This window comes from Bifidobacterium sp. SO4 (genome assembly GCF_018555355.1).
In the GTDB taxonomy this organism is placed as follows: Bacteria; Actinomycetota; Actinomycetes; order Actinomycetales; family Bifidobacteriaceae; genus Bifidobacterium; species Bifidobacterium miconisargentati.
In genome coordinates, this window is the sequence record NZ_JAFEJP010000007.1 from 1 (window position 1) to 57671 (window position 57671).

36 protein-coding genes, 2 tRNA genes and 1 pseudogene (1 of these 39 running past the window's edge) are annotated in these 57671 nt (G+C 62.6%); 20 read left to right on the forward strand and 19 right to left on the reverse strand.

The window, feature by feature from the left end; genetic code table 11:
- Positions 1 to 575: pseudogene (locus JS536_RS06050) on the forward strand (transposase); the annotation flags it as partial.
- 10 nt (positions 576 to 585) lie between these two features.
- Here JS536_RS06050 and JS536_RS06055 read toward each other — a convergent pair.
- Positions 586 to 1689: a bile acid:sodium symporter family protein gene (locus JS536_RS06055; protein ID WP_214356218.1), complete on the reverse strand. Its 1104-nt coding sequence runs from the start codon at positions 1687 to 1689 to the stop codon at positions 586 to 588.
- Between the two features lie 378 nt (positions 1690 to 2067).
- Between JS536_RS06055 and JS536_RS06060 the strand changes: the two genes are divergently transcribed.
- Positions 2068 to 2140 (forward strand) — tRNA-His (locus JS536_RS06060).
- Between the two features lie 300 nt (positions 2141 to 2440).
- Positions 2441 to 3466 carry an aminotransferase class I/II-fold pyridoxal phosphate-dependent enzyme gene (locus JS536_RS06065; protein WP_214356219.1) on the forward strand — a complete coding sequence of 342 codons (1026 nt, stop codon included), beginning with the start codon at positions 2441 to 2443 and terminating at the stop codon, positions 3464 to 3466.
- A gap of 201 nt (positions 3467 to 3667) precedes the next feature.
- On the opposite strand, the gene JS536_RS06070 is transcribed toward JS536_RS06065, so the two are convergent.
- A complete protein-coding gene (locus tag JS536_RS06070; protein WP_214356220.1) occupies positions 3668 to 4828 on the reverse strand; it encodes a glycosyltransferase in 1161 nt (386 codons plus the stop codon).
- Positions 4829 to 4964: 136 nt separating this feature from the next.
- A complete protein-coding gene (locus tag JS536_RS06075; protein ID WP_214356221.1) occupies positions 4965 to 6158 on the reverse strand; it encodes an aminotransferase class I/II-fold pyridoxal phosphate-dependent enzyme in 1194 nt (397 codons plus the stop codon).
- 185 nt (positions 6159 to 6343) lie between these two features.
- Here JS536_RS06075 and purT point away from each other — a divergent pair, with 185 nt between their 5' ends.
- From purT to JS536_RS06100, 5 genes are all read left to right on the forward strand, one after another.
- Positions 6344 to 7651, forward strand: coding sequence for a formate-dependent phosphoribosylglycinamide formyltransferase (gene purT / locus JS536_RS06080; protein ID WP_214356222.1), 1308 nt, complete (start codon positions 6344 to 6346; stop codon positions 7649 to 7651).
- A gap of 79 nt (positions 7652 to 7730) precedes the next feature.
- Positions 7731 to 8480: a phosphoribosylaminoimidazolesuccinocarboxamide synthase gene (purC, locus tag JS536_RS06085; protein WP_214356223.1), complete on the forward strand. Its 750-nt coding sequence runs from the start codon at positions 7731 to 7733 to the stop codon at positions 8478 to 8480.
- Positions 8481 to 8695: 215 nt separating this feature from the next.
- Complete coding sequence (locus JS536_RS06090) at positions 8696 to 12448, forward strand: phosphoribosylformylglycinamidine synthase (protein ID WP_214356224.1); 3753 nt, start codon at positions 8696 to 8698, stop codon at positions 12446 to 12448.
- A gap of 336 nt (positions 12449 to 12784) precedes the next feature.
- Positions 12785 to 14191, forward strand: coding sequence for a beta-propeller fold lactonase family protein (locus JS536_RS06095; RefSeq protein WP_240544284.1), 1407 nt, complete (start codon positions 12785 to 12787; stop codon positions 14189 to 14191).
- Between the two features lie 91 nt (positions 14192 to 14282).
- On the forward strand, positions 14283 to 14870 hold the full coding sequence (locus JS536_RS06100) for a uracil-DNA glycosylase family protein (protein ID WP_214356225.1): 588 nt from the start codon (positions 14283 to 14285) through the stop codon (positions 14868 to 14870).
- Here the strand turns inward: JS536_RS06100 and JS536_RS06110 are convergent.
- Positions 14856 to 16409 (reverse strand): Na+/H+ antiporter NhaC family protein, encoded by a 1554-nt coding sequence (locus JS536_RS06110; RefSeq protein WP_240544285.1) that lies wholly within the window; start codon positions 16407 to 16409, stop codon positions 14856 to 14858. The two genes, JS536_RS06100 and JS536_RS06110, sit on opposite strands and share 15 nt — an antisense overlap.
- 446 nt (positions 16410 to 16855) lie before the next feature.
- Here JS536_RS06110 and JS536_RS06115 point away from each other — a divergent pair, with 446 nt between their 5' ends.
- On the forward strand, positions 16856 to 17833 hold the full coding sequence (locus JS536_RS06115) for an aldo/keto reductase family protein (protein WP_214356226.1): 978 nt from the start codon (positions 16856 to 16858) through the stop codon (positions 17831 to 17833).
- A 117-nt stretch (positions 17834 to 17950) separates the two neighbouring features.
- Here the strand turns inward: JS536_RS06115 and JS536_RS06120 are convergent, their stop codons facing one another.
- Both JS536_RS06120 and JS536_RS06125 read right to left on the reverse strand, forming a co-directional pair.
- Positions 17951 to 18169, reverse strand: a complete 219-nt coding sequence (locus tag JS536_RS06120) for a hypothetical protein (RefSeq protein WP_214305430.1) — start codon at positions 18167 to 18169, stop codon at positions 17951 to 17953.
- Positions 18170 to 18424: 255 nt separating this feature from the next.
- Positions 18425 to 20074 (reverse strand): type VI secretion protein ImpB, encoded by a 1650-nt coding sequence (locus tag JS536_RS06125; protein WP_214356227.1) that lies wholly within the window; start codon positions 20072 to 20074, stop codon positions 18425 to 18427.
- Positions 20075 to 20243: 169 nt separating this feature from the next.
- Between JS536_RS06125 and purF the strand changes: the two genes are divergently transcribed.
- From purF to purD, 3 genes are all read left to right on the forward strand, one after another.
- Entirely contained in the window at positions 20244 to 21758 is a 1515-nt protein-coding gene (purF, locus tag JS536_RS06130; protein WP_214305428.1) for an amidophosphoribosyltransferase, read from the forward strand.
- Positions 21759 to 21877: 119 nt separating this feature from the next.
- A complete protein-coding gene (gene purM, locus JS536_RS06135; RefSeq protein WP_214356228.1) occupies positions 21878 to 22915 on the forward strand; it encodes a phosphoribosylformylglycinamidine cyclo-ligase in 1038 nt (345 codons plus the stop codon).
- 146 nt (positions 22916 to 23061) lie between these two features.
- Positions 23062 to 24333, forward strand: a complete 1272-nt coding sequence (gene purD / locus JS536_RS06140; RefSeq protein WP_214305426.1) for a phosphoribosylamine--glycine ligase — start codon at positions 23062 to 23064, stop codon at positions 24331 to 24333.
- A 298-nt stretch (positions 24334 to 24631) separates the two neighbouring features.
- On the opposite strand, the gene JS536_RS06145 is transcribed toward purD, so the two are convergent.
- The 6 genes from JS536_RS06145 to JS536_RS06170 form a co-directional block, all read right to left on the reverse strand.
- Positions 24632 to 26332: an aldehyde dehydrogenase family protein gene (locus JS536_RS06145; RefSeq protein ID WP_214356229.1), complete on the reverse strand. Its 1701-nt coding sequence runs from the start codon at positions 26330 to 26332 to the stop codon at positions 24632 to 24634.
- A gap of 190 nt (positions 26333 to 26522) precedes the next feature.
- Positions 26523 to 29138: a glycoside hydrolase family 2 TIM barrel-domain containing protein gene (locus JS536_RS06150; protein ID WP_214356230.1), complete on the reverse strand. Its 2616-nt coding sequence runs from the start codon at positions 29136 to 29138 to the stop codon at positions 26523 to 26525.
- Positions 29139 to 29487: 349 nt separating this feature from the next.
- On the reverse strand, positions 29488 to 31572 hold the full coding sequence (locus JS536_RS06155; RefSeq protein ID WP_214356231.1) for an LTA synthase family protein: 2085 nt from the start codon (positions 31570 to 31572) through the stop codon (positions 29488 to 29490).
- A gap of 236 nt (positions 31573 to 31808) precedes the next feature.
- Complete coding sequence (locus JS536_RS06160) at positions 31809 to 32756, reverse strand: zinc ABC transporter substrate-binding protein (protein WP_214356232.1); 948 nt, start codon at positions 32754 to 32756, stop codon at positions 31809 to 31811.
- Between the two features lie 993 nt (positions 32757 to 33749).
- Complete coding sequence (locus tag JS536_RS06165) at positions 33750 to 34709, reverse strand: CTP synthase (protein ID WP_214356233.1); 960 nt, start codon at positions 34707 to 34709, stop codon at positions 33750 to 33752.
- A 598-nt stretch (positions 34710 to 35307) separates the two neighbouring features.
- Positions 35308 to 36141 (reverse strand): hypothetical protein, encoded by an 834-nt coding sequence (locus JS536_RS06170; RefSeq protein WP_214356234.1) that lies wholly within the window; start codon positions 36139 to 36141, stop codon positions 35308 to 35310.
- 231 nt (positions 36142 to 36372) lie between these two features.
- Between JS536_RS06170 and JS536_RS06175 the strand changes: the two genes are divergently transcribed.
- On the forward strand, positions 36373 to 37482 hold the full coding sequence (locus JS536_RS06175) for an ATP-binding protein (protein ID WP_214356235.1): 1110 nt from the start codon (positions 36373 to 36375) through the stop codon (positions 37480 to 37482).
- A gap of 118 nt (positions 37483 to 37600) precedes the next feature.
- Here JS536_RS06175 and JS536_RS06180 read toward each other — a convergent pair whose 3' ends face one another.
- Positions 37601 to 38869: a SpaA isopeptide-forming pilin-related protein gene (locus JS536_RS06180; RefSeq protein ID WP_240544286.1), complete on the reverse strand. Its 1269-nt coding sequence runs from the start codon at positions 38867 to 38869 to the stop codon at positions 37601 to 37603.
- A gap of 196 nt (positions 38870 to 39065) precedes the next feature.
- On the reverse strand, positions 39066 to 42974 hold the full coding sequence (locus tag JS536_RS06185; RefSeq protein WP_214356237.1) for a prealbumin-like fold domain-containing protein: 3909 nt from the start codon (positions 42972 to 42974) through the stop codon (positions 39066 to 39068).
- Between the two features lie 27 nt (positions 42975 to 43001).
- On the opposite strand from JS536_RS06185, the gene JS536_RS06190 reads away from it, so the two are divergent.
- Entirely contained in the window at positions 43002 to 43232 is a 231-nt protein-coding gene (locus tag JS536_RS06190) for a hypothetical protein (protein WP_214356238.1), read from the forward strand.
- 699 nt (positions 43233 to 43931) lie between these two features.
- Here JS536_RS06190 and ileS read toward each other — a convergent pair.
- Positions 43932 to 47246, reverse strand: a complete 3315-nt coding sequence (gene ileS / locus JS536_RS06195) for a mupirocin-resistant isoleucine--tRNA ligase (RefSeq protein ID WP_346427464.1) — start codon at positions 47244 to 47246, stop codon at positions 43932 to 43934.
- A gap of 795 nt (positions 47247 to 48041) precedes the next feature.
- On the opposite strand from ileS, the gene JS536_RS06200 reads away from it, so the two are divergent.
- The 4 genes from JS536_RS06200 (at position 48042) to JS536_RS06215 (ending at position 50145) form a co-directional block, all read left to right on the forward strand.
- Positions 48042 to 48740, forward strand: a complete 699-nt coding sequence (locus JS536_RS06200) for a hypothetical protein (RefSeq protein ID WP_214356239.1) — start codon at positions 48042 to 48044, stop codon at positions 48738 to 48740.
- Positions 48741 to 48839: 99 nt separating this feature from the next.
- Positions 48840 to 49175, forward strand: coding sequence for a helix-turn-helix domain-containing protein (locus tag JS536_RS06205; protein ID WP_214356240.1), 336 nt, complete (start codon positions 48840 to 48842; stop codon positions 49173 to 49175).
- A complete protein-coding gene (locus tag JS536_RS06210; protein WP_214356241.1) occupies positions 49172 to 49624 on the forward strand; it encodes a hypothetical protein in 453 nt (150 codons plus the stop codon). Before JS536_RS06205 ends, JS536_RS06210 begins: the two co-directional genes overlap by 4 nt.
- A gap of 17 nt (positions 49625 to 49641) precedes the next feature.
- A complete protein-coding gene (locus JS536_RS06215; protein WP_214305269.1) occupies positions 49642 to 50145 on the forward strand; it encodes a hypothetical protein in 504 nt (167 codons plus the stop codon).
- Between the two features lie 484 nt (positions 50146 to 50629).
- On the opposite strand, the gene JS536_RS06220 is transcribed toward JS536_RS06215, so the two are convergent.
- The 3 genes from JS536_RS06220 to JS536_RS06230 all read right to left on the reverse strand — a co-directional run bounded on the left by JS536_RS06220 (position 50630) and on the right by JS536_RS06230 (position 53331).
- A complete protein-coding gene (locus tag JS536_RS06220; protein WP_217625117.1) occupies positions 50630 to 51874 on the reverse strand; it encodes a tyrosine-type recombinase/integrase in 1245 nt (414 codons plus the stop codon).
- 2 nt (positions 51875 to 51876) lie between these two features.
- A complete protein-coding gene (locus tag JS536_RS06225; protein ID WP_214356243.1) occupies positions 51877 to 53094 on the reverse strand; it encodes a site-specific integrase in 1218 nt (405 codons plus the stop codon).
- A gap of 163 nt (positions 53095 to 53257) precedes the next feature.
- Positions 53258 to 53331 (reverse strand) — tRNA-Arg (locus tag JS536_RS06230).
- A gap of 111 nt (positions 53332 to 53442) precedes the next feature.
- Here JS536_RS06230 and JS536_RS06235 point away from each other — a divergent pair.
- On the forward strand, positions 53443 to 54534 hold the full coding sequence (locus tag JS536_RS06235; RefSeq protein WP_214356244.1) for an ATP-binding protein: 1092 nt from the start codon (positions 53443 to 53445) through the stop codon (positions 54532 to 54534).
- A gap of 52 nt (positions 54535 to 54586) precedes the next feature.
- Here JS536_RS06235 and JS536_RS06240 read toward each other — a convergent pair whose 3' ends face one another.
- The gene (locus tag JS536_RS06240; RefSeq protein WP_214356245.1) at positions 54587 to 55456 is read right to left on the reverse strand and encodes an SIS domain-containing protein; all 870 of its coding nucleotides are present in this window, start codon (positions 55454 to 55456) and stop codon (positions 54587 to 54589) included.
- Between the two features lie 165 nt (positions 55457 to 55621).
- On the opposite strand from JS536_RS06240, the gene JS536_RS06245 reads away from it, so the two are divergent.
- A protein-coding gene (locus tag JS536_RS06245; protein ID WP_217625116.1) for an alpha-L-arabinofuranosidase C-terminal domain-containing protein crosses the window boundary here: on the forward strand, positions 55622 to 57671 show its 5' portion. The gene runs 359 nt beyond the window's last position; only the first 2050 of its 2409 coding nucleotides appear in the window; its start codon is at positions 55622 to 55624; its stop codon lies off the right edge, out of view.

Here is a 57671-nt window from a genome sequence, read left to right on the forward strand (position 1 = left end):
ACACGGACTTCATCACCCACCTCCAACAGCTCGACATCCAGCAGACCAGAAGCCGCCCCTACAGGAAGAACGACCAGGCCACCGTCGAATCCCGCAACAACCACGTCGTACGCAAACACGCGTTCTACTACCGGTACGAACTCGCCGAACTCGACCTGTTGAACGAGCTGTGGCAGCTCGTGAGCGTCAAGGTCAACCTGTTCACCCCGTCCAAGAAACCCGTGGGACGCTCCAGCACCCGCGACGGACGACCCCGGCGCGTCTACGACCAGCCCACGACCCCATGGGAGAGACTCAAACGATTCGACGAGCAGGACCGGGCCGACGGCGGCACCGGGTTCATCCTGCCCGAGCGACGCGACCAGATCGAACGTCTGATCGCCGAGACAAACCCGGCCGAGCTCGTCCGCCGCATCCACGCCATCCAGGACCAGCTCGAGGACATGGCCGCTCCACGAACCCGACGCCTCGAGAAACGCGTCGGCCCCGACATGGCATACTTGGACAGGACACTCGCCAAGATCGCGGGCGTCCGACCGGAAGACCACAACGAAACACCAGCCGACACCGACTAGGATTTCGCGCTCACTTCCAGTGAGGCACCACTCCCGGTTTCGCGCTCACTTTCAAATGAGGCACCTCGGCAGTGGCCTTGTCCGCGTCGAAGGCGTGCACGGAATCGGCACCCTTGGCGGAACCCTTCTCGCCGTTGTCGGAATCCCAGTGGATCTCGTGGCGGTCATCGTGGTTGCGCCACCAGCTGGACAGGATGGAGCCGGAGATGTTGTGCCACACGGAGAAGAAGGTGGACGGCACGGCGGCGATCGGGTTGGAGGCGAAGGAGGTCAGCGCCAGGGTGGCGCCCAGGGCGGAGTCCTGCATGCCGACCTCGAAGGTGATGGCCTTCTGCTGCGCGTAGCGGAAGCCCTTCGGGTAGATCTTGTACATCAGCTTGGAGAAGCCGAAGCCCAGCGCGTAACCGGAGAGGTTGTGCAGGATGACGACCGGGATGGCCATGAGCGAGGAGGCGACGAACAGCTTCGGACCGTTGGCCGCGACCACCACGCCGATGATCAGAAGAATGGCGACCTGAGAGACGATCGGCAGGGCGACGGTGATCGTCTCTATCTTCTTGCCGAAGATCATATGGCAGATCACACCGAGTGCGATCGGGAAGAGCACGACCTTGACGGCGTTGAGGAACAGGGACTCGACCGGCACCTGCACGTACTGGGAGGCCAGCCACTGCATCAGCAGCGGGATCATGAACGGGGCGCACAGGGTGGAGAGGATGCCGATGGACACGTCGAGTGCCACGTCACCGCGGGACAGATAGCTCATCACGTTGGAGGAGGTGCCGGACGGGCAGCAGCCCACGAGGATCACACCCACGGCCAGCGGGCCGTCGAGGCGGAAGATCCAGCAGAGCAGCACGGCGATGAGCGGCATGATCACGAAGTGCGCGATGGTGCCGACGATGACCATGAGCGGCTGGGTGAGGATGCGCTTGAAGTCGTCAAGCGTCAGCGTCAGGCCCATGCCGAAGAGCACGATGCCCAGCATGTAGCCGGTGTACGCCTTGCCCCACAGGCTGGCCTGCGGCACGAAGTAGTTGAAGACGGCCCAGACGATGACGATGACCGTGAACCATTTGGTCAGCCAGTCTGCAAAAGCCTTAACCTTTTCCATGTGTTTCTCTCTCTGTTACGTAATTTCAGCGAAGTAACATCGCATGAAATTAAGCGTGTGAAGCTTGACACGAAACATATTGCTCACATTGTGGGCACGCGGCCGTCCATTCGATTCATTTTTGGGGCTTCCGCCAAACACGACGCCCCGAAGTTGTCGGCTTCGTCAAATCATCGGGAAATCCTTGGTGATCGAAGCCAGGTACGACGCATGAGACCCGACCTCCCCGGACCAGAACGGCGAAAGGCCCGGAAATCGGCGGTTTTCCGCGCTGCTGCACCTTCGCACCACCGACGCGACACGCCGATGTGCACGCTACCGAAAAAGTGTGTATAGTATCCATCTGTTGTCTTCCAGTCCTGCTGGGAAACAAACATGGTGGCCATAGCTCAGTTGGTAGAGCATCTGATTGTGGTTCAGAAGGTCGCGCGTTCGAGCCGCGTTGGCCACCCCGCTAAGACCCTTCCGTTTTCGGAAGGGTCTTTTGTTTTTCCGAGCTGCTATCCGCTCGATTCCTCACGCGGATCACCTATAGCCTCACTATGTACGCGGACGAACGAGGGTGCCGCGTACATAGTGAGGATTCATATGGCCAAACCCTCACTATGTATGCGGCCTCATGGTTACGCCGCGTACATAGTGAGGGTTTGAACCGGCTCAATATGCCATATCAGCTCTGTACCAAATCAAACGAGTCAGCGTTGTAGACTCGGGGCTATTGCCTCACGAGGCCCAAAAAGAAGGATTCGCAATGCTGTCTTTTGAAAACGACTATTCCCGCGCCGCCCATCCCGCGGTCATCGACGCCGTGGCCAAGGCCAACGAGCACCTGTATTCCGGCTATGGCTCCGACGAGCTCACCGAGCAGGCCAAAGCCAAGATCCGCGAGGCCTGCGGCGTGCCGGATGCGGACGTATGGTTCCTGGTGGGCGGCACTCAGGCGAACCAGGTGGTCATCGACACCATCGCCCCGGCGTACGCGGGCGTGGTGGCGGTCGCGTCCGGCCATCCGAACGTGCATGAGGCCGGCGCCATCGAGTACGCGGGGCACAAGGTGCTCACGCTCCCCCATCACAACGGCAAGATGGACGCGAGCGAACTGGACGAATACTGCCAGACCTTCTACGCGGATGCCAACCATGAGCACATGGTCTTCCCCGGTTCCGTGTACGTCTCGCAGAGCACCGAATACGGCACCATCTATTCCAAGGCCGAGCTCGAGGCGATCGCCGAGGTGGCGCATCGTTACGACATGCCGCTGTTCGTGGACGGCGCACGCCTGGGATATGCGCTGACCGCCACCGGTGGCGACATGACGCTGGAGGACGTGGCGCGCATCGCGGACGTGTTCTACATCGGCGGCACCAAGGTGGGCGCCCTGTTCGGCGAGGCCGTGGTGTTCACCAAGCACAACACGCCGAAGCATTTCCTGACGCGCATCAAACAGCACGGCGCGTTGCTGGCCAAGGGCTTCGTGCTGGGCGCGCAGTTCGACGCCCTGTTCACGGACGGCCTGTACTTCAGGATCGCCCGCAACGCCAACGAGGCGGCCGACCGCATCCGCGAGGCATTGCGGGCCAAGGGCTACCAGCTCACGTTCGACGCGCCCACGAACCAGATCTTCGTAACGCTCGACCAGCCCACCATCGAGCGTCTGGGGCGGGACATCAAGCTCGGCTTCATGGAGAAGGCCGACGACACGCATACCGTGATGCGCATCTGCACGAGCTGGTCCACCACGCCGGAGGAGGTCGAGCAGCTCATCGCGCTGCTGTAAGGGCATGAGGCCCGTCGCATGGCGCACCCTGCGATGAGCTCCTTTAGGGAGCTGTCGCTGACGGCTCCCCTCAGTCGCTTTCAGCGACAGCTCCCCTCAGAGAGGGGAGCCAGTTTAGGTGGATTTTGCGGCTCCCGGCTCCCTTCTTTGAGAGGAGCTGTCAGCGCAGCTGACTGAGGGGCTTTTCCTGCCCCGCGGCCGTCACTCCGCTATCGCCTCGCGTTCCATGTCCACGAACTTGTGCACGGACGCTTCCACGGAGTAGTGCTCCTTGGTGTGTTCGGCGTACTTGGCGCCCCATTCGGCGCGCTCGGTCTGGTGCGCAATCCACCAGTCGATGCGGCGGGCCAGCAGCGCGGCGTCCCGCACGGGGAACAGCGATTCGTCCAGCAGGGCGAACTGGCTGGCCGCGGACAGTTCGGACGCGGCGATGATCGGCACCAGACCGCAGGCCATCGCCTCGATGACGCTCACGGATTCGATGTCCGCGATGGAGCAGTGGACGAACAGATCGCCCGAACGCAGCAGTTCGGGCATCTCGGAGTGCTTGTGGAACCCGATCTCCGCCTTGCGGGCCAGGAGTCTGCCGGCTCGGAAGGTCAGGTAGCGCCGCAGCGGTCCGGTGCCGGCGATCACCAGCTGGATGTCCCCGGCATGGCGGGACATGGAAATCGCCTTGATGAGCGTGATCTGGTCCTTCTCATGGGCGAGGCGCCCCGAGGCGATGATGCGGAACGGCACCGGCGTGGGCGCCTGCGGGTCGACCGGCTCCTTGGGCGAGTAGGCGGGTGAATAGCCGTTGGAGATGACGTGCAGCCGGGCCTTGTACCCGTGCGAGCGCAGCAGGCTCGCGGTCATTTCGGTGGGCACGTGGATGTGGTCGACGCGCTTGTACAGCCAGTGCTTGAACAGCCAGTACAGGAATCCGGACACGCCGGGGATGTGGCGCAGCGGCCCCGCGGAATACAGCACGTTCTCCGGCTGCAGATGGAAGCCGGCGGTGACGGGGATGCCCATCTGACGCGCCACCTTGGCGGCATGGCGGCCGAATTTGAACGGCATGTAGATATGCACCACGTCCACGCCCTGGAAGGCGGTGCGGAACAGCGTGTCGCTCGGTTCGGCGAACTGCATGAGCTGTTTGGATGCCACCCAGGAGACCAGCGGCACCTTGTTCACACGGGCCGGGTATTCGGGGGCGCCGATGCCCACGAGCCTCACACGATGACCCTGCCGTTCGAGTTCGGCGGCCCATTGCAGCGCCGAATTGGAGGTGCCGTTGCCCTGGTTGCCCACCGTGTCCACCACGAGGGCGATGGTCAGCGGCCGGTCGATGCTCTCTTCGTTCCCTTTTTCGCGCATTGCCTCATCTTAGGTCACGCCCGTACGCGATCGGGGGATGGGAAAGCTTGCGAACCGCCGGCTTCGGCAGGAATCGTGTGGCGAAGCGCGGATTGCCTAATTTATGGTATGTACGACGCATGCATCCACACGTACGCTACTGCGCGTCCAGCGCACGTCGGATGCGGGCCACGGCCTGATACAGGTCCGCGGTGTGCTTGAGCAGACTGATGCGTACCCACCCCTCGCCTGCCTCGCCGAAGCAGGAACCGGGCATGAGCGCCACGCCGGCCGTGTTGAGCAGCCAGTCGGTGAACGCGGCCGAACCGTCCCGCGCGAAGGATTCCGGCACGCGGGCCCAGGCGAACAGTCCGCCCTGAGCCTCGGCGACCTCCAGTCCGCTGCCGGCCAGACCGTCGCGCACCACCTCGAAGCGATGCTGGTATTGAACGGCCAGCTCCGCCACCGTGGACTGGTCGGAGGCGAGCGCCACCGCACCCGCCTGCTGGATCACGCTGGACGCCAGCACGGCGGTCTGCCGGTGCACGGCCTTGACCGCCGCAAGCACCTCGGCGTTGCCGGCCACGAATCCGCCGCGCCAGCCGGCCACCATATACATCTTCGAAAGCGACCCCAGCTCCAGCGCGACATCCAATGCGCCGGGCGTCTCCAAGAGGCTCAGCGAGCGCGCCCCGACGAACTCGAGTCCCGCGTAGGCGAAATCGTTGAGCACGACGAATCCATACTGCCTGGCGAGCCGCACGGCGGTTCCATACAGTTCGGGCGTGGCGGCGGCACCGGTGGGGTTGTTCGGGTAGTTGAGGATGAGCAGTTTGGCGCGCGTCCAGAGCTCCGGATCCACGGCATCCAGATCGGGAAGGAACCCGCGGTCCGCTTCGGCGGGAATCGTCTCGAACCGTCCGCCGGCCACCGCGGTGGATCCTTCGTACTGCGGATAATAAGGATCCACGGCCACCACGGTGTCGCCGGGGTCGATGAGGGCCTGAATCACCGTGGCGATGCCCACCGATGAGCCGGATGTGGCGAGCAGTTGTGTGGCGGAATCCACGGTCACGCCGTGCTGACGGCCGTACCATCCGGCGATCGATTCGAGAAACGCCGGCACGCCGTCGAACGGCGGGTATCGGAAGAACGAGGGATCGTGCGCGGCGTGGGCGAGCGCGTCCTGGACGAATGCCGGCGGCTGCCCGTCGGGATTGCCTTTGCTCAGGTCGATGACGTCCTTGCCGGCGGCGACGGCGGCCGCGGCGCGTGCGTCCGCCTCGGCGAAGGGGTTGCCGGGCAGTCCTGCCGCCCGCTTGGAAATCAGTGCCGCGTTCCGCGCTGGCATGCCGCATCCCCCTCGCCGTGTTCCGTATGAAGCCCCTTGAAACGTTGGCCCGACCGCGATGAACATATCGGCCGGTGATTCATAAGGTACGACAGGCCGGGCATGCCTGCAACGGCGTGTCTATACGCATGGTTTATGACGGGTTACAGACGTCAAAATTCGTGCGGCATGGCAGAATGTGGGATATGACTGAGCATGCTGTGAACACTTCCGCGGCCTCCGCCGCAGATTCCATCTCCTCCCCCGCCGCCGCCCGCCCGCTGGGCACGCCGTTGGGCAAGCGCCCCACCCGTGTGCTGTTCCTGGGCTCCGGCGAGCTGGGCAAGGAAGTCACCATCGAGCTGATGCGCCTCGGCGCGTGGGTGTGCGCCGCCGATTCGTACGCGGGCGCGCCGGCCCAGCAGGTGGCCCACGAGTACCGCGTGCTGGACATGGCGAACGCCGCGGAGCTCAAGGCCCTGTTCGACGAGGTCAGGCCGGACATCATCGTGCCCGAGGTGGAGGCCATCGCCACGGACGTGTTGGCCGGGGCCGCCGCTGCCGGCGCCCAGGTGGTGCCGAGCGCCGAGATCGCGGCCATCTGCATGGACCGCGAACGCCTGCGCGTGCTGGCCCATGAGGAACTGGGCCTGCCGACCACGCCGTACCGTTTCGCTGGATCGCTGGAGGAGCTGCGTGCGGGCGCCGAGGAGGTCGGCTATCCGTGCGTGGTCAAGCCGGTGATGAGCTCGTCCGGCCACGGCCAGTCCGTGGTGCGTGCCGCCGACGCGATCGACGCCGCGTGGACGGAGGCGCAGGAGGGACGCCGCGCGTCCGGCGAGGGCGATGTGTCCCGCGTGATCGTGGAGGCGCTGGCTCCCCTGGAGCGCGAGTTGACCGTGCTGACGGTCTCGTCGTCGGCCGGCATCGTGACGTGCGCCCCGATCGGCCAGCGTCAGGAATCCGGCGACTACCGTGAGTCGTGGCAGCCGGCAGCCGAACCCGACGGCGAGGCCGAACGGGCGCAGGATATCGCCCGCACCGCCGTCGAGGGGCTGGTGGCCAAGGCCAAGGCGGCCGGCGAAACCGGCTGGGGCGTGTTCGGCGTGGAGCTGTTCGTGCTGACCGACGGTTCGATCCTGTTCAACGAGGTCTCCCCCCGCCCGCACGACACGGGCATGGTGACGATGGCCTCGCAGCGGCTGAGCGAGTTCGCCCTGCACGCCCGCGCGATCCTGGGTCTGCCGGTCACCGCCGGGCATGTGGCGTTCGCCCTGCCGGCCGGAGAGGTGGCCGCGAGCCATGCGATCGTAGTCGCCGGCGACGGCGAGGCCGAGTTCACGAACGTGGCCGAGGCGCTGGCCGAGCCCGGCACCGACCTGCGTATCTTCGCCAAGCCGGAGGTCCATGGCCACCGTCGCATGGCCGTGGCGCTCGCCGTCGGACAGGGCGAGGCCGACGCCCGCGTCAAGGCCGCCCGCGTGGCCGAGACGCTCGACATCGACGTGCGCTGAGCCACGTCGTTATCCCCGGCGATTGGTACCCTTTTTACCGTTAGTTCACCCAGAAATTCCGCTGATTTGAAAGGCGATCATGGAGAAACTGGAAAAGCTCTACGAGGGCAAGGCCAAGCAGCTGTACGCAACCGACGACCCGGAGATCCTGTGGGTCGAATACAAGAACACCGCTACGGCCGGCGATGGCGAGAAGAAAGAGGACTTCACCGGCAAGGGCCGCCTGAACAACCTCATCACCACCATCATCTTCGACCTGCTCAAGGCCCGCGGCATCGACAGCCACCTCGTCAAGCGCGTGAACGACACCGCCCAGCTGGTGCGCAAGATCGACATGTTCCCGCTGGAGATCGTGCTGCGCAACACCGCCGCCGGCCACTTCTGCTCCCGTCTGGGCGTTGAGGAAGGCCTGCCGCTCAAGGAGCCGGTGCTCGAGTACTTCCTCAAGAACGACGACCTGCATGACCCGTTCGTGAACGACGACGATCTGGTGGCCCTCGGCGTGTGCACCCGCGAGGACCTGGCCGAGATCGCCCCGCTGGCCCGCAAGATCAACGAGGCCCTCATCGACATCTTCGCCAAGATCGACGTCAAGCTCGTGGACTTCAAGATCGAGATGGGCCGCGCCTCCGACGGCACGCTGCTGCTGGCCGACGAGATCACCCCGGATTCCTGCCGTCTGTGGGATCAGCGCGACCACTCCGGCAAGGTGGAGCACCTGGACAAGGACCTGTTCCGCCGCGGTCTGGGCTCCATCATCCCGGCCTACGAGGAGATCGAGTCCCGTCTGGCCGAGCTGGCCAAGTCCGAGGGCATCGAAGTCGCCTGAGCGATTCGCCGGGGCGGCATTACAGACATAATCACTGGCTCCCCTCGCTGAGGGGAGCTGTCGAACGTAGTGAGACTGAGGGGAGCAGTGGGATGACCGTTCATCTGCCGTCTGCTCCCCTCAGTCAGCTTCGCTGACAGCTCCCCTCGGCGAGGGGAGCCGATTCTTTTTCCCCAGACTTTTTCATCGTTCATCCCCATCAAGAAAGGATTCCCATGGTTTTCCGCGTATACGTGGAGAAGAAGCCCGGCTTTGACGTCGAGGCCCAGCAGCTCGCCGGCGAGCTGAAGACCATCCTCGGCATCTCCGGCCTCAAGGCCGTGCGCATCGTGAACCGTTACGACGTGGAGGGCATCAGCGAGGAGCTGTTCGCCCAGGCCACCCCCACCGTCTTCAGCGAGCCGCAGGTGGACGACGTCTCCGCCGACCTGCCCGACTTCGGTTCGGCCAAGGTGTTCGCCACCGAGTTCCTGCCCGGCCAGTTCGACCAGCGCGCCGATTCGGCCAGCGAATGCATCCAGCTCATCTCCCAGGGTGAGCGCCCCACCGTGCGTTCCGCCAAGGTGTACGCCCTCGAAGGCGAGCTCACGGACGCGGACGTCGAGGCCATCAAGCATTACGTGATCAACCCGGTGGAGGCCCGCGAGGCCAGCCTGGCCACCAAGGACACGCTGAAGACCCAGGTGCCCACGCCCGGCAAGGTCGAGGTCATCGCCGGCTTCAACGAGATGGACGCGGCCGCCGGCCAGAAGTTCATCGACGAGCGTGGCCTGGCCATGGACCTCGCCGATCTGGAGTTCTGCCAGAAGTACTTCGCCGAGGAGGGCCGCGAGCCCACCATCACCGAGATCAAGGTGATCGACACCTACTGGTCCGACCATTGCCGCCACACCACGTTCGGCACCGAGCTGGACGAGGTGAACATCGACGACGCCGTGGTCAAGGCCGCCTTCGAGCGCTACCTCGAGATGCGCCACGAGCTGGGTCGCGACACCAAGCCGGTGTGCCTCATGGACATGGGCACCATCGGCGCCAAGTGGCTCAAGAAGAACGGCATCCTCACCGGCCTGGACGAGTCCGAGGAGATCAACGCCTGCACCGTCAAGGTCAAGGTTGACGTGAACGGCCATGACGAGGACTGGCTGTTCCTGTTCAAGAACGAGACCCACAACCACCCCACCGAGATCGAGCCGTTCGGTGGCGCGGCCACCTGCATCGGCGGCTGCATCCGCGACCCCCTGTCCGGCCGCTCCTACGTGTATCAGGCCATGCGCGTCACCGGTGCCGCCGATCCGACCGTGCCGGTCTCCCAGACGCTCGAGGGCAAGCTGCCGCAGCGCAAGCTGGTAACCACCGCGGCCGCCGGCTACAGCTCCTACGGCAACCAGATCGGCCTCGCCACCGGCCAGGTGGACGAGATCTACCACCCGGGCTACGTGGCCAAGCGCATGGAGGTGGGCGCGGTCGTGGCCGCCACCCCGGCCGATCACGTGCGCCGCGAGACCCCGGCCCCCGGCGACAAGATCATCCTGCTGGGCGGCCGCACCGGCCGTGACGGCATCGGCGGCGCCACCGGCGCGTCCAAGGCGCACAACGTAGAATCGCTGGAACTGGACGGCGCCGAGGTACAGAAGGGCAACGCCCCGGTCGAGCGCAAGCTGCAGCGCCTGTTCCGCCGCGGCGACGCCTGCCGACTGATCAAGCGCTGCAACGACTTCGGCGCGGGCGGCGTGTCCGTGGCGGTCGGCGAGCTGGCCGACGGCCTGTACGTGGACCTCAACACCGTGCCCAAGAAGTACGAGGGCCTGGACGGCACCGAGCTGGCCATCTCCGAATCGCAGGAGCGCATGGCCGTGGACGTGGCCGCTTCCGATGTCGATGAATTCCTCGGCTACGCCCGCGAGGAGAACCTCGAAGCCACGGTGATCGCCACCGTGACCGAGGACCCGCGCATGGTGATGACCTGGAACGGCGACGAGATCGTGAACCTCTCCCGCGAGTTCCTGGCCTCCAATGGCGCCTCCAAGCACCAGATCGTGCACGTCGAGGCCCAGCAGGCGTACGAGGTGCCGGCCGCATGGCGTTCCGGCTCCCTGGCGGAGCGCATGCACGCGCTGGTGACCGACCTCAACGTGGCCTCCAACAAGGGTCTGTCCGAGCGCTTCGACTCCACCATCGGCGCGGGCACCGTGCTCATGCCGTTCGGCGGCGTCAAGCAGCTCACCCCGAACGAGGCCATGGTGGCCAAGTTCCCGGTGTTCGGCGAGACCACCACCGCCTCCGCAATGGCTTGGGGCTTCAACCCGTACATCATGGAGAAGAACCAGTTCACGGGCGCGTACCTGTCCGTGGTCGAGTCGCTGGCCAAGCTCGTGGCCGCCGGCTTCGAGCATGAGAAGGCGTACCTGAGCTTCCAGGAGTACTTCGAGAAGCTGCGCGACGAGCCGGAACGCTGGGGCAAGCCCACGGCCGCCGTGCTCGGCGCGCTGATGGCCCAGGTGGATCTGGGCGCCGGCGCCATCGGCGGCAAGGACTCCATGTCCGGCTCCTTCGAGGATCTGGACGTGCCGCCCACGCTGATCTCCTTCGCCGTGGCGGTGGGCAACATGAAGCGCGCCACCTCCCCCGAGTTCAAGGGTGCCGGCCACCGCATCGTGCGCATCGCGCCGCGTTACCTGGCCGACGGCATCACGCCGGACAAGGACGCGCTGCTCGAGGCGTTCTCGCTGGTCGAGGAGCTCACCGACTTCCACACCGCGCTGGCCGTGTCCACGCCGAGCTACGGCGGCACCGCCGAGGCCCTGTTCAAGATGACCGTGGGCAACGGCATCGGCGTGGATCTGAACGACGGCATCGCCCTGGACGACCTGTTCGCCCCGGCGTACGGTTCGTTCATCGTGGAGCTCAAGGACAACGAGAAGATCCCGGCCGTCTCCAACCTGGTCGAGGTGGGCGAGATCGGCGTGACCACGGAGGCGTACGGCTTCCGCGCCGCTGGCGAGACCATCGACCTGGCCGAGCTGCAGAACGCCTGGGAGGGCGGCATCGAGTCCGTGTTCCCGTACCGTTCCAAGGGCGACGAACAGGGCAAGACCGTGGAGACCATCGACTTCCACACCGAGGCCGCGGGCGTCAAGAAGACCGTGTACGTGGGTGCTCCGGTGGCCAAGCCGCGCGTGATCATCCCTGTGTTCCCGGGCAACAACTGCGAGTACGACTCCGCCGCCGCGTTCGAGCGCGCGGGCGCCGAGGTGTCCACGCTCATCGTGAACAACCTCACGCCGGCCGCCGTGGCCGAGTCCACGCAGCAGCTGGTCGAGGAGATCGCCAAGAGCCAGATCGTGATGATTCCGGGCGGCTTCTCCGGCGGCGACGAGCCGGACGGCTCCGCCAAGTTCATCACCGCGTTCTTCCGCGCCCCGGCCGTCACCGAGGCCGTGCGCGATCTGCTGAAGAACCGCGACGGCCTGATGCTCGGCATCTGCAACGGCTTCCAGGCGCTCATCAAGCTGGGTCTGGTGCCGTTCGGCGACATCGTGCCGATGACCGCGGAATGCCCGACACTGACGTTCAACACCATCGGCCGTCACCAGAGCCGCCTGGTGCGCACGCGCGTGGCCTCCGACCTGTCCCCGTGGCTGTCCAAGACCTCGGTGGGCGACGTGCACACGGTGGCCATCTCCCACGGCGAGGGCCGTTTCGTGGCCTCCGACGAGGTGCTGGCTTCCCTGAAGGCCCATGGTCAGATCGCCACGCAGTACGTGGACGAGGCCGGCGTGCCCGGTCTGGATCTGGCGGTGAACCCGAACGGCTCGCTGCTGGCCATCGAGGGCATCACCAGCCCGGACGGCCGCGTGTTCGGCAAGATGGGCCACTCGGAGCGTTCGGGCGAGGGCCTGTACGCCAACGTGCCGGGCAACAAGTACCAGCCGATCTTCGAGGCCGGCGTGGAGTACTTCGCCGCCTGATGAGGTTGCGGTTGCGATTACCGTCGTGGCTGCAACCTGACCGGCGTTAGAGGCCGTTTCCTGCCAGAAGGGCATCTCTTCTAGCAGGAAACGGCCTCTTTTGCGTCTTTCAGCGATCGTTTCAGGATAGAAGCAGGTGGCTTCTGGCACCAAACGATCGCTGAAACGGCGAAATGCGATTGTTTGATGCCAGAAGACGGGTGCTTCTAGCATCAAACGTTCTCTTTTTAGGCACAAGGCTGTCCTGCTCGGCCTATAGCAGGGCGGCGGAGCCACCATTTGCCAAAAATCGCCGGAGGCCGTTCTCCGCGGAGTAGATTGAATGCCATGCATGACATGAATGATTCAATTCTGACACTGGCAGTTGGCGGGTTCGGAGCGACGCGAGGCTCCTCCTGCCCGGGCATCGAATCGGTATCGGTACGAATTGCGCACGATGACGGCACGTCCGGCAACGACGGGGACGCAGCATCGGATACCGCGGCATCGTCCGTGACGCTTCTCAAAGATGGCCTGCTGGCCGACGTCCCCTCCCCTACCTGGATCGAGCGCGACGGCGATTTGCTGTACGCCGTGCTCGAGGATACGAACGAAGTGGCCGCGTTCCGCATCGGACGAGACGATGCCGCAAACGTTGGCAATGAGGCCAACGATGCCGCCACGGACGGTTCCGGCGAGCGCATGGCCGTGCCCGCCCTGATCGAGTTGTCCCGCGTGGCGGCGCAAGGCGTCAGCCCGACCCATGCGGCGATCGCCATCGACGATCTCGGCGCCAAGCATCTCATCGTGGCCTGTTACGCCGACGGGCATGTCAGCGTATTCCCGATCGCGTCCGACGGCGCGGTTCTGGATGCCGCACAGGTGCTGACCGGCGAAGGCCATGGCCCGCTGCCGGCTCAGGAGGGCCCGCACGCGCATTGGATTCTGCCGTTGCCGGACGGACGTGTGCTGTCCACCGACTTGGGCGCGGATCGCATCTACGTGCATCGGTGGAACGCCGGAGTGCTGGAGCGCGTCGGCGCGGTGGTTTTGGCGCCTGGCACTGGTCCGCGCGATATGCATCTGCTGCCGGTCGCCGGTGATACGCGCACGCAGTGGCGTGTGGCCGTGGTCGATGAATGGGGCAATACGGTGACGCTGCTCGGCCCGGAGTCTGTAGGCACAGGCGACTCGCGTAAGGCCGACACGAATCTTGGCATCGTTCCCGAACATGCCGGCGATCACGGCGAGACCGTTGTCGCCATGGGGCACTCGGCGGATGGCATCGCGGTGTTGCAGACCGTTGATCTTGGCGGTGATCCCCTGGATCAGGCGGCATCGCTGGCATTTGTGCCGTGGTCCTCGTTGCGTGGCGATGCTCCTGATGCCGATGCCGACGGCGACGGCGACGGTAAGGCCGGAACGCATGACATCACGTACGATATCGCGCATGATTCCGAGGTTGAGCCGTCGATTGCCGGCATCGCATACGTCGGATTGCGCGGGTCGGAACGTATCGTGGCGCTGGACTGGGACGGCGAGCGCCTGTCCCGCTTGGCCCCGACCGACGAACCCGGCTGGCGAGGCCGCGGCATCGACTGCGGTGGCAGTCGTCCGCGCCATATCCTGCCGGTAGGCGACCTGCTGCTGGTGGCGAACGAGGTCTCCAACAACCTGACCGTGTTCCGACTTGCAGCCGACGGCACGCCCATCCATGCCACCGATCTTCCGTCCGGCTCCCCCACCGTGTTCGTGAGGCTGTGACGAGGAACCTCTCTTGTCCTGTCAGTCAGCTTCCCTGCCAGAGACGCTGACGGCGTGGTCGACTGAAAGGCAGCCCCGTAGGTTACACAATATGAGCGAATACACACATGTCGAGCACGGGTTCGGACCGGTGTGGGATGCCGAATCGCGGTTGCTGATTCTGGGTTCCATGCCGAGTCCGAAATCCCGTGAGGCGTCGTTCTACTACATGCATCCGCGCAACCGGTTCTGGCCGGTTATGGAGGCGGTATTCGCCGATGCCGTCGGTTCGGAATCCGCATCATCGCCGCACACGATCGGCAAATCCGAAACGCCCGACTCCGCCGGAGATACGCCGGAATCCCGCCGTGCATTCGCCCTGCGCCACCATTTCGCGCTGTGGGACGTGATCGCCTCCTGTGATATCACCGGGGCGTCCGATTCCAGTATCCGCAACGCCATGCCGAACAATCTGACGCCGATACTGCGCGCAGCACCGATCACGCGCATCTTCACCACGGGCGCGAAATCGGCCCAGCTGTACCGCAAACTCATCGAACCGCGTCTGACGGAAGCCGGCATCGCCATCCCGATGACCCCGCTGCCTTCCACCAGCCCTGCGAACGCATCGATGCGGCTGGACGATCTTGTGGCCGTCTACCGCAAGGCCATGCGAACCGCACTGTCAGACCTGAGCTGACGCGCTTTTCCCGGCAATCAGTTCCCCGACGATGCGCAATAGGGGCAGCAGATACAGGAAGACCGCGGCGAACAGGCTCGACGTGGGCGCGTTGATGGTGGCCAGAGGCACGGCGCCGGCGATGGCCCAGGGCACCAGCGGCGCGAGGACCACGGCGGAATCCTCGATGGCGAGCGCGAGCCGCGCGCGATCATCCGCATCGGTCGCGGCTGCGGTGTTTGCGGGACTATTTGTGTCGGCGGCATCGACGACGCTGCCTGCGTCACCGCTTGTTGTATCTCGCTCGCCGGTGTTGTTCCCGCTACTCGGCGCGAAACCCGTCCCACCGTCCGCGGCATCGGCAATACGCTTGCTTCCGTCGTATGCGGCATCGTGACGATACAATCCCCCGCACAGCTGATGGGTCAGCATGATGGCCAACGTCTGGTTGCAGGCGAGCATGGCCGCGCCGACTGCCGTGATGATGGTGGCTGTAACGGTTCCGATACGGCCGGCCAATGCCGATATCGCGTGCTGCAGGCGGTCAAGCATATGGGTCTGCATGAAGATGCCGGAGTAGGCGGCGGAAATGCATACGATCGCCATCACGGTGAGCATGGAGACCATACCCCCGCCGTCGAGCAGTGCGGCGACCTGCGGATCGTCCGAACGATACCCGAATACCAGCAGCTGCAGCAGATCCGGCAACCCCATGCCCTGAACGCCGATGCAGACCGCCGTCGAAGCGGCGATGCTGGCGAGCATGATCAGGCGTACGTCAAGCCGCATCAGTGCAAGCGCTATCACGACTATCGCCGGCAGCACCGTGAGCCAGTGCAGGTGGAAGGTCGAGGAGAAAAGCGCGGCGATATCCGTTGCGCCGTCCGCGACTGCGGATTGTCCAGCCACGGTCGCCGATCGCGATGCGCCGGATCCCGAACCGTAATGCGCATCCGGCACCGCGGCCGCTCCGTAGACAAGGCAGCTCAGTATGAATGGCACGGCACCGGTGCGTACCATGCGTCCGAGATTGTCGAACAGGTTGGTGTGTGTGAGCTGGGCGACGAGCAACGCGCTGGTGGACACGGGCGAGCAGCGGTCGCCCACATAGACGCCGGCCAGGATCGCACCGCCCAATATCACCGGGTCGGCATTCATGGTCAGGCCGAGCGACATGCAGATCGTGCCCATCGTGGCCGCGCTGGCGAAGGAGGAACCGGTCAGCACGGACATGCCCGAACATAGGAGGAAGCTGAGGGGCAGCACCGTTACGGGATGGATGATTGTGGCCGCATGGGCCACGATGTATGCGATGGTGCCGCTGGCTCGCCACAGTGAAGTGAGCAAGCCGATCAGCACGAAGGTGACCAGCACGGTCGATGCGGCACGCATGCTGCCAGCGGCATGAACGGCTATGCCCCGCAACGGGACTTTCCGCACCAGACCGTAGCCGGTGAACAGCAACACGCCGATGAGAAGGGCGGGAATGATCGACCAGCCGAATCCCACACTGACGAACAGCACCGCACAGAACATCAACATCGTCAGCGCTTCCGCCATATGTCCTTCCCTTCCCGGCACCGGCATGATGATTCCCATCCGAACTACCCCTCAGTCGGCTTCGCCGCCAGCTCCCCTGACAAGGGGAGCCAAGAATAAGGGCCATGTCAATCTTGATGTAACGGCCTTCCGCAATGGGTATGCAGCAGGCCGCCGCACTGATACCGCATACCAAGATACAAGAGCAAAGCCGTCGGAGCGGCCGGATGCTCATCCGGCGCGGCTATGCGAAGCCGATGCGCGTCTGGGCACGACACGCGCGGAGGCGTCGCCGGGGTTTGCGTTCAAGTGTGGTTGAACTGTTTCAATAGGGATCGTTAATAATTGTTAGCGCTCACGGACACACCGTGATGTTATCGATAAACAAGCATGCGCGCCGCGGTGCATGTGCGGAAAACGTATCCGCACTCTCACGGCGCACACCACACAGCAACGAAGGAGCAACAATGAAGTATCGCAGCGTTGGCAAGTCCGGTCTGAAGATCAGCGAGATCGCACTGGGCAGCTGGGTCACGGATCTCAAGGGCACGGCGGCCGAGGATGTAGCCAAGCAGACCGTGAAGCTGGCGTACGATAACGGCGTCAACTTCTTCGACTGCGCCGACGCCTATTCGGGCGGCGCGGCCGAACGATTCCTTGGCGAAGTGCTCAAGGAGTACCCGCGCAAGGAGCTTGTGATCTCCAGCAAGGTCTTCTTCCCCACCGGCGAGGGCGTGAACGACCGCGGTCTGAGCCGCAAGCACATCTTCGAGAGCATCGACCAGACGCTGGAGAACATGCAGCTCGATTACCTCGACATGTACTTCTGCCACCGTTTCGACGAGACCACCGATCTGACCGAGACGCTGCGCGCGATGAGCGACCTGGTGGCGCAGGGCAAGGTCCTCTACTACGGCGTGTCCGAGGAATGGGGCTCCGCCCGTCTCGAGGAGGCGCAGCGCATCATCGACCGCTACAACCTGTACCCGATCACCGTGGTCCAGCCGCAGTACAACCTCAACGACCGCTACATCGAGCATGAGATCATGGACACCTGCCGCAAGCTCGGCATCGGCATCACCACGTTCTCCCCGCTCGCCCAGGGCCTCCTGACCGGCAAGTACCGCAAGGGCCAGCCGCTGCCGGCCGGCTCCCGCGCCACCTGGCAGTCCGACCACCAGATCAACGACCTGCTCACCGACGAGAACCTCGACAAGGTGGAGCAGCTGCGTACGGTCGCCGACGAACTCGGCACGAACCTGCCGGTGCTCTCGATGGCCTGGATCCTGCAGCATCCGGAAATCAGCTGCGTGATCGCCGGCGCATCCAAGCCCAGCCAGCTCGAGAACAACCTCAAGGCCTCCGGCTTCGTGATTCCGGCCGATGCCATGGCCGAAATCGACAAGATCACCGGTTTCCACCGTTTCGAGCGTCACGTCGGCTGACGATTTGGAAGCGCGGGTGCGGGTCATAGCGGATCGGTCATGACCATAGCCCTTCCGGGAGGGTGCTTTCACACGGGAGCACCCTCCCGCTCTTTATGGCCTCCTATGCACCGACTCCTATGCACCGAAATCGCGGTCGTACTGGCTGTTCTCCCGAATTATGGCCTCCTCCATGTCATGGGCGGTTTGCGCGATGACCTGGTCATAGCCGGACAGGGCCGCAAAGGGCATGAACTGCGCGGCCCGTTTATGCCGGGACATATGCGGATGCCTGCGCGACTGATGATGCGGCATATCGATGATGTCGTCGTATCGATGCGTTTCCTGCAATGTCAACGGAGTTCCCCTTTCTTTTCTCTCCGATTCCCCAGAAGGAAACCTTCTTATTACGGTGGTGGCCCTGCAATCAACGACGGACTACGTCCGCCTTTCACCGGCTCGCCTCACGGCTCGCACACCACCTACAAACAACCCACCGGGTTGTTTGCTTAACGGTGGTGGTCCGGTAATCAGGGATAGGCTACGCCCAACATCCCTCGGCTCGCCTCACGGCTCGCACACCACCTACAAACAACCCACCGGGTTGTTTGCTTAACGGTGGTGTCCCCCAATCTGATTATTGCGTTCTATGCCGGTGGCTCCTTTCTCCATGTTCATGGCTTTGACTACGGCGTTTTTGCCGAACCGTTGCTTGATATCCAGCAGGGCGCGTTCTATGTCCTCCGCATGGGAGTTCTTTTCGCCGGCTAAAGCCTTGGCGGCCGGCGCCCACCGCAACGATTCACCGCCCCCGCCCGCTTCCCCGCGGATTCCGGCTTCCATCGACTCGGTCTCCGCATCGGCGAACAGATCCAATTGTTCATATCGTTTGCCGGCGGCCAGTTCCTCGGGCGTGGTCAGATCGTCCGCGACCACGGTCAGGCGGCGCACCAGCAGCAGCGGATCGGCAATGCGCTCGAACAGCATCGCCATCGCCGTGCGAATACGGTCGGCGGACGCGGTGAAATCGCCCAGCCCGATGGACCCGACCGCGGGTTTGGGCACCTTGCGACCGTAATGGTCATAGACCACCGGGCCTTTGTATTCCCTTGCCGCCCGTTCCGCCAGCCGGCGCATCGCCGGTTCCTCGCAATCGTCAAGCCTGTCCGGATCAAGGCTGCCGGCGTCATACCCCACAACAAGCATCAGGCGGTTCGTTCTCACGCCTTTGCCCACCAGGTCGAGGGCGAGCGCATCCGCCATCTCCTTGGTGATCAGCCGCGCCGTATGCCATACGGCCGGACCGGTGAGCACCTGGCCGATGCTGGCGCTGTGCGCATCCGGCTCATAGGATTGGATGTCCGCGATGGTGCACGGCTCCCAACCCCACGCATGGTCGATGAGCAGTTCGGCGTTCACCCCGAACATGCGGTACAGCAGGTCCTCGTTGTAATAGTCGGAGGCCCGGCCCACCGAGCACCGGGCGATATCCCCCATCGTCAGCAGCCCGGCCCGTTCCAGCTTGCGGGCGTATCCGCGTCCGACACGCCAGAAATCGGTGAGCGGCCTGTGGTTCCACAGCAGCCGACGGTAGGACATCTCATCCAGCTCGGCCACACGCACGCCATCCCGGTCCGCGGGCATGTGCTTGGCCACGATGTCCATGGCGACCTTGGCCAGGTACATGTTCGCCCCGATGCCGGCCGTGGCCGTGATGCCGGTCGCATCGAGGATGTCGCGCACGATGGCACGGGCCATCTCGTGCGGCGTCATGCCCAAGGCCATGAGATACGGCGTGGCATCGATGAACACCTCGTCGATCGAATAGACGTGGATGTGCTCGGGTGCCGCGTATTTCAGATAAATGCCGTATATCTGCCCGCTGATCTGCAGATAGTGGGCCATGCGGGGTTTCGCGATCACCATCGCGGCCTTCAGCAACGGCGTACGTTCCAGATCGCGCACATCGCACGATTCACCGACGAAACGGCCACCGGGAATCGCCGCCGCCCGCAGGGCGTTCACCGCCCCCAGCCGCTGCTTCGCCTCGAACAGGCGCGGACGGCCGGGAATGCCATACGCCTTCAACGAGGGCGACACGGCCAGACAGATGGTCTTGTCCGTCCGCGTCTCATCCGCCACCACCAGATGCGTGGTCAGTGGGTCGAGTCCGCGCGCCGCGCATTCCACCGAGGCATAGAAGGACTTCAGGTCGATGGCCAGATACGTGCTCCGACGCCCGCCATGCGCTGATGCCGTCATGACCATCACCCCTTTCCCCGCCATGCGCAACCACCTGATGTTCGATTCGTTGTTCCAACACCATAGCACAACCTTCGAACATTTGTTCGACACGCCGCGAGCGTCGATGTAGTCGCCGATTGGTAGGGTTAACAGGTAGTGAACCCCCTGCTTGAAAAGGAGCTTTGGCTTGTCGGCTGAACTCGAAGACATTCACGAGGAATGTGGCATCTTCGGCGTATGGGGCCATCCCGACGCCGCCCGACTCACCTATTTCGGCTTGCACGCACTGCAGCATCGCGGTCAGGAAGGCGCAGGCATCGTCTCCAATGACCACGGTCACCTCATCGGCCACCGCGGACTGGGCCTGCTGACCCAGGTGTTCGGCGACGAGCGTGAAATCGAGCGCCTCAAGGGCGACCGCGCCATCGGCCATGTGCGGTACGCCACCGCCGGTTCCGGCACCACGGACAACATCCAGCCGTTCATCTTCCGCTTCCACGACGGCGACGTGGCCCTGTGCCACAACGGCAACCTGACCAACTGCCCGTCGCTGCGCCGCAAGCTGGAGGACGAAGGCGCGATCTTCCACTCCAACTCGGACACCGAGGTGCTCATGCACCTCATCCGCCGCTCCCTGCAGCGCACCTTCATGGACAAGCTCAAGGAGGCGCTCAACACGGTCCACGGCGGCTTCGCCTACCTGCTCATGACCGAGGACGCCATGATCGGCGCGCTCGATCCGAACGGCTTCCGTCCGCTTTCCCTGGGCAAGATGAAGAACGGCGCGTACGTGCTGGCCTCCGAGACCTGCGCCCTGGACGTGGTCGGCGCCGAACTCGTGCGCAACATCCGTCCCGGCGAGATCGTGGTGATCAACGACCACGGCTACAAGATCATCCAGTACACTAACAACACGCAGCTGGCCATCTGCTCGATGGAGTACATCTACTTCGCCCGCCCGGATTCGGACATCTACGGCGTCAACGTGCACTCCGCCCGCAAGCGCATGGGCGCGCGTCTGGCCGCTGAATCCCCGGTGGACGCGGACATGGTGATCGGCGTGCCGAACTCCTCCCTGTCCGCCGCGTCCGGCTATGCCGAGGCCGCCGGCCTGCCCAACGAGATGGGTCTGATCAAGAACCAGTACGTCGCCCGCACGTTCATCCAGCCCACGCAGGAGCTGCGTGAACAGGGCGTGCGCATGAAGCTGTCCGCCGTGCGCAGCGTGGTCAAGGGCAAGCGCGTCATCGTCATCGACGATTCCATCGTGCGCGGCACCACCTCCAAGCGCATCGTGCAGCTGCTCAAGGAAGCCGGTGCGGCCGAGGTGCACATGCGCATCAGCTCCCCGCCGCTCAAGTACCCGTGCTTCTACGGCATCGACATCTCCACCACCAAGGAGCTCATCGCCGCCAAGATGAGCGTGGAGGAGATCCGCGAGTTCATCGGTGCCGATTCGCTGGCCTACCTGTCGTTGGACGGCCTGGTCGAGTCCATCGGACTCAATGCGGACGCCCCGTATGGTGGCCTGTGCGTCGCCTACTTCAACGGCGACTACCCCACCGCCCTGGACGACTACGAGGCCGACTTCCTCAAGTCCCTCACGCCCGAGGACCGCGTGCGCCTGCCTGAATTCGCGCTGTACAAGAGCAAGTACATCGGCAACGAGTACAACACCGTGCAGCCTACCGAGTCCGAGTGACCGTCATTCAATCGATTTAAGCGTATACACATTTCAACCAATGACTACCCCTCAGTCACGCTTCGCGCGACAGCTCCCCTGACAAGGGGAGCCGGGGTGTGAGCAGAAAGGCCCACCTAATGCCAAAAGCATATGAGAACGCCGGAGTGAGCGTCGAAGCCGGATACGAAGTCGTCAGGCGCATCAAGTCGCACGTTGCCCGCACGAACCGTCCCGGCGTGGTCGGCGGCATCGGCGGATTCGGCGGCCTGTTCGATCTGGCCTCCCTCGGCTACAAGGAGCCGGTGCTGATCTCCGGCACCGACGGCGTGGGTACCAAGCTCATGGTCGCCAAGATGATGAACAAGCACGACACCATCGGCATCGACTGCGTGGCCATGTGCGTCAACGACATCGCCGCCCAGGGTGCCGAGCCGCTGTTCTTCCTCGACTACATCGCCTGCGGCAAGAACGATCCGGCCCTGCTGGAACAGGTCGTGGCCGGCGTGGCGGACGGCTGCGTGCAGGCCGGTTCCGCGCTGGTCGGCGGCGAGACCGCCGAGATGCCGGGCATGTACGACGAGGACGAATACGATCTGGCCGGCTTCTCCGTGGGCGTTGCCGAGAAGTCCGCCATCGTGGACGGCTCCACCATCGCCGACGGCGACGTGCTCATCGGCCTGCCCTCCACCGGCATCCACTCCAACGGCTTCTCCCTGGTGCGCAAAGCCCTGTTCGAGCAGGCCGGCTACACCGTGGACACCAAGCTGGACGAGCTGGACGGCAAGACGCTCGGCGAGGTGATCCTCACCCCCACCAAGATCTACGTCAAGGCCCTCTCCCCGCTGTTCAAGGCCGGTCTGGTCAAGGGCGTGGCCCACATCACCGGTGGCGGTTTCATCGAGAACATCCCGCGCATGATCCCGGACGGCCTGGCCGCCGAGATCGAACTCGGCACCTGGCCGGTGCTGCCCATCTTCAACGTGCTGGAGAAGGCCGGCGACATCGACCACAAGGAGATGTACAACATCTTCAACATGGGTATCGGCATGGTGCTCGCCGTCTCCGCCGACCGCGCGGACGAGACCCTTGAGCTGCTCAAGTCCAATGGCGAGGCCGGCTATGTCATCGGCCGCATCGCCCCGGACACGGACGGCACCCAGATCGTACTGAAGTAACTTCGAGGCTCCCCTCTCTGAGGGGGGCTGGCTCGCGAAGCGAGACTGAGGGGAGTCGGCATTCATTCCCGTCCCTCCCCTCAGTCGCTGGCGCGACAGCTCCCCTCGGAGAGGGGAGCCAGAATATTTTCGGAAAGGACACATCAATGGGACAGAAGGTTCTGGTCATCGGTTCCGGCGCACGCGAGCACACCATCGCCTACACCCTGCTCAAGGGTGCCAGCGTGGATGAAGTGACCGTGGCCCCCGGCAACCCGGGCATGCTCAAGGACGGCATCCACATCACCGCACTGAGCGAATCGAACCACGCGGCGCTCATCGACTTCGTGAAGGATAACGGCTACGACTGGGTGTTCGTTGGTCCGGAGGTTCCGCTCATCGAAGGTCTGGTGGACGATTTCGCCGCCGCCGGCATCAAGGCGTTCGGCCCGCGCAAGGCCGCCGCCCAGATCGAAGGCTCCAAGGACTTCGCCAAGCAGCTCATGGAGCGTCACAACATCCCGACCGCCAAGTACCAGACGTTCTCCGATCTGGAAGGCGCCCAGAACTACGTGCACGAGCACGGCGCCCCGATCGTGATCAAGGCCGATGGCCTGGCCGCCGGCAAGGGCGTGACCGTGGCCATGGACGAGCACACCGCCCAGCGTGCGCTGGAGGATATCTTCGTCGATCATCGCTTCGGCTCCGCCGGTGCCAAGGTGGTCATCGAAGACTTCCTGGAGGGCCAGGAGTTCTCCCTGATGAGCTTCGTGAACGGCACCGAGTTCTGGCCGATGCCGATCTCCCAGGATCACAAGCGCGCCCACGATGGCGATGAGGGCCCGAACACCGGTGGCATGGGCGCTTACAGCCCGGTGCCGCAGATTCCGCAGTCCGTGATCGATGAGGCCATCGAGACCATCGTGCGCCCCACCGTGGAGGGCATGGCCGAGGAGGGCACGCCGTTCACCGGCATCCTGTACGCCGGCCTGATCGCCACCGCCGACGGCCCGAAGGTCATCGAGTTCAATGCCCGCTTCGGCGATCCGGAGACCGAAGTGGTGCTCCCGAAGCTCACCTCCGACCTGGGCCAGGGCATCAGCGAGATTCTCAACGGCGGTACCCCGGAGTTCACGTGGGATGAGGAGAACGCCACGCTCGGCGTGGTTCTGGCTTCCAACGGCTACCCGGAGAACGTCATCAAGGGCGCCCGCGTGCCCGAGATCGAGGTGGATGAGGACTCGCACGTCTACTACGCTGGAGTGGTGTCCGATGGCAAGGGCGGTCTGGTGGCCAACTCCGGCCGCGTCCTGCTGGTGGAGACCTCCGCCCCGGACATCAAGTCCGCGCAGGACAAGGTCTACGCGATCCTCGACAAGCTGGAGACGCGGGGACTGTTTTATCGCCACGACATCGGCTTCAAAGCGCTGAATGCGTGATTACGGAGCGCCTTCGGCGTTGCTCCTCGGTCGACGTACCTTCGTACGTCTTCCCTCGGTGCGCCTTGAAGTCGCACACGTAATCACACCTTCAGCAAGTGAAATAGGCTGAACATAGAAAAGCTCCCATTGAGGGAGCTTTTCTCGTTTTGATTGACGTGAGGGCGTTGTCTCGGCTCCCCTCGGAGGAGAGCTGTCGTCGAAGATGACTGAGGGGAGTTACAGGAATTACCTCCGCGGACTCCCCTCAGTCAGCTTCGCTGACAGCTCCCCTCAGTGAGGGGAGCCAAAGCCGTGTCTAGCTCAGTCTGGTGATGAGGTCGAAGAGGCGATGCTTGGCCTCGGTGAAGGGCGGGTAGACGGCGCGGAGCGTGTCCGGGAATTGGGGTTTGACCACCACGGTCTTGACGTGGCTGAACGTGTCGAAGCCGGCCTTGCCGTGGTATGCGCCCATGCCGGACAATCCCACGCCGCCGAACGGCAGTCTGCTGGACAGCAGATGCCCCAACGGCAGGTTGAAACCCAGCGCACCGGAGCTGGTGCGTCGTTCGAAGGCAAGCCGCACCGCATGGTCACGGGAGAATACGTATGCAGCCAACGGCTTCGAACGACCGTTGATGAACCGGATGGCAGCATCGGCGTCCCGCACCACCAGAATCGGCAGAATCGGCCCGAAAATCTCCTCCCGCATCACCGGCGCATCCGGTTGGGTGCCGTAGAGCACGGTCGGCGCGATATATCGCGCATCCCGATCCACCTTACCGCCGCAAATCACGCGGCCGGCCGGGTCGGTCACGCCCGGCACGGACTGGATACCGTCATCTGCGGGTTCCGCACCCGTCGACGCCACGCCCGCACCGGAATCCGCCGAGATCGCCTTACCGTTCTCCACTCCCCCACGGGTCTCAGCCGCATGGGCCGGATCATCTGCCGCCGGAACCGTGCCGCTGGCAAGAGCACTGACCACATCCGCGACGTTGCCGCCGCTCCGGTTGGCCGCGGCGACTCCCGCATTGATGCGTCGGCCGACCATGTCCATCGCAGCGCCGACCGCGGACGCAGCCACCACCAGCGGCGAACTCGGCGTCTCGGGCGGCACGGTGCCGGCCGACAGCAGTCCGATCAGCCGCTCCATATGACGGTCGTTGATGATGCGACCGTAATCCCGCGAATCCTGCGGATTCTCACCGAAGAATTCGGTGATCGCCACAGCGATGCGGCGGGCCAGCGCTTCGGCCACATCCGGCGTGGCAAGCACGTAATCCGGTGCCACGCAGGTCTGGCCGGCATTGGTGAACTTACCCCAGACGATGCGTCGGGCGGCCACGTTGATGTCCGCCGTACGATCCACAAAGCACGGCGATTTGCCGCCCAGCTCCAACGTAACCGGCGTGAGGTTCTCCGCAGCGGCCTTCATCACGATTCTGCCGACCCGTTCGCCGCCGGTATAGAAGATATGGTCGAACGGCTCCTTGAGCAGTTCGCCGGTCTCCTTGGGACCTCCTTCAATCACGCGCACGGCCTCGCAGTCCAAATACTGCGGCACCAGTTCGCTCAGCAATCGCGCGGCATTGGGAGCGAGCTCGGATGGCTTCAGGCACACGGCGTTGCCGGCCGCGATCGCATCGGCCAGCGGGGCCAGGGCGAGCAACACCGGGTAGTTCCACGGCGCGATGACGAGCACCACACCCTTGGGCTCGGCCACGGTCCAACCGGCTGCGGGCTGCAGCGCCAACGGCATCGGCTTGGGCTGGCGCGCGGCCCATCGTCCCAGCCGATTCCGCACGAACCGCGCCTCATCGGCCACCAGATTCAGCTCCATGAGCACGGTTTCAGCGGCCGGCTTGCCCAGGTCGGCGGCCACCGCGGCTACGAAATCCTCCCGGTTCTCCACGACCATTCGCCGCATCGCGTCCAGTTGTTCCCGCCGCCACGTCAACGGACGTGTCCGTCCGGAAGAGTAGGCGCTGCGCAATCGCGCGATTGACATATCAGTCATCCTTTATGCCAGCCTTTCGTCGGTTCCAGGTAGCAACGTCAGCATCAGCAAGAGCCCATCATCATGATTCCACAAAACCTGTTACGCCAAGACTGAGATGCGTCCGGGCGGACACCCCTCAGTCGGCTTCGCCGGCAGCTTCCCCACAAAGGGAACCGGGAATGGGAGCTGCTGATCTCGGCGTAATGGCTCATGATTCCACGGTCACATGGGTGTGCACCGGCACGCCGGCGGGGACGCGCCAAACTGCCATGGCTCGGCCGAAGTAAGTGGTGCAGGTGGGACCGGCAAGTTCGTCCGTGGTGATGGGGTTGCCGCTGGCCACGCCCAACAGCTCCGCACCGCGGGTGGCAAAGGCCGGGGCATCCGGCGCATCGCCCTGTGCCGGCTCCAAAGTCACCGTGATACGTCGGTCACTCGTCGCGTGGACCACGCCATGAGCATCGGTCAGGGCGATGGATTGGAAGACCAGCTCGGTATCGTCCCAGCGCGGGTCGTCCTGCGGGTACGGGTTCGACACACGTTCGCATCGCGTGCCGACCACGATCTCCACCCCTGCCGAGACCAGCGTGTCACGTCCGAGTTCACGCCCATCCGACGCATAGGCCACCGCAGTCAGCTCGCCCGGTTCATACGGCACACGGAACTCCGCCATGCATCGACGTACCGGCACCGCGCCGCCAACCGGCCGGCCATTGAGCAGCAAACGTACGCAGTGTCCACCGGAATACACCTGAATCAGCGCGTCACGCCCTTCGTAGCCGGCCCATGACCAGCTGGCGACGCCGTCATGCCCGCGCTCGATGAACCGCGAAGTGCGCCCCGGACGCACCGCTCCCCCGCCGTACAGCAACTGCATGGGCCGCACGGTGATGGCCGGCCGACGCCGCACGCCGGTGACCACCTGCCGATAAAGCATCTGCCCGGTCGGCTCACCGGTGATGTCGATGAGTCCGGAACCACCCAACAGGCCGGGATAGCGCCGATACGGGCCGGTCAGATGCCCGCGCAGGGCCGCACGATTGCCGTATCCGGCCGTCCAGCCATCCGGTTCGGGTTTCGCGTACGCCCATGCGCTCACCGACGCCTCGCCGATGTAGTCCCAACCGGTCCACACGAAATCGCCAATGAGGTACGGCAGACGGCGGATTGCGGGCCAGGTGTAGGCGATTTCCTGCGGATACGTTTCGCTGGCGCAAAACACACGCTGCGGATGGCGGCGATGGAACCATTCCGGCCCCTGACGGCAGTAGTTGAGGCCGGCCACGTCCACCTCACGGAAGACGGCGTCGGTCTGCCGGTCCATAATGCCCGTGGCGAGCGCGAGCGGCATCAGCCGGTCGATGGCCGTGAGCAGCGCAGGCCCGGAGGCGTGTTCGAGCGTGGTGTTGAGGCCGGGTTCGCCCTCCACCTTGGCGTCGTGCTCGTCCATGCCGGCCCTGGTTTTGGCGGCAAGCGCCAGGGAGATCGGGTTCACGCAATCGATGACCGGCCTTGAAGGGTCGAGCCCGCGGATGATGGAACGCATCGAGCGGGCGACTTCGGCGGCGCGCGGCGACTTGGTGTCCGCGATCTCGTTGCCGATGGAGTAGAGCACCACACTGGGATGGTTGCGGTCTTTGCGAACCATTGCAGCCAGATCGGTGGCGTAATGGTCACGGAAGGAGCCGGCATAGTCGTAGCTGGTCTTGTGCATCCACCACATGTCGAAGGCCTCGTCCATCACGAGCAAGCCCACCTCGTCGCAGGCGTCAAGGAAGGCTTTGGAGAGGGGGTTGTGTGCCGAGCGGACGGCGTTGAAGCCTTGCTCCTTCATGATGCGGGCACGACGGTATTCGGCTTGTGGCAGTGTGGCCGCGCCGAGGATGCCGTTGTCGTGGTGCACGCAGCCGCCGTTGAGCAGCAATCGTTCGCCGTTGAGTCTGAGCCCGTGCTCGGCGTCGCAGGTGAGTGTGCGGATGCCGAAGCGCTCGGTATGGATGTCAAGTACCGTGCCGACTTCCGTGCAGAGTTCGATGCGTGCGGTGTACAGCGCGGGAGCAGCGGGCGACCAAGGACGGACGTGCGGAATCGTGCCCGTCGTTCCGCGGAATCGTGCGACGGTGGTGCCGGAAGCGTCGGCGACCGTCGTCCATAGATACCGGTTCGGGCCGATTGGTTGGTCAAGGCTGATGGCGATGGTGGCGGAATCGTCATCGGCGATGGCGACGGTATCGATACGGACGGCATCGGGACGGATCGCATCGGACGGCTCGGGCGAATCGGATGGAGTCGGCTTGGTGACGTCGGCGGACGGGCCGCGAACGATGGACTGACCGGACAGACCAGGCAGACCAGGCAGGCCGGACGGATTGCGCGAATCAGCCGTGTCCCCGGTATCGGCGACCCACAGCCATACGGGCCGGTAGATGCCGGAACCGGAGTACCAGCGCGAGTTCGGACAGCGGGAATTGTCCACCAGCACGGTCAGCGCGTTGGCGCCAGGCTTGAGCAGGGCGGCGATGTCGAGGTAATAATCACCGTAGCCGTAGGTAAGCTCGCCGGCCGGCTCGTCGTTGACGAGTACGGTGGCGCCCGGATAGACGCCCTCGAATTCGAGGAGCGCGGCAGCGGGCGCAGCGGCGACGTGCAGCGTGGTGCGGTATTCGTAGGTGCCGCCGGGATAGTAGCCGGTGTTGTAGCCGTTGGGCGTGTTCGAGTCGCGCGTCTCGCGGATCATCGCGTCATGCGGGAGCGTGACCGATTGCCACGAACCCCCATCGATTGAGCGGAACTGCCAGTGATGATTCACGTCGATGCGCTTCATGGCTTTTATTGTAGGCCGGGCGGCATGGGGAGAGCAGCATCATTCCGGACCGGATATCGTAGGCGGTACGATGCCGTGCCGGTTGAAAGCCGGAGATCTGATTTACGCCGAAATCCTTATGGGACTACCCCTCAGTCGGCTACGCCGACAGCTCGTCCTGCAATTGAGGACGAATTTCGTTCGCGGTCTGCTGGCTCGACTGTCGTCTCGCACACTGCCTGGAAACAGCCCAGTGGGCTGTTTGCTTTACGGTAACGGTACGGCAATTACGGACGGGCTACGCCCGCGGCTTGCTGGCTCGACTGTCGTCTCGCACACTGCCTGAAAACAATCCACAGGATCGTTTTCTTTACGGCAGCGTCATAAAGTCCGTGTCTTTGAGGTAGTTTTTGCCGGTGGTGATGTCGTACTGGATGAGCTTGTAGTCGGCGAGCAGCTGCTTGGTCTCCTCGTCGAAGTCCTCCTCGCTCATCGGGTTGCCGGCGTGGTCCAGATAGATGGACTGGCCCTCGGGAATGCGATCCCAGCCCTGGATCTTGTTGACCACCGGCGGCTCCATGGCGGCCACCTTCGCGTGCATCTCAGTCAGGAACGCGAGATACGGCGAAACCTTGGCGTTCATGTGGTCGGCGGCCTGGGCCACGAAGAAGTTCGGCGAGGAGTAGGCCGAACCGCCCGTCTTGTTGCCCTGCGTGCCGGAGGCCTTGTTGGACCAGATGAAGTAGTCGGTCAGATGCAGGGCGAGCGAGTTGTCGTCGTCCTGGCTGGCGGAGGAGTAGATGCCGGGCAGATGGTCGCCGTAGAAGACCACGGTGACGGGCTTATCCAGCTTGTCGAGCTCGTCCAGGAACTCCTGCGTGGCCTCATCCGTGATGGACGCGCCCTTCTGATAGGTCTCGATCGACTCCTTCTCGTCGTCCTCCAACGGCGTGCCGGTGGTGGATTCGGCGGTGAAGTCGTTGTTCTCATACCACTCGTGATAGGGCATGTGGTTCTGCATCGTGATGATCTGGATGAACTTGCTCGTCTTGCCGGACTTGATGCCCTCCAGCGCGGAATCATAGGTGGACTTATCCGAGACGTACGGCGATTCGTCGATCTTGTCCTGGTACTTGATCACATCCGGACCGGTGAGCGTGTAGAAGTGCGAGAAGCCGAACTTCTTGTAGTTCGTGGCGCGCGAGTACATGCTGGACTCGTACGGATGGTAGCCGAGCGAGTTGGCGGGCGCGCCCCACAGCTGGTTCACGGTGGGCGTCCAGTGTTCGGACGGCACGAGCTGCTGGTAAGGGCTGGTCAGGGAGGAGTCGAAGTTGGCCATGCTCAGGCCCGTCAGACCCATGTACTCGAGGTTCGCGGTGCCTCCGCCGTAGCCCGAGGAGAGCATGAGGCCGGAGGTGGTGGATTCCTTGATCTTGCGGATGTTGGGCATGGAATCCTTGTTCACCTTGAGGCCGGGCACGCGGCTCGGATCCGAGAACGATTCGGACAGCACGTACACCACGGTGGAATCGTTGAGATCGTTCGCGCGGGAGGCGTTGATCTTGGCAGCGGCCTTCTTGTAACGCGCGGCCACCTGCTTCATGGTCTCCTCGGAGTAGTTGTCCGGCTTGTCCATGACCTTCGGATTGAGCTGGCGGGTGAAGGCCACGAGCGGGCCGTTGCGCTGCGCGTCGTAGACGGAATCCCACATGGACGGCTTGTCGCCCATGGCGTGCGAGAACTTGTTGGCCCACGAGTCGGTGGTGCTCACCTGCATACAGTACAGCGAGAAGGCGAGGACCGGCAGCAGGATGAGCACCAGTCGCGTGCCGAGGTTCAGGCCGATGTTGCCGGAGCGGATCATGCGGCCCCTGCGGCCGTCGAGATGACGCAGCACCAGAATCAGCGCAAGCAGGGCGGCGAACACGCCGAGCGCGATGAGGATGGTCACATGCGCGCCCGCGGGAATGAAGGTGAGCATGTTGCCGGTGTTGGAGCCCAGGAAGTTGAGGTCGGCGGGCAGGATCGCTTCGTAGCGGATCTCGATCTTGAAGTGTTCGATGGCGGCCACCAGGATCGCCGCGCCCACGATCACCGCGCTGGCGGTCCAGAAGCGGTTGAACAGCATGAGCAGCATGAGGTACAGCAGCCCCACGAGCAGCACGTTGAGCAGCACCACGGCGTTGCCTTCGCTCCACAGCTTGGTCACGAAGTTGAAGCCGACGTCCGGGCTGGACAGTTGCACGCGCGTGGAGCTGGTGGAGACGCCCACTTCGAGCGCGGCCACCGCCACGGCGTCGAACACGATGAAAAGGATGGCGTACAGCCAGCCGGGGAACGGCTTGTGCGGGTGCTTGGGAGTGACTTCGTCCGCCTCGGCACGGTTCGTCCAGAGCCGCCAACGGGACTTCGGTGCGCTGCTACTGCTCGTGTTAGTGGTGTTCTCGCTCATTCGCCTGCTTGTCCTGTGATGCTTTTCAGTGGCATATTTTCGCCACCGAACCTTGGAGAATCAACGTTCTCTCCGGTTTCCTCACGGTTCTCTAACTATTGGGACCGGCTTGTTGCGGCTTCGCGCCGTTTCCCGGCCATTCACTCTGAAGCAACCTTAACGCAAAGGGTGCCTCGGGTCAGCCCCGAGACACCCTGAACATGGCCCTGATTGGGCCGACAAGTTGCGGGATCGCGCTACTTCGCCGCGGTCGCGAACTGGTCCACGAGCGCGCCCATCCAGTCGAGCAGATCACCGTACTTGGCGGGCATCTGCTCGGTCAGCTCCACGATCGGCACATCGGCCTGCTTGGCGGCATTGGTGATCTGTTCGGTGGTGGAGTTGGACTCCTGCGTGTTGAGGACCAGCAGCTTGGCGTCGCCGGCCTTGAGCGCATCCTGGAAGTCCTTGATGTCGGCCGGGGTCGGCTCGCTCTCGTTGGCGGAGGCCTGCGCGTAGCCCTGCGGGGTGGCGTCGGTCATCTTGAGATCGTCCGCCAGGTACCAGGCCACGGACTCGGTGGCGGCGTACGGCAGGTTCGCGGTCTTGGTTGCGACGTTCTTGATTTTGGCTTCGAGCCGGTCCTCCTTGGCATGCCAGTCCTGATTGAGCTTGGCGTAATCGTCTTTGTGGGCGGGGTCGGCCTGCTGGTAGGCGGCGGTGATGGCGTCCGCGGCGGCGGAGCGTGCCTTGGCGGAGAACCAGACGTGCGGGTTGTCGCCCTCCTTGATGCCGGTGGTTTCGGCGGCGTCCACCAGCGTGGCCTTGGTGGACTCGGCGGCCTTGGACGCCCACGGATCGTAGTCGGCGCCGTTCACGATGGCGATTTGCGCGCTGCCGAACCTGGCCACGTCCTTGGCCGTGGGTTCGTAATCGTGCGCCTCGACGTTGGTCTTGGTCATGATGTTGGTGACGGTGACGTGTTCGCCGCCGAGGTCTTGCGCCACGGAGCCCCACTGGTTGATGGAGGCGACGACCGCGATGGTGCCGTCGGCGGCCGTCGTTCCAGCGCCGGATGCCGCGGTTCCGGACCGGGTGGCGCCTCCAGCGGTCCCGGTGAAGCCGCAGGCGGCGACGGTGAGCAGCAGCGCGGCCGTCGCGGTGATTCCGGCGAGCGCACGTTTGGTATGGGACTTGATAGACATAATCGTTTTCCTCTCTAATCGGTCTGTTAATGACCGGCCTGTTTGCGGCGATTTCGCTGGTAATCGCCCCGCCGACGACCGAAGTATGCCGCGGGCGGCCAAAACCGTTCCGTTTGCCGACATCAGGGCGCGCCCCGAATTGGCAGGCACGGACCACAACCGCAATTGCGTTCCCGTCGGCCAGCCCACCGGGGCCGTGTCGAAGCCCCGATAAACCAGTCAGCGGCAGCCGTCAACTTACCCCGAACTTCTCCGAAGCGGACCGAGCAGTGCCGCCGCAGCCGCTTGACCTTGGGGCGGCCTGCCCTAAGCGGCTCCGAAGACCTTGAAGAGGCGAGCACTGCCTGATGCTCTCTTCCGGTCTTCTGAACCCGCGTGGCTCTCGCGACCGCGGAATTTTTCGGCTGTTACCGGAAGACAGCATAACACATATTGAGAATCATTTTCATTAGCGATAAATCGGCGTGTCTCTCTGCGACGAAGCGTGTTAGGAATCGCAGTCACGACCGATGGCGTGCATGGCCAGATCGTGACAAAACAAGCTCAATTACCACCCATCCCCCACAAACGAATTCCTTCAACGCTCACGCTGTCTTAGCAGTACAGCATCGTCGCACCCCCGTCGGCAAAATCAGCGTTCCGCAACCTCATGGACGCAGAACACGCATTCCCGCACATTCAAATGCTCTCGGAACAGCCTTCCAGCGAACGTTTGAGGATAGAAGACACGCCCTTCTAGCTTCAAACAATCGCAATTCGTCGGCCCCGCGAACGTTTCATGCCAGAAGACATGCTTTCCTAGCATCAAACCATCGCAATCCGGCGGCCTAGCGAACGTTTGACGCCAGAAGAAATCACCTTGTAGCATCAAACAATCGCCGGAAAGCCGGATTGCAACGATTTGATGCTAGAAGGCGCGTTCTTCTAGCATCAGACCACCTCCGCATGAGCCAGAATCCACCGAGGTCCCCGGAAATCCTGACACCGCCTGATTCAGGCCTGGATATTTCGAGGCAAACCGGCACCAGTCAGTTTGTCGACCAACGGCCACCTCTGAACCACATCGTCATAGCTAAGGCGAACTATGCGGTTCACACCCCACTCATATAGCTTGCGTTCCCTGTCATTCTGCTGATTGACTACGGCCTGAATGGAACGACGGCCCGTCATCGCGGGATCAGAGTATTTGGCCATGCCGTCGTATTCGGCGACAACCGTGTATCCGCCCGGGAACTGCCAAGCGAAGTCGACCCGATACCATTCCCTCGAATTCCTGGGATTGGCGAACACCCGTTGCAGTTGCGGCACCGGGAAGTCCTCCTCGATCATCACCGCCCGAGCCAACGATTCACCGCCATTCTCACTCAGTGGATCCACATATTGCAGCACCCGATCCGCCGCGGAAGTGTCACGGTGAAGCTCCGCGCAAAGGGAGCGAAGACCATCCGCGGCGCAACTGCCTCTTCTGAACGCCGAATCGAAAATGGGCAACGCATTGGCGAACGGCAGGATCAACGCGCAATCCACCAATGTCCGACTCACCGAGGTCACTTTCACACCCTGCGTTTCGCAAAGAGGAATCGACGGCATGAAGATGTGATGCACCCCATTCGAACTGGAGCGAGACCTCACGCTGGAGGCAAGGTACAGTCCCGACCGATGAATCGACCACTGATGGTCAAACCCGTATAAAGCGGCAGCCGTAGGACCGGCGAACACCCACGAGGGGTAGCGCTCGGCCAGGCACCGTGCAAGATGACAAGCTTGTTCGGTGCCGTTCAACGTGTTCCAGTATTGCGCGTCGACAAACACGCCATGATACGGGTTGGCCAACTCACCGGCGCGTACACGGCGTCTCAGCGCCTGCCCCTCAGCTTCATTGGCCGCGAACACGCAACTGCCCCGTTGCCGTGCCTGCGCAAGTTTGTCCGTGATGATGCGATGCGTCTTCATGCGCCTGACGCTAACCGCCCGCGTATGCGAGCGTCCAGCCGAACCGGCCTATGTGGATGCAGCTTCCCGATCATCGGCGTGTTGTGGATTACTTTGCATTTCACCGGATGCACTCCCGGAGCAAAGGAAAGGCCCGGCTGATGAGACCGGGCCCGGAGAGAGGGAAGAGAAGAGGAAGAAGAAAGGTTCGTTCAGTTATGAGATTCTGCGGAAATCCCGCCGGTTCGCTTTCGTTTGCCGACACTCATATATAACCGCGCGAACCTTCGCATAACGATGCAGGTTACGGCGAATTCCCTCACGCCTTCCTGAAAGTCCGCTGGACATCGCGCCATCCCATCGCACACGAATGCGTACCAAATTACACGAATGCACACCGATGTACACCGATGTACACCATTGCGTACTGTTGTGCACCATTGTGTACTGCATAAGGGGCGCGCTTGGCATAGGGCAGGTCCGGCGGAGCACCGGTACGCATCTGACGCCGATGCAAACCGGCGCCCGTCTTGTGCCGACCCCGGCAACCCGTCGTCCATTGCAGACTCGCAGAACGTTCCGCACAGACCCGACGAACGCTCAATGAAGCCCAAAATGACTAATGTCTGCGCACGGTTCCAGCAAGGTCGGCATCCACGAAGTAGTGTCCGCCGACGGTTCGTCTGAGTAGCGGACCCGACCCCGCCGCCAGTTCGTCCGGGAGCGACCGCGAGGAATACGCCTCCTTGACCAGTTCGGGAGGGATGGGGTCGAATCCGATGAGTCCGAGCCGATCGCCGTCGATGGAGAGGGTGAGCCAGGCCATGAGATGACGGTGACGCCAGTCGGCCAAGGGGTCCGGGCCGAACAGCTCCTCCCACCGGTCCGCCCGGAGGTACGCGGAGATGCGGATCGTGCGCGGTGCCTCGTCACGCCGGAAGACGATGTGGGTGAGCGGATGCTTGACCGGGTCGCCGTCGTTGTCCGTGTCGTCCGGGAACACGACCGTGTCTCCCGCATGGAATCCTGTGGTCCGTACGCCCACGACGTCCGGATTCAGCGAGGCTTTGTGGATACGACTCCACCTGATTTCCGCGCGCACGCACTCCACGGCCAGAATCACCGCGACGACGGAGAACAGCAGAAACACAAGTCCGACGCCGATGTTGCGCCAGTTCGCGGCGAAGAGGCTGACATGCGCGTCGTCGCCGTGGTTCGTGACCCACATGGAGCCCACTTCGCCGACGATTCTGTCCGCGCCCGCAATGACGCACCCGACCGCGGCCGCAGCTCCGATCACGATGCCGGCCGCATTGCCCAAGGCGTTGCGATTGCCCGCCGCGAACGATTCGCGCGCCACGTCGTTCGTGCCGGTAAGCCAGATCGGCGATTCCAATGGGTGCACCAGCTTTCGCGCGGTGCCCAATGCCGGGTTTTCGGACGGTTGCGTCATGTGATTTCCCTCTCCCCTCGATTGTTGCATTCCATTATCAGAGCGGATATGGGGAACCGCAGGACCACAAGATGGCCATACGGTGAACTTTGAGGGAGAGGACCGCATCGACTTCGCCGCCACTTCGCAAAGCTCGATAGCTTACCGCCACCGCCATTTTTGAAACTTTTTATTTTTTTGATATTTTTGATTTTGAGGAATGACAAAGGCGACGGGGAAAAGAGCACGCCCATGAGAACCACTGCAAATCCGTTCAAACCAACCGCAGGCGGAGAACCACCACTACTCATCGGTCGCAGCAAGGTTATACGCGACTTCGAGAAGGGTCTTGACAACGGCGTGGGCGCACCGGGCCGCATCATGCTCATTACTGGCGCACGCGGCACAGGCAAAACGGTGATGCTCACCGTCTTCGAAGACAAGGCGCGCGAACGCAAATGGGATGTCATTGAGGAAACCGCTTCCGAGGGTCTTTGCGAACGTCTGGTCAATGAACTGCGCAATCACGATGGTCTGCTGGACAGACTCACCATCAAGCCGTCGCTCAGTTTCGCCGGAACCAGCCTGAGTCTTGGTGAGGCGGAGCTCTCGCCGAAACGTATGCCCGAAACCCTGCGTAAGGCCATGGCCGAACGAATTGACGCATTGGAGAAACACCACGCCGGTCTGCTTATTTCCATTGACGAGACGCAAGCCGCGGATCGTTCGGACATGATTGCCATCGCGACCGCCATCCAACATCAGATCCGCGAACGTCGCAACATAGCCATTGTGTTCGCCGGGCTGCCTCAGATGGTATCCGACTTGTTCAACGATGAGGTGATCGCGTTCCTGCGCCGCGCGAAAACAAACGTGCTTACCGACGTGCCGATCAAGGAAGTACGCGACGCTTTTGCCAAAACCTTCCAGTCTTCCGGAATGACCATCAACGATGAGCAGCTGCACACCGCAGCCGTGGCCACGCATGGATATCCATACATGATCCAGCTGGTCGGGTATCACATTTGGGATGCCGCTGATCTGCGCGATTCAGACATCATCAACGATGACGATGTGTCCAATGGCATAGCCGAAGCACGAATAGATCTCGATAACGCCGTATGTATCCCGGAGCTACATGGACTATCCGGGAACGACAAGGCATACCTCACCGCCATGGCACAATTCGAGGGCCCTGTCTCCACCGCCGAAGTCGCCGCACGCATGGGCAAGACGCCCAACTACGCCTCCACCTATCGCAAGAGGCTGCTCGATGCCTACGTAATACGCGAGACCGAACGCGGAGAGGTCGATTTCGCCGTGCCGTTCCTGCGGGAGTATTTGCGGCGGAGGGCTGCCTGACAAGCAACCTGCACGACGGCCGCACTAAAAACGCCCGTAAGACAAAGGTGGGTGCATGCCGATACGGTATGCACCCACCTTACGCTATGCCGGATTATCTATATCCGCAGATTGTCAATCAGGCGTTCAGCATGGCCTTGGTCTTGCGGGACTTCAGGAACACCGTCACGCCAGCGCCGGCAAGCAGAGCGGCAACCACGAAGAACAGGGCGATGCCTTCGGCACCGGTCTTGGGGAGCTCGGTGACTGAAGTAATGTTCTCGTATTTCTGATTACCGGTAGCACCAGTGAGAAGGCCGCTCTTGGTCGGGTCAGTGATAGACACCGACAGGGAAGCATCGGGATCCGTGGGATCACCAGTCACCTTGACAATGAGCTTGGCGCGGAACTTGGCAAGATAACCGTCAGGGACAATGCTCTCGTACACCAAGTAGGTGCCCGGAGCCAAGTTATTCAGCTTCACAATACCATTAGATTCAGTGGTAATAGTACCAATCTTATTGGCATCCGTCATATTGTCATCCGTGAAGGACTCAGCAGTGGGGTCATCGGCACCGGTCCACTTGTAAATGTCAAAGACGGCACCAGACAGACCGTTCTTATCCTTGTCCTTGGAACCGACCTTCGTGAACTGGCCGGTGGTGGTGCAGCTGGTGGTCTGCTCCTGCTTGACGTTAGAGGCACCGTCCTTGCCGAGCGCAACCGTGATGGTTCCCTCGCCACCGGTAATATTGCTCAACTTGGTGCCCAGAAGAATGGGCTTGATCTGGTGATACACCACCGGGCACTTCTCCCGTTCGACCTTGTAGTCACCGCTCTTGTCGATAATCATGAACAGACCCTGAGAATCCAAATCCAGAGTAAGCTCATCACCATTGAGCGTTTCAGTAGTAATATTCGTAGCGTCAGTACCCAGTTGCGTGTTGACAGCCTCAATGAAACTACGCCAAGCGGTTTCCTGATGCTGTGCGAAATAGTCAGCATTCTGGGAACCCAACCAGGTAAAAGGATCCTTGATAGGGTTGGTATCACTGTCATAGCCGAGAGCAACGAATGCAGCCTTCAGCTTTTCCAACTGATTAGAAGTCAATGCTGAAGTCAGATAATATTCGCCGTTAGTATCCTTGGTGTAGCCCGCCAACTTCAAATAAGCAAATTGACGTAACCCCTCCTGGGTCTGGGGATCAACGCTGGCCTTGAACTCATCTCCCGCCGCAGTAACGTTCTTCCCTTCTAACTTCACTGTAGTTCCGTCGGGCACAGCTGCAACAGACATAATGCCATCGTTAGTCACGGGGTCATCCTCCGCATTGGCGGTGGTGGCGCTGAATGCCATGCCACCGAGCAGGGTGGCAACGGCGGCTAGGCCGGCGAACAGTTTTCTCATTTGCATGAGATACTCCTTCTTCTTTGTTTGTTCTTTCGATGTTCTGTTGGGATCGCGGAGACTGGCACCGTTGTGGCTCCATGATCCGCAAAATCTGTATTGGGGTTTGCGGCCGGCATCCGTTGATTGGAGGATGCCGGCCGACGCGCTTCCATCACCGACGGCTCATGCAATCGCCTGATGGAAACGCCGTCATTCACAGCTCACGACGTTTCACCCGTCCCGTCGCCAACGCGGCGAGCGCCGCCATCAACGCCAGTCCACCGCCAATGAGCATCCAGCTACGGGCGTCGCCACCGGCAAGCGGCAGCTGCGAGATGGGCTTCGCGTTCGGAATGAGGTTGAGATTGTCATTGTCACCATGCTGCACCTGCATCGAACCCGCGCCGTCAGGCGCCTTCACTTGGATGATGGTGCCCTGTGCTGGCTGCTCGTATTCGATTTTGAATGTGTAAGTGAGGCCAGAGAGCACATATCCTTCGGGCGCCCTGGTTTCCTTCAGCTCGTACGTATACGCGCCGGCTGTGCTGGACGCCGGGCGGGCCAAGCCGGAGACCTTAAGTTTGCCGGCGGCATTGTCGAGGTCGGCGTATGCGGTGATCTTGGCAATCTTGCCGGTCGTATCCACGGTGTTGTGCCCGGACGAGCACGGCGTAGTGGCACCGGACTCGCTCTTGCAATCGGCCACCGGGGCGGTAACTGTCAGGTCATTGCCTTGCGCATCGTGCACATGCGTTCCCGCGGCGTCCGCGTACGGACCTGTAATCGTCCACCCGGATCCGTCAAGCGCGTTGCCATTCACGTTCTGTACGTCCACCTTGCTCCACAGTACGTTCGGCTGCTGGTTGATGATGACCTTGCTCGTCACTTCCGTATTGGTTGCCGGCTTAACGGAGCCGTCGTGGTACATGAGCGCCGCGGTCTTGGTCGCGCCTGGCTCGATATCGAACCAGTAGTACGACTCGGCCGTCATGCGGCTGGACTTCCAGTAGCCGTCAGGCGTCTTGGATTCCTCCAGCTTGTACCGACCGGCAGGAAGATTCTCCAGCGTGAATACACCCGCATCAGGATTATGGTCGGAGAGCACATGGTTGGTCGGGGCGTTCGCGTTGCCTGCGTCTTCGCACGCGATGCCGTTCGCGGTCTGCTTGACGCAATCGCTCACCGTGTACGGGGTACCGTTCTGATCGATGGGCGTGACCGTCCAAGTGGTGTTCTTGACCGCCTCAGTGGGATGGTCGCCGTCCATCTTGCCCCACGAGACGCCCGGCAGCACGGTGTTGCCGATAACCGCTTCGACGCCAAGGTCGCCGTTTCCGTCGGACCATTCTGCCTGCGCGTTGCCGACGGTGAACGTGTACTTCTTCGAGGACGGGCTATAGCCGGCCGGCGCCTTGTATTCGGTAACCGTGTATTTACCGTTGGCGAGGTTGTTGATATCGAAGCCGCCGCCGTCGGGATTGTTGTCGAAGCCGGCGTAGTTCACGTTACCGTCCGCGTCGTTGGATGTGTTGTCTTTGACGATGGCGGAGCGTTTGGTCACGTTGCCGTTACTGTCGATCTCTTCCTTCCAGCAGTAGCCGTTCTCCCAGTCGCCCGCAGCGAGCTGGTCGGCGGTGCACACCTTCGGGTAGAAGTTCGGGTCGAACGGGCCGCCGATAGTGGTTACGTCAGTGGTGTTGGCGGTGCCATCACCGTTCTTCACCTTGATTGTCGCGGACTTGGTTTCGATGAGCCATTCGGAGCCGGCGAGTTGATTGTCCTTAGTGGCCGTGGTGGGTGTACTTCCATCCGCATTGTTCTTCACCTTGCTCCACGAAGCCGTGTACGGCGAGGAGAACTTCACGTTACCGTTGGTGCCGAATGCGCCACCGGACAGACGAGCCTGGTTGCCGGTCATTTCCACCGCAGCCGCGGCTTTGGCAGCGGACTTCTTGGACGCCTGTTGAGCAGCGTTACCGGTTACCACAGCCTTCAGCGCGACGCCGGTAGTTGTATATTCAGCCGACGTATTGCCTTCCAGCCCCAGCTTCAGGTCCTTGGCGTGATCAACGTATCCATCAATCGTCGAATTAACGACCTCGCCATAGCGACCACCCTTCTTGCTGACGGCAAGGTTACGGTTGCTGCCTTGATTGGGAACACTGTTCTGATAGGCGTCGTCATAGCCGCTGGCATCCCTAAGCGGGCTGCCATCGTGATACCACGTGACCGCGGATTCAGTACGATCGGTGAACCATGAATCCATCAGTACAAAACTGGACTTTGTGATGCCCGAATTCCTTTTATGGTACGGATTCATGATGGCGAAGTCAGCACCTGCCTCGGTGCCATCGGAATCCTTTGTGTATTGATCCGTACCCTTGAGCGGATTCTGGTTCTCTGTATTCGGATCGGTGCCTTTGCTCACGCTGTTATCAAACAATGCGATGTTGCCACCCTTGGACGCTTCGCCTATACCAGAAGGGCACAACCACAAACCACCACCAAAGTGACCGGCCGTGTTAGAATATGCCACCGCCTTAGCGATGTACGACGTGGAATGCTCTTCGGTATAAACGGCTCCGCCTAGATAGCCAGAGGAATTACCAGTGAACTTGCCGCCCATAAAGAACGCCTCGGAATTGCCATCCTGTACGAAGATAGCTCCACCGGCACCACCATTGGGAATCACCTTGTTGCCGTTGTCATCGGTCAAATCGTTGCCGCCCGCATCCTGCATGTACTGATGGTCATAGATGCCGGACCAGTTGTGATCGAACAACGGCTTGTTACCACGGTCATCATTGCGGATGGAAAGCTTACCCTGAACATAGATGGCGCCGCCACCCACGCCCCAACCATAGGTACGGGAGTAATTTTGGGTGAACTTCACACCACCCACAATGATCAGCGAACCACCATCAAGACGGATGGCGCCGCCACCGCTACGATATCTATGGCACGGGTTCGGTTTGTCATTCGTGCACTGTACATCCGACGTGAAGGTCTGTGCATTGCCGGTGAACGTGCCACCGGTGATGGTGGTGGAGCCTTGGTCCTGCGAAATGGCACCGCCACCCTGGCCATCACCATTGCCCTTCTCGTTGGTTGCTTCGGTTTTGTTGCCATTGAATTCGCCGCCACTGATAGTCAAGGTACCATCACTGTGGATAGCGCCGCCACTGGTGTAACTCACATTGTTAGAGAACTTCACTTTGCCGACCGTTTCATCCACGGTCATCACTCCAGTCGGACTTTTCTGCATGAACACGCCGCCGGCAAGAGTGGACTCGTTACCGGAAAATTCGCCACCATGCACTGCGATATCGCCGGTGTCGCTGTACACCACGCCACCGCGCTCCGCCTTGTTGTTGGAGAACGTGCCGCCATTGATGACGACGCTGCCGCCGTTGATGTAAGCGAGCGTGCCCTGGGTACGGTTCGTGTTGGCAGTCGTGTTGTTGCCGTCGAACGTGCCGTTGTTCACGGTGAGGGTGCCACCGGTATTCACGTAGGCGAACCAACGGTTGCCGTTCTTGTAGGAGAAGCCGCCGTCATTCGCATCCTGTCCAACAGTGAGGGTGGCGCCGTTGTTTACCACAAAGAACGCATCGAGGTTACCGCTTGTAGCGGTGGCAGTGAGCGCCGGCTGGTTGCCGGTGGTGGCGGTGAGAATCACATTACCCTGCGACACAGCGACCGCGCCACCCGCGGGCACGTCGATGGTCTTGGTGATGGTGACGAGGCCGGACTGGCCGTTGGTCACGCAGCCGGCAAGGGTGCTCCAGTCCTGCACGTTATCGCAGTTGGCGATGGGCGTGACCACCTGAGGTGTAGCGGGAGTGTTGTTGTCATTAGAATCATCGGAAACGTTGCCATCCGCGTTGGTGTTGCCAGTGTCCGTATCGCCGTCGGTGCTATCAGTACCGTCGTCAGGCACGTTCGAGACATCACCGTCGGCCTGGTCGGCCCAGGTGCCGGTGCTGGAATCGCTGGAGGTGGTGCCGGGGAGGGTGAAGTCGTCGGCTAGGGCGGAACCGGCGTAGGTGAGGCCCAGGGCGGCGGCGGTCAGTACGCCTACGAGTTTGATCCAGCGCTTGTTGGGCTTGTTGTTGCGCTTCATTGGTTGCGTCCTTCCATGGCTGCGGCCTTGGTCGTCGTGCTGTTCATGTCTGTCTTGGATGTGCTGTCGGGTGCGTCGTTATATCGGCGTTCGGGTGGTTTCGTCGGCGTCTCGGAGTGGAACCGATATCTGGGGATGCGGCGGTTTCGTGCGCGCGAAACATCAGGTCCGGTGATTCGCGGGATGCTAGTCGGACCGGTGTTCGCCGTCATTGCGAATTGGCGGGTTCGATTCGTGATCGCCGTGATGCCGAAGTGAAGGGGTGTGGTGAGGGCGGTTGGTGCGCTTGTGGAAGCATCCGATATGACCATCGGCATGTTTCGGCTTCCTCCTGCCCTTTTTGCCACGCGCTAGCACCACAGCGCTCGTCCGTGAGCGCTCACAAACGCGGGCGCACTTCGTTCTCTATTAGGTTCTTATACCCCCCTTGAGGAGGGTTTGTCAAAGGAGAATGCGTGTTTGCAATGAATATGCAGGGCGTTTGTGCAAGTGGAATTTTGTTAGAGGAATTGACTATTTGGCGGGATGTGTCAGGTGGGGTGGGGGTTTATTGGTACAGCGACTCCCCTCAGTCAGCTACGCTGACAGCTCGTCCTGCAATTACAGACGGGCTACGCCCGCGGGTTTCCGGCTCGCCTATCGGCTCGCACACTGCCTACAAACAGTCCACTGGACTGTTTGCTTTACGGCAGTGTCCTCAGAGAGGGGAGCCAAGGACCAAGCATGACCTGGTTTGATCACACCCTGTCAGCTCCGACAGCTCGTCCTGCAATTACGGACGGGCTACGCCCGCGGGTTTTCGCGGCTTTGGCCGCGGCTACTACCCCTCAGTCACGCTGCGCGTGACAGCTCCCCTGACAAGGGGAGCCAAGGTTGGTCAAAACAAAAACAAGGTGGGCCGAACCCTTGCGGTTCAAGCCCACCTTGTTGCATATAGCTCCGTCAGTGGCTAATCAGTCAGGCCTTGGCGACCTCGACGGACAGCTCCTTGGCGGCATCGTCGGCCTTGATGTCGAGCGACGTGGCGAGGGTTTCGTGAGCGATGAGGTCACGGAACTGCTCGGCCTTCGGCGCGTCGGCGGCCGGCACGGTCAGCGTCAGGGCGATGCGGTCGGCGATGTCGAGACCGGCGTCCTTACGGGCGTCCTGCACGGCGCGGATGGCGTCGCGGGCGTAGCCCTCGGCCACCAGATCGTCGGTCAGGGCGGTGTCGAGGATCACGAAACCACCGGTCGGCAGGGCGGCGGAGACGGAGGCCGCGGCCTCGGCGGCGTTCTCCTCCTCCACGCGGTTGATGAGCTCGTACTCGCCCTCGACCAGCGCGACCTCGCCGTTCGGGGTCTCGACCACCGGGGCGCCGGAGGCGTCCACGTGCCAGGCACCGGTCTTGGAGGCCTTGATGGCGAACTGCACCTGCTTGCCCAGGCGCGGACCCGCGGCGCGGGCGTTCACCTTGAGCTGGTGCACGATCTTGAGGCCCTGGGAACCGGCGTCCTCCATGGTGCAGAACTCGATGTCCTTGACGTTGAGCTCGGACTTGAGCACGTCGGCGTAGGCGCGCACGTCGTCCACGTCCTCGACCACCACGGTGAGCTTGGCGAGCGGCTGACGCACGCGGATCTGCTCGGCCTTGCGCAGGGAGAGGGTGCCGGAGACGACCTCGCGGACCTTCTCCATGGCCTCGACCAGCTTCGGATCATCCACGAGCACGCGGCCCAGCTCGGTGGCCTCACCAGTCTCTTCGGAGACCACGAACGGCCAGTCGGCCAGGTGCACGGACTCGCCGCCGGTCAGGCCGCGCCACACGGACTCGGCCTCCATCGGGGCGAGCGGCGCCAGCACGCGCATGAACACCTCAAGCACGGTGTACAGGGTGTTGAAGGCGTTGGCATCCTCGTTCCAGAAGCGGTCACGGGTGTTGCGGATGTACCAGTTGGTGAGCACGTCGATGAAGTCGGACGCGGCGTCGCAGGCGTCGGAGATGGCGAAGTCGTTGAGCGACTGCTCCACCTTCTCCACCAGACGGCGGGTGCGGGCCAGCAGGTAGCGGTCCATTTCGGGCAGGCCGGCCACCTCGTCCGCACGCAGGTGACGGGCGTCGAAACCGGCCCCGCCATTCGCCGCGTTGGCGTACAGCGTGAAGAAGTAGTACGAGCTCCACACCGGCAGCATGACCTGGCGGACCGTGTCGCGGATACCCTCGGCGGTGACGATGAGGTTGCCGCCGCGCAGGATCGGCGAGCTCATGAGGAACCAGCGCATGGCGTCGGAACCGTACTTGTCGAACACGCCGTTCACGTCCGGGTAGTTGCGCAGGTGCTTCGACATCTTCTGGCCGTCGGAGCCGAGCACGATGCCGTGGCAGATCACGTTCTTGAACGCCGGGCGGTCGAACAGGGCGGTGGCCATGACGTGCAGCAGGTAGAACCAGCCGCGGGTCTGGCCGATGTACTCCACAATGTAGTCGGCCGGGAAGTGCTGCTCGAACTTCTCCTTGTTCTCGAACGGATAGTGGAACTGCGCAAAGGACATGGAGCCGGACTCGAACCAGCAGTCGAGCACGTCGGGGATGCGGCGCATCGTGGACTTGCCGGTCGGGTCGTCCGGGTTCGGGCGGGTCAGGTTGTCGATCCACGGACGGTGCATGTTGACGTTGCCGTCCTTGTCGCGCGGGTAGTCGCCGAAGTCGTTCTTCAGCTCCTCGAGCGAGCCGTACACGTCCACGCGCGGGTACTTCGGGTCGTCGGACACCCACACCGGGATCGGGGAACCCCAGAAGCGGTTGCGGGAGATGGACCAGTCGCGGGCGTTGGCGAGCCACTTGCCGAACTGGCCGTCCTTCACGTTCTCCGGGATCCAGTTGATCTGCTGGTTGAGCTCCAGCAGACGCGGCTTGATCTTGGTCACGGAAACGAACCAGGACGAGACCGGCTTGTAGATCAGCGGGGTGGCGCAGCGCCAGCAGTGCGGGTAGGAGTGGACGTAGCTCTTCTCCTGGAAGAGGATGGCGCGCTTGTCCTCGTCGATCTGGGCGAGCGGGCCGTCGCCGGCGCGCAGGTTACGCAGGATCGGCAGGTTGGCGTCGAACACGAACATGCCCTCATACTCCGGGCACTGCGAGGTGAAGCGGCAGCCGGCGTCGAGCACGTCGGTGCTCTTGATGCCCTTGGCGTTGAGCGTGTTCATATCGTCCTCGCCGTAGGGGGCCTGGTGGACCAGACCGGTACCTTCGACGGTGTCGACGTAATCGGCGGTGAAGATGGTGTAGCCGTTCGGACCGGGCACGTTGCCCTCGGTCTCGGCCTTCTCGCCCGCGAAGTACGGGAAGACGGGCCAGTAGCGGCGACCGGCCAGCTCGGAGCCCTTGAGCTCGCGCACGACCTCGTAGTTCTCGCCGAGTTCCTTGGTGTAGTGCGGGAGCAGGTCCTTGCCGAGGTAGAACTTCTTGCCGGCGAACTTGCCCTCAGTGGGCTGGACCTCGACGTAATCGATGTCCGCGCCGACCACGATGGCGAAGTTGGTGGGCACGGTCCACGGCGTGGTGGTCCAGAAGACGGCGTAGGCGTCCTCGTCGCGCAGCTTGACGGCCACGGAGACGGTGGTGTCCTGGCGATCCTGGTACACGTCGGCGTCCATGCGCAGCTCGTGGGCGGACAGCGGCGTACGGTCCTTCGGGCAGTACGGCAGCACGCGGTAGCCCTGGTAGGCCAGACCCTTGTCGTACAGCTGCTTGAAGGCCCACATCACGGACTCCATGTACGGGATGTTCAGGGTCTTGTAGCCGTGCTCGAAGTCCACCCAACGGGCCTGACGGTGCACGTAGTCCTGCCATTCGTGCGTGTACTTCAAGACGGAGGCGCGGCAGGCGTCGTTGAACTTGTCGATGCCCATCTTCTCGATCTGGTCGACCGAGTCGATACCGAGCTCCTTCTGCGCCTCAAGCTCGGCGGGCAGGCCGTGGGTGTCCCAGCCGAAGACGCGATTGACCTTGCGGCCCTTCATGGTCTGGTAGCGCGGGATCACGTCCTTGGCGTAGCCGGTCAGCAGGTGGCCGTAGTGCGGCAGGCCGTTGGCGAAGGGCGGGCCGTCGAAGAACACGAACTCGTTCTGGCTGTGGTCGCCGGAGGGGTTGCGCTCCACGGACTTCTGGAAGGTGTCGTCCTTGTCCCAGTAGTCCAGGACGGTCTCCTCCATGTGGGGGAAGCTGGGGTTCGGCGCCACGTGCGCGGTTTCGCCGCCCTCGTTCGCCTTGGGATATACGTTTTCGCTCACCGTAGATCTCCTCAATGGTTCTGTGTGGTCCATCAGGGGCGATTGGTGACGTTTCGGTGCGATTGGCCGGTCCGACCGTTCGCGTGCGGTCCGCCGGCAACCTCGCCGATTGCCCTCGAAGCCGGAACCTTATGTTCCGTCCGGGGCGACCGTCGTGTCGTCGCTCCTGCTACGAGGACGATGCCGGACGATTCGTTCGCCCGCCACCGCGGTACCACCTCGCTTGCCGCATGCCTTCCGGGTTGCCCCGGGTGGTCGCGACCGCTTGCGTTCGGCTGTCTCGGGCCGATCCCGTCGGTTCTACTGGGCGATTCCCTGGGATTCCTTGAGATTCATGAGACTCAGGAAAGCCGCCGTTCTTCCGAAGGCTCCCCGCTGATAACGGATCATCGCCCTACAACGAGGCACATCGTAGCACGGGCGCGGGCCAAATCCGGCGGCACGGCCGAATCGTCATCCATCGGACCGGATTGGACAGGAAAGGCGAAGTCTCAATCGCATTCATCATGGAGCGGCATTGCACACGACTGGCACACGGGAGAGATGCCAAAGCCCTTGGAGGCTAGTGTTTCCAAGGGCTTTCGAGTGACCCCGGCCGGGCTCGAACCGGCGACCCTGAGATTAGAAGTTTCTGCCTTTTTCATCCGTAATGCCTTATTTTACAACGGGTTTCGGCTAGAGCTGCAACCGCTTGCACCCTCCGTGCACCTCTACGCTTCAAAATATTCATTACGCATAGTCTCGAACTGAGGACTACAGCAGAAAAACCGGGGTAGTCTAGTCGGCATGGAAACCATGCACGAGATCACGCCGAGCGATACACGCCGTATCGCTTACGCCGTCGTGCTGGGAAACGGCGGGACGGCCCACGGTTCACATTGTCGTGATCTCGTGGCGCAACTGTCCAAGGTGCTGCAATCCGTCGAGATTGCCCCCGCCGACACTGCCACAGGAAAGATCACCCCCGGCCGCGCGGGTGCCTTGTTCACTGCCTCGGTGACAGGACTTGACGACATGGCCCGCCGTTGCGCGCTGTTCGTCGGCATGGCTAACGGTTCCATCTCCGTTACCGCCGCCGCTGAACTTGTGCTTGACGACGATTTACAGCTAACGGCAGAGGAAACCGCCGAACTGTTCAACCTGTGGAAGCTGGAAGTAAGACAAACGCCCGCCCCGGCCGAAACTGTCCGCCAGTGGGCGCGTATGCACGCCTTGGCGGCGCTTGCCCAGTACGCCGAGGAATACGCCGCCGCTGGGTTGCTTGAACTCCGCGCCGACTGTCTGCGCATGCTGTCCGATAGCCGGGCGTATGTGGCCCCCGCCGCGTCCGTCTTGGCTGTCCTTATGCTGCTCGCTGCGGTGCTGCAACAGCTCGCCGCGCTGCAATTCCCCGACACTGGGCTACCTCCCGATATTGCCCCCATTGTGTCTCTTCTGGTTATCGCGGCCATACTCGCGCCGCGCGCCCCTCAGTATCACCCCTCAATGGCGTGAATCTTGGGGGATAGTGTCGGACGTGCCCGCGTATCGGCCTTAAGGGCATGACTCTATGACGTTCTGACGCTCCCCCGCATACTTGAGGGAGTAAAAACCATGTCTAAGCAAGTCCCCGGCGTGCCCGCCTTGCTTGTGAATCGAACCAACGCCGCCGCAATGCTCGGCGTGGAAGCCGTGACCGTGGATAGGTGGACGGCTACCGGCGTGTTGCCTGTGGTCAAGGTGCCCGGTACAGGTAAGGCCGGGCGGCCCCGGAATATGTACGCCGTGGCTGATCTCAAGCGCTTTATCGAAGCGCACACAACCACGATGCAGCATCCCAGCCCCGACATGGCACCTCGCCCGTGCCGACGCGCCGCGTCTTCTGCCGCTGATCTGCAACACAGCAGCGCCGCCGCGATTCTCTCCATGGGAAAGGCGGGCGAGCGATGACTAAGCGTAGTGCGATAGATCACAAGACCGGACAGCTAAGGAATTACGCAGTAAAAGAGCTGTATTTGTATATCGCCCGGCAAGTCAAGGGCACGAAAGGTTATCAGCAATTCGACTATGCAAGGTTGGCGCACCTCGTGGGGTTGCCGTGGCATTTTGATTTGACCAGTGGGCGCAATGCTCCCGTGATCGTGCAATTGCGGGCGGGACTCGAACGCTTGGAGCGCGAACGGTGGATATTGGTAAAGCCCCACACCTATAACACGGTGCTCGTGCTGCTGACCGCTAATCCCGCGAAGCTAGTGCGCAAGTATGGCGAAAACCACATAGACCGCTGCTTGGGCTTCTTGCCCGAACAACAGAAACGCGAATGCCCCAGCCGCGAATATGAGTCAGCCTGTGCCCTTGAGACAAGCGAGCGGAACTCACGGCATGTGCAAGTGCGATAGTGGCGGGAGGTGCTGTTATGGCGAACCTCCCTAGCCTCGGGCGCATGATAGATAGCCTCATGCCGTTCTATCCGCCCAAGGTGGTAACGCTCAAAGACTGGCTCGTGCTGCATTACATGGCCGATCATGTGAAAACGTCCGGCGACATGTGGACTGTCTATCGCTTCTTCGGGAGCCGTGACAAGTGGGCACGCAACATGTACCCTGACACGGCCCCGGCCAACGCTGTGCGCTACATCGGCAAGTCGTTACGGCATCTTGCCGCGGCCGGACTGATAGAGCAAACGCAAGACGCCGGGCGTGGCAGAACGGCGGAATACAAACTATTGATAGCCGAGCGCTACAAGGAACGTCGCCATGTTGTCGCGCTGCTGCAAGAAACGGCCCGAGTTCACTACGAACTAGGCATAGAGATAGCCAAGCAATGCCGGGACGGATTCACGCCTCGAAAAGGCCTTGAGCCGGTTGCTGTGCCTCAGTGCCTAATCGCGGTGGATAACCCCGACTGGGAGTGTGGATAATCCACGTCGGGGCAACGTCTCACGGGATAACAGACATACACCAAACGGGATAATAAAAATCCCTATGGTGTATGTCTGTTATACACAATGGTGTATGTTCAATATCCCTAATGGTGTATGTCAGATATACACCCTAGTAAGAGATAGTTAGAGAGAGTAAGAGTTAGTTAGAACGTAGTGAGAGGAATCGGCGCGGCGGGCCGCCCGTTTTTTTAAAACGCCCTCCCCCGAAAAGACCCCGCGCATAGTTTTTCTTACTCTCGAACTTCAGAAAAAAATTTTGATAATCATTATCAAAAACGGCTGTTACCGGACATGACGGCAGCCCGCCGTACTCCCTGCCGCCTCACCTCCCGCGGCATTCGCCCCATATTAGATATTGATAATCATTTTTAATTGTTGTAGAGCGCGGCCGTCTTCGGTATATGGCGGGCCGATCTCTATGCGCTGTGTCGTAAGATCGGCCCGTCGTGTGGCGTGGTGCCTATCGGGTTATCTTGCTTGTGTATTCGGCCGCCAGCATGCCGGCAAGGCCGCAGAGCGTGGGCACGTCGAAATTGATAGTGCCGCGTATCTGCCCTAAGTGGTTGGGTACGAGATCGACCATGCCGGCCTTGCTGAGTCTGCGGGCCGCCGCCCGCACCACGCTTGAACGCCGCGCGTATCCAATGGCCCGCACCCTGTGCAGCTCCGCGAACCACTCCGCCGAGATATCGAACTCGCGCGCCCCGCCCGCTCGGTGCTCGGCAAGGTAGAGCGTGAGCATAAGCGCCATGCGCACCGCCTCGGGCGTGGTCTGCGCCGTTTCACGGCCGTTCTTGCCCTCATACGGGTAACGGATATCGCCGTTACTCCGTCGCGGCGGCGCGGGGCTGTCTTGGCGGCTGGGCGGTTCCATGCGCACCTTGTCGCCTTGCATGGCCGCCGCATTCACCAGCGAACACAAGGCATACTCAGGCAATGCCACGTAATGCTCCGTGGTCTTGGTGCTCGCGTGCCCGAGCGCGCGGGCCACGCCCAGCATGTCGTGAGACTGCGAATAGGCCACGGTGGCGAAGCGATGGCGCAATTTGTGCGCGCTCCACCCTTCGGGCAGCAGCCGAGAAATGTGTTTGCCCACGTAACCGTCGGCCACATGGCCGCCATACCGGCCGGGGAACACGTAGCCATCCGCCGCCCTGAGACGCTGCGCCAGATCGTCACGGATAGGCAATATGCGTTGCTTGTCGCCCTTGCCGTTGACCATGAGCGCCCAACCGTTCTCACTCGGGATAACGTCGTTGCTGTGCACGCGGGCTATCTCACCGCGCCTTAGCCCATATTCGGCCGCCAGCGCCAGCATGAGCCGTTCAGGTTCCGTGGCCTTGCCCAGCGCCTCGGTTATGTACTCCTCGGGGCATGGCCTCGGGTGCGGGCGCGGCATCTTCATTTTCGGTATGGCTGCCGCCAGATCGTCGCCGCGTATCCCCTCCCGATAGCACCATGAGAAGAACGTGACCAAGGCACTACGTAGATTGCGGCGCGTCTCTTGCGCCTTGGCCGCCGCCAGCACCTCCACTATCTGCGCCGCCGTGACCTGTTCGGGCGGCGTGCCCGTAATACGCGCGAAACGACATAGCTGGATGCGCCGTGTGTTTAACGTGCTGTCCGCCATGCCCTGAGCCTTCTCATACTCCAGAAAGCCGTTCACGGCTTCACGCCACGCCTCGGGTATCGGCTGAGATTTCATGCTCACAGAGACTCACCGCCCTTCACCCGCACAGCTACGGCCGGCGCGGAACCAACGCCGAGACCTGCCGCCATCGCGTCCATACGTGCCACAAGCCTCAAGTCGTCCTCTTCGGCCGCATGCTGGTAGATCAACGCCGCCCGCATGCTGCTATGCCCCATGCGCCGCATAAGCTCCTTGGTAGTGGCCCCGGCCTTGGCCGCCAGCGTCGCGCCCGTATGCCTTAGATCGTGAAAACGCATATCGGGACGCCCGGCGATTACACGTGCACGCCGAAACATCTTGCCTACGGTGCTGCTAGTCATGGGGGTACCGTTGCGCGTGCCGAACACATACGCCGCATTGTCGGCCCCGGTGAACTTCTCCATGTGTGCCGTAAGCAAGTCCGTGAGATGGGCCGGCAAATACACCACGCGACGGCCCGCGTCGGTCTTGGGCAATGCCTCCTCGTACAGCCTGCCGCCCAACCGGTATGCCTGTTTATCGACGTTCAGCCGGTAGCAGATCACCCCGGAACCATCGACCACAAGCACCGCGTCGGCACGCCGCAAGCCCGCAAGCTCGCCAAAACGCAAGCCCGACCATGCCGCCACGTGGATAAGCGCCCGGTAACGCTCCGGCATGTTCGCCGCTATCTTGTCCAGTTCCTCAAGGGTGGCGGGCTTGCGTTCCGTCGCCTTGACGCGGGCCGCACCCTTGATGACGCAGGGGTTATGCCGTATCACTTCGTCGCGCACACCCTCGGCCATGATCGTGTGCAACAGCCTATAAGCCTGAGACGCGCGCGTTTTGCCCGTGCTGCGCTTATTCGGCATTTTCCCGGCCTTGGCCCGAGCCTCGAACATCTCCGCGATCTTGGCCCACCACTGCTTAACCACGAGTGGCGTTATATCATTCATCGGCAGCGCTCCCAGCAAGGGCAACAACAATTGATCGAGTAGTTCCGCATACATGCGTGCGGTTCCGGGCGCTAGGTTATCTTTATGCCCCTTGAGCCACGTCAGCGCGTACACCCTGAACGTCTGACCAGCTAAACGCGGGTCTACCCACTCATTGCGGTTAATTGACGTTCGCACATCGCTAAGCCATGCGTCGGCGTCCGCCTTGCTGCCGAACGTATCGGGCGCGTTGAATCGCTCGCCGTTCATCATGTAGGAAGCCTGATAGCGTCCCGAACGCATCTTCACGACTTTTCCGAAACTCCGTCTTTTCTGCGGCATGTGTTCACCTCCGGCGTGTCGCGGGGCTTAGGGTGCTGAATAAGCCTTTGCACCCTCCGTGCACCCTAAGCCCTGTCGATTTTGGTTAATTTGAGATGAAAACAAGCAGAAAACGCAAATAGAAAAACCCTCGAAATCGGCATGATTCCAAGGGTTTCACTAGTGACCCCGGCCGGACTCGAACCGGCGACCAAATGATTAGAAGTCACATGCTCTATCCAGCTGAGCTACGGGGCCAAACCTGCCCCAGTCTACCCATAGGGGTGTAGAAACGTCCGGACGAAACGGATACGCGCATTTGCGCGGTGTTGCGCGTGTCCGCAACACAAGGGTACGTACCATCGAGACATGGGGACGAAATCGCATGAATCGAATCAGCAGCCGGCAAATCAGGACGTGCCGGATCAGACCACGTCGGAGCCGACGGATTCGTTGCAGTCCATGCTGCTTTCGGACCAGTGCCCGTTCATGACCAAGGTCATCATGTTCGACGGCGACGCCAAAACCACCATCCGCGAGCGCCGCACGTTCACCGGTTCGCTGCTCAAGCAGCTCGACGAGGCGGGCGCGATGCTCAACCGGGCGAACGGGGACGGGCGATTCCCCGCCGTCGCGGTGCGCGAGGCGTTGGTGAACGCGCTGGAACACCGCGATTACGGCTATTCGGGTCCTACGATCGTCAACGTGTTCGACTCGCGGCTGGAGATCATCTCGCTCGGCGGTCTTGCGGCGGGACTGGAGATCAATGACCTGCTCAACGGGGTCAGCCAGCCGCGCTATCCCGCGCTGGCCGAGCGGCTGGCGAACCTTGGCCTGTGTGAGGATTGCGGCGCCGGCGTGCAACGTATCATGGACGCCTATGCGGACCAGCCGGTCAGCCCGCAGCTGCGCGTCGGGCCGACGTCGGTGGCGCTGGTGCTGCCGTCGCTGGTTCCTGCGGGCTCCGGGCCATCGCCGGACGGGCAGCGTACGAACGGAACCGCCGGCGAGCGGCAGGACGCGCCGGCCGAGGGCGACACCAGCGACGCCCATACCAACGTGCTGCGCTTCCCCACCATCCAGCGTATGACCGATCAGGCTTCCGAAGCCCTGACGGGCGCGCGGGTCATCGGATGCGCGCCGATGCAGATCCTGGTGCTGGGCCGCGGATTCGACACGGAACTGCTCGGTATGGCCGCGGAGGCCACGGATACCGGCGAATCGCAGTCGGCTTTGGACGTGAAGCTGATGGACCAGTCGAACGAAGCGCTGGAACAGGCCACGTTGAACCTGATATCCGGCAGCGGCGTGCCGATGAGCCGACAGTCCATCCAGAACCAGATGCAGCTCAGCAAGGACAAGGCCAACCTGATTCTGCGACGGCTGGTGCATGACGGCAAGGTCGTCAGGAGCGGCAAATCGCGGGCCACCACGTATTCGGCCGCGGAGGCCGGGCAGTAAGCCGGTCTCTCCCCCGGCTCGGCGGCCGGCCGCTCAGTGCGCGATCTCGGCCTCAGCCCTCGAAGACGCGGTCGCGGATCATGCGGCCGGATTCGTCCAGCGCGGTGGAGAACCGGCCGTAGTCGGAGAGGATCACGCCCATGTACAGCATGTCCACGAGCGCGGTATCGGCCACGCGCGAGAAGATCGCATTGCCGTAGATGGTATGCGAGTCGCGCCCGGTCAGCAGCACTACATCAGCCCAGCCGGCCAAGGGAGCGCCCACGGCGTTGGTGATCGCGATGGTTTTGACCCCACGCGACTTCGCCAACCGCAGCGCCTTGACCGTATCGGCCGAGCTGCCGGAGTGGGAGAACGCGATGGCCACGTCGCCATGGGTGAGGTGGCCGGCACCGATCTGCTGCAGGTAGGCATCGGTATTGAGACGGCACGCCAGTCCCAGATACTCAAGCTTGGTGAACAGGTCCATGGCCGGCGTCAGGGAGTTATCCACGCCGAAAATGTCGATGAAACGCGCTTCGGCGATCAGCGAGATCGCCTTGCGGTAGGCCTTGCCGTCCAACGCGCTGTACAGCTCGTCGATGAGCGACTTCGCGCTGTCCACGGCCTTGGCGGGGATGTCGTCCGCGCTGTCCCACGGGTTCAGGTCGAATCCGGCCAGCGGGTTGAACGCCACCTTGTGCTCGGCGTCCGGGTGACGCAGCACGTAACGCAGTTCACGGTAGCCGCCGAAGCCGAGTTTGCGGGCGAAACGGATCACCGTGGGCTGGCTTACGTGCGTGATCTCCGCCATCTGGCCCACGGTCAGGTCGGCAGCCTCCTCGATGTGGTCCCGGATGTACTGGGCCACGGAGCGCTCCGCCGGACGGAGCGACGGATACACGTGGTCGATGCGCTCACGTATTCCCACCGAGGATTGCACGGGTCAGCTCCTTGACATGCTTCGTCTTGTCATCTCTGTTTTACGAGCGTACCGGCTGCCGGCGGCGGATGCGCGGGATTGGATTGACTGCAATATGAACTGTGGGGAAACTTTCCCATTGCCGGCAGGCCCCGAGCGAGGACCGGGCGCACTAGAATTGACGCCATGGTGCGGATCAGCGTGGGTGCGCCCACCCATCACACAAGCGGCAGACTCTACGGCGTGTTCTTCGAGGACATCAACCACAGCGCGGACGGCGGTCTGAACGCCAACATGGTGAACAACTACAGTTTCGACGGCGTCTATCTCGACCATCACACCTGGCGGCTCGCCGGCGCGGACCGGTGGCGCACGCAGGCCGATCCCTTGCGGTTCTGGCGGTTCTCCGGCTGCTCGGCCATCAGCTGCGGCATCGAAATCAGGGGCGCCCATGGCCAGATCGTGGACACGTCCATGTCCTGCCCCGCTCCCCCGATCCATGCGCACAGCCGGTACGCGCGCGTCATCGTCGATGAGGCCGGCGGCGATAATGCGATGTCCGGCGACAACGTTCGCACAGCCGACAATAATGCTGCGCCGGCTTCCAGCGCCGCGTTCATCGAAAACCTCGGGTACAACGGCGGCGGCGCGAATGGCGAGGAGCCGGCGTTTTCCATCACGGACGGGCATGCGTACGACGTGAGCCTGTGCGTCCGGCCGGTGTCCGAAGCGGCCGTGCTGTCCGTCGCGGTGGTCGACCGGTCCGGCCGGCCGCTTACCGATGCCATGCGAATCACGATTGATGGTTTGGGCGGTGCCGTCGCCGCAGACGACGCCACCGTCACCGCCCTTGCCGACGGATGGTGGCGCGTCACGGGACAGGTCCATGGTCTGGCGACCGATTACGGCAAGCTGCGCATCGGTATCGGCAGTGGCGATGCGGCGGACAACGTTCGCATCAATGATGCAGCTGCCGACGGCACGGGCGGTCGTGACGATGCCGCGACCGTCGCATCCCCCATTGTCTTTGATTTGGACCTGGTGCAGGTCATGGACGCGGATTACTGGGGCGCGGGCGACCCGAAGTGGCGGTACGGCAAGCTCAGGCGCGACCTGGTGGAGGCCATCGGGGACCTGCATCCGGCGTTCATGCGCTTTCCCGGCGGCTGCATCGTGGAGGGCGTGACGCCCGGCAATGAATACCGGTGGAAGGATACGGTGGGCGCGCTGCAGGCACGCAGGGCGCAGTATTCGATGTGGTCGTTCAAGATGCCGGACGGGTCGAGCTACTGCCAGAGCTATCAGATCGGCTTCTACGAGTACTTCTGCCTGTGCGAGGATCTGGGCGCGAAGCCCCTGCCCACGCTGTTCGCCGGCATCGCGTGCCAGTCGCCGGGGCGTGACCCGCGGCATATGGACATCGATTCGGCGGCATTCCGGCAGAATGTGGTGCAGGACTATCTGGACCTCATCGAATTCGCCAACGGCGATCCCGAGACAAGCCCATGGGCCGCGGTCCGGCGCGACATGGGCCATCCCGAACCGTTCGGACTGGACATGATCGGCGTGGGCAACGAGAATTTCGGCGCCGATTACGTGGCCAAGTTCGACCGTATCTCGACGGCCATCCACGAGCGTTACCCGCACATGCTATGCGTGATGAGCGCGGGGCTGTTCCCGTTCCAGCCGGCCATGAAGCGTACGTGGGACCATGCCCGCGCCATCGCCGGCAACGCGCGTGACCCCAAGCTGGGCGCGGTCGGCTCGGCTACGGGCGACGCGGTTCTGGTGGACGAACACTCCTATCACTCCCCCGAATGGTTCGAGTCGCAGGCCACACGGTTCGACCGGTACCCGCGTTGCGGAGCCGGCGTGTACTTCGGCGAGTATTCGGCCAATGGCTACTTCGCCGGACAGCCGCAGACCGAAGAGGGAGCGAACACGTGGCGTTCCGCCTTGGGTGAGGCCGCGTTCCTGACCGGATGCGAGCGCAATTCGGACGTGGTGCGCATGACCTCCTATGCGCCGTTGCTGGCGCACATCCCCGCCAAGGGCTGGGCGCAGAACCTCATCGAGTTCAATCCGGCGCATGTGAATCCCACGGTGAACTACGAGGTGGAGCGCCTGTTCGCCGCGCATCTGGGGCCGGAAACGTATGACGTTACGGTGGAGAACGTCGAGACGGCGAAGCACCTGTACGTGAGCGTCACCGGTTCGGATGGCGGAGACGCAACCG

Excerpts from the sequence above, each read along its gene's own strand:
- JS536_RS06090 (WP_214356224.1), top strand. The coding sequence starts at position 8,696 with ATGGTTTTCCGCGTATACGTGGAGAAGAAGCCCGGCTTTGACGTCGAG.
- JS536_RS06150 (WP_214356230.1), bottom strand. The coding sequence starts at position 29,138 with ATGAAGCGCATCGACGTGAATCATCACTGGCAGTTCCGCTCAATCGAT.
- JS536_RS06160 (WP_214356232.1), bottom strand. The coding sequence starts at position 32,756 with ATGTCTATCAAGTCCCATACCAAACGTGCGCTCGCCGGAATCACCGCG.
- purC (WP_214356223.1), top strand. The coding sequence starts at position 7,731 with ATGGAGAAACTGGAAAAGCTCTACGAGGGCAAGGCCAAGCAGCTGTAC.
- JS536_RS06220 (WP_217625117.1), bottom strand. The coding sequence starts at position 51,874 with ATGAAATCTCAGCCGATACCCGAGGCGTGGCGTGAAGCCGTGAACGGC.
- JS536_RS06145 (WP_214356229.1), bottom strand. The coding sequence starts at position 26,332 with ATGACTGATATGTCAATCGCGCGATTGCGCAGCGCCTACTCTTCCGGA.
- JS536_RS06175 (WP_214356235.1), top strand. The coding sequence starts at position 36,373 with ATGAGAACCACTGCAAATCCGTTCAAACCAACCGCAGGCGGAGAACCA.
- JS536_RS06125 (WP_214356227.1), bottom strand. The coding sequence starts at position 20,074 with ATGACGGCATCAGCGCATGGCGGGCGTCGGAGCACGTATCTGGCCATC.
- JS536_RS06180 (WP_240544286.1), bottom strand. The coding sequence starts at position 38,869 with ATGAGAAAACTGTTCGCCGGCCTAGCCGCCGTTGCCACCCTGCTCGGT.
- JS536_RS06110 (WP_240544285.1), bottom strand. The coding sequence starts at position 16,409 with ATGGCGGAAGCGCTGACGATGTTGATGTTCTGTGCGGTGCTGTTCGTC.
- JS536_RS06200 (WP_214356239.1), top strand. The coding sequence starts at position 48,042 with ATGCACGAGATCACGCCGAGCGATACACGCCGTATCGCTTACGCCGTC.
- JS536_RS06055 (WP_214356218.1), bottom strand. The coding sequence starts at position 1,689 with ATGGAAAAGGTTAAGGCTTTTGCAGACTGGCTGACCAAATGGTTCACG.
- JS536_RS06115 (WP_214356226.1), top strand. The coding sequence starts at position 16,856 with ATGAAGTATCGCAGCGTTGGCAAGTCCGGTCTGAAGATCAGCGAGATC.
- JS536_RS06165 (WP_214356233.1), bottom strand. The coding sequence starts at position 34,709 with ATGAAGACGCATCGCATCATCACGGACAAACTTGCGCAGGCACGGCAA.
- JS536_RS06225 (WP_214356243.1), bottom strand. The coding sequence starts at position 53,094 with ATGCCGCAGAAAAGACGGAGTTTCGGAAAAGTCGTGAAGATGCGTTCG.
- JS536_RS06215 (WP_214305269.1), top strand. The coding sequence starts at position 49,642 with ATGGCGAACCTCCCTAGCCTCGGGCGCATGATAGATAGCCTCATGCCG.
- JS536_RS06065 (WP_214356219.1), top strand. The coding sequence starts at position 2,441 with ATGCTGTCTTTTGAAAACGACTATTCCCGCGCCGCCCATCCCGCGGTC.
- JS536_RS06205 (WP_214356240.1), top strand. The coding sequence starts at position 48,840 with ATGTCTAAGCAAGTCCCCGGCGTGCCCGCCTTGCTTGTGAATCGAACC.
- JS536_RS06100 (WP_214356225.1), top strand. The coding sequence starts at position 14,283 with ATGAGCGAATACACACATGTCGAGCACGGGTTCGGACCGGTGTGGGAT.
- JS536_RS06210 (WP_214356241.1), top strand. The coding sequence starts at position 49,172 with ATGACTAAGCGTAGTGCGATAGATCACAAGACCGGACAGCTAAGGAAT.
- purT (WP_214356222.1), top strand. The coding sequence starts at position 6,344 with ATGACTGAGCATGCTGTGAACACTTCCGCGGCCTCCGCCGCAGATTCC.
- purD (WP_214305426.1), top strand. The coding sequence starts at position 23,062 with ATGGGACAGAAGGTTCTGGTCATCGGTTCCGGCGCACGCGAGCACACC.
- purM (WP_214356228.1), top strand. The coding sequence starts at position 21,878 with ATGCCAAAAGCATATGAGAACGCCGGAGTGAGCGTCGAAGCCGGATAC.
- JS536_RS06075 (WP_214356221.1), bottom strand. The coding sequence starts at position 6,158 with ATGCCAGCGCGGAACGCGGCACTGATTTCCAAGCGGGCGGCAGGACTG.
- JS536_RS06095 (WP_240544284.1), top strand. The coding sequence starts at position 12,785 with ATGAATGATTCAATTCTGACACTGGCAGTTGGCGGGTTCGGAGCGACG.
- JS536_RS06070 (WP_214356220.1), bottom strand. The coding sequence starts at position 4,828 with ATGCGCGAAAAAGGGAACGAAGAGAGCATCGACCGGCCGCTGACCATC.
- JS536_RS06185 (WP_214356237.1), bottom strand. The coding sequence starts at position 42,974 with ATGAAGCGCAACAACAAGCCCAACAAGCGCTGGATCAAACTCGTAGGC.
- JS536_RS06235 (WP_214356244.1), top strand. The coding sequence starts at position 53,443 with ATGGGGACGAAATCGCATGAATCGAATCAGCAGCCGGCAAATCAGGAC.
- JS536_RS06155 (WP_214356231.1), bottom strand. The coding sequence starts at position 31,572 with ATGAGCGAGAACACCACTAACACGAGCAGTAGCAGCGCACCGAAGTCC.
- JS536_RS06170 (WP_214356234.1), bottom strand. The coding sequence starts at position 36,141 with ATGACGCAACCGTCCGAAAACCCGGCATTGGGCACCGCGCGAAAGCTG.